At 68.5% G+C, this 55,694-nt stretch carries 56 protein-coding genes and 4 pseudogenes (1 of these 60 running past the window's edge); 25 read left to right on the top strand and 35 right to left on the bottom strand.

Features of this window, described 5'->3' with window-relative positions; all coding sequences use genetic code 11:
* Both ACFY1E_RS47205 and lspA read left to right on the top strand, forming a co-directional pair.
* Positions 1-97 carry the final stretch of a methyltransferase domain-containing protein gene (locus ACFY1E_RS47205; protein WP_389088629.1) on the top strand. Its footprint begins 755 nt before the window's first position, so the window shows 97 of its 852 coding nt (coding positions 756-852); its start codon lies off the left edge, out of view; the stop codon is at positions 95-97.
* Between the two features lie 211 nt (positions 98-308).
* A complete protein-coding gene (gene lspA, locus ACFY1E_RS47200; RefSeq protein WP_389088627.1) occupies positions 309-896 on the top strand; it encodes a signal peptidase II in 588 nt (195 codons plus the stop codon).
* A gap of 205 nt (positions 897-1,101) precedes the next feature.
* On the opposite strand, the pseudogene ACFY1E_RS47195 reads toward lspA, so the two are convergent.
* The 3 genes and pseudogenes from ACFY1E_RS47195 to ACFY1E_RS47185 all read right to left on the bottom strand — a co-directional run.
* A pseudogene (locus ACFY1E_RS47195) lies at positions 1,102-1,203 on the bottom strand (IS5/IS1182 family transposase); the annotation flags it as partial.
* A gap of 150 nt (positions 1,204-1,353) precedes the next feature.
* The gene (locus ACFY1E_RS47190; protein ID WP_389088625.1) at positions 1,354-1,809 is read right to left on the bottom strand and encodes a transposase; all 456 of its coding nucleotides are present in this window, start codon (positions 1,807-1,809) and stop codon (positions 1,354-1,356) included.
* A 234-nt stretch (positions 1,810-2,043) separates the two neighbouring features.
* Positions 2,044-2,640, bottom strand: a complete 597-nt coding sequence (locus ACFY1E_RS47185; RefSeq protein ID WP_389088623.1) for an MBL fold metallo-hydrolase — start codon at positions 2,638-2,640, stop codon at positions 2,044-2,046.
* A gap of 266 nt (positions 2,641-2,906) precedes the next feature.
* Here ACFY1E_RS47185 and ACFY1E_RS47180 point away from each other — a divergent pair, with 266 nt between their 5' ends.
* The gene (locus tag ACFY1E_RS47180) at positions 2,907-3,263 is read left to right on the top strand and encodes a hypothetical protein (protein WP_389088620.1); all 357 of its coding nucleotides are present in this window, start codon (positions 2,907-2,909) and stop codon (positions 3,261-3,263) included.
* On the opposite strand, the gene ACFY1E_RS47175 is transcribed toward ACFY1E_RS47180, so the two are convergent.
* From ACFY1E_RS47175 to ACFY1E_RS47165, 3 genes are all read right to left on the bottom strand, one after another.
* Entirely contained in the window at positions 3,260-4,147 is an 888-nt protein-coding gene (locus ACFY1E_RS47175) for an RCC1 domain-containing protein (protein ID WP_389088617.1), read from the bottom strand. The two genes, ACFY1E_RS47180 and ACFY1E_RS47175, sit on opposite strands and share 4 nt — an antisense overlap.
* Positions 4,148-4,577: 430 nt before the next feature.
* Positions 4,578-6,173: an MFS transporter gene (locus tag ACFY1E_RS47170; protein WP_389088615.1), complete on the bottom strand. Its 1,596-nt coding sequence runs from the start codon at positions 6,171-6,173 to the stop codon at positions 4,578-4,580.
* 308 nt (positions 6,174-6,481) lie between these two features.
* Positions 6,482-6,766, bottom strand: coding sequence for a hypothetical protein (locus ACFY1E_RS47165; protein WP_389088612.1), 285 nt, complete (start codon positions 6,764-6,766; stop codon positions 6,482-6,484).
* Positions 6,767-6,980: 214 nt separating this feature from the next.
* Here ACFY1E_RS47165 and ACFY1E_RS47160 point away from each other — a divergent pair, with 214 nt between their 5' ends.
* On the top strand, positions 6,981-7,799 hold the full coding sequence (locus ACFY1E_RS47160; protein ID WP_389088610.1) for a DUF2785 domain-containing protein: 819 nt from the start codon (positions 6,981-6,983) through the stop codon (positions 7,797-7,799).
* A 401-nt stretch (positions 7,800-8,200) separates the two neighbouring features.
* Here ACFY1E_RS47160 and ACFY1E_RS47155 read toward each other — a convergent pair whose 3' ends face one another.
* The 3 genes from ACFY1E_RS47155 to ACFY1E_RS47145 form a co-directional block, all read right to left on the bottom strand.
* Positions 8,201-8,605 (bottom strand): STAS domain-containing protein, encoded by a 405-nt coding sequence (locus ACFY1E_RS47155; protein WP_389088608.1) that lies wholly within the window; start codon positions 8,603-8,605, stop codon positions 8,201-8,203.
* 360 nt (positions 8,606-8,965) lie between these two features.
* Complete coding sequence (locus tag ACFY1E_RS47150; protein WP_363263117.1) at positions 8,966-9,136, bottom strand: hydrophobic protein; 171 nt, start codon at positions 9,134-9,136, stop codon at positions 8,966-8,968.
* Positions 9,137-9,285: 149 nt separating this feature from the next.
* Positions 9,286-9,711 (bottom strand): hypothetical protein, encoded by a 426-nt coding sequence (locus tag ACFY1E_RS47145; RefSeq protein WP_389088606.1) that lies wholly within the window; start codon positions 9,709-9,711, stop codon positions 9,286-9,288.
* A gap of 1,005 nt (positions 9,712-10,716) precedes the next feature.
* Between ACFY1E_RS47145 and ACFY1E_RS47140 the strand changes: the two genes are divergently transcribed.
* Both ACFY1E_RS47140 and ACFY1E_RS47135 read left to right on the top strand, forming a co-directional pair.
* The gene (locus tag ACFY1E_RS47140) at positions 10,717-12,051 is read left to right on the top strand and encodes a bifunctional folylpolyglutamate synthase/dihydrofolate synthase (RefSeq protein ID WP_389088604.1); all 1,335 of its coding nucleotides are present in this window, start codon (positions 10,717-10,719) and stop codon (positions 12,049-12,051) included.
* A gap of 202 nt (positions 12,052-12,253) precedes the next feature.
* Complete coding sequence (locus ACFY1E_RS47135) at positions 12,254-12,493, top strand: hypothetical protein (RefSeq protein ID WP_389088601.1); 240 nt, start codon at positions 12,254-12,256, stop codon at positions 12,491-12,493.
* Positions 12,494-13,173: 680 nt separating this feature from the next.
* Here the strand turns inward: ACFY1E_RS47135 and ACFY1E_RS47130 are convergent.
* The 4 genes and pseudogenes from ACFY1E_RS47130 to ACFY1E_RS47115 all read right to left on the bottom strand — a co-directional run bounded on the left by ACFY1E_RS47130 (position 13,174) and on the right by ACFY1E_RS47115 (position 16,990).
* Entirely contained in the window at positions 13,174-14,487 is a 1,314-nt protein-coding gene (locus ACFY1E_RS47130) for a bifunctional folylpolyglutamate synthase/dihydrofolate synthase (RefSeq protein WP_389088599.1), read from the bottom strand.
* 61 nt (positions 14,488-14,548) lie between these two features.
* On the bottom strand, positions 14,549-15,211 hold the full coding sequence (locus ACFY1E_RS47125) for a molybdenum cofactor guanylyltransferase (protein WP_389088596.1): 663 nt from the start codon (positions 15,209-15,211) through the stop codon (positions 14,549-14,551).
* A 196-nt stretch (positions 15,212-15,407) separates the two neighbouring features.
* A pseudogene (locus tag ACFY1E_RS47120) lies at positions 15,408-16,107 on the bottom strand (isocitrate lyase/phosphoenolpyruvate mutase family protein).
* Positions 16,108-16,405: 298 nt separating this feature from the next.
* Complete coding sequence (locus ACFY1E_RS47115; RefSeq protein WP_389088594.1) at positions 16,406-16,990, bottom strand: PadR family transcriptional regulator; 585 nt, start codon at positions 16,988-16,990, stop codon at positions 16,406-16,408.
* Between the two features lie 108 nt (positions 16,991-17,098).
* On the opposite strand from ACFY1E_RS47115, the gene ACFY1E_RS47110 reads away from it, so the two are divergent.
* Entirely contained in the window at positions 17,099-17,776 is a 678-nt protein-coding gene (locus tag ACFY1E_RS47110) for an ABC transporter ATP-binding protein (protein ID WP_389088591.1), read from the top strand.
* A gap of 5 nt (positions 17,777-17,781) precedes the next feature.
* Complete coding sequence (locus ACFY1E_RS47105) at positions 17,782-20,598, top strand: FtsX-like permease family protein (protein ID WP_389088655.1); 2,817 nt, start codon at positions 17,782-17,784, stop codon at positions 20,596-20,598.
* Positions 20,599-20,713: 115 nt separating this feature from the next.
* Here ACFY1E_RS47105 and ACFY1E_RS47100 read toward each other — a convergent pair whose 3' ends face one another.
* Positions 20,714-21,448, bottom strand: coding sequence for a transposase family protein (locus ACFY1E_RS47100; RefSeq protein WP_389088589.1), 735 nt, complete (start codon positions 21,446-21,448; stop codon positions 20,714-20,716).
* A 259-nt stretch (positions 21,449-21,707) separates the two neighbouring features.
* Here ACFY1E_RS47100 and ACFY1E_RS47095 point away from each other — a divergent pair.
* The 5 genes and pseudogenes from ACFY1E_RS47095 to ACFY1E_RS47075 all read left to right on the top strand — a co-directional run.
* Positions 21,708-21,924: pseudogene (locus ACFY1E_RS47095) on the top strand (LysR family transcriptional regulator); the annotation flags it as partial.
* Positions 21,925-21,954: 30 nt separating this feature from the next.
* Positions 21,955-22,371: an IclR family transcriptional regulator C-terminal domain-containing protein gene (locus ACFY1E_RS47090; protein WP_389088586.1), complete on the top strand. Its 417-nt coding sequence runs from the start codon at positions 21,955-21,957 to the stop codon at positions 22,369-22,371.
* 171 nt (positions 22,372-22,542) lie between these two features.
* A pseudogene (locus tag ACFY1E_RS47085) lies at positions 22,543-23,473 on the top strand (PDR/VanB family oxidoreductase).
* A gap of 91 nt (positions 23,474-23,564) precedes the next feature.
* Complete coding sequence (locus ACFY1E_RS47080) at positions 23,565-23,717, top strand: hypothetical protein (protein ID WP_389088584.1); 153 nt, start codon at positions 23,565-23,567, stop codon at positions 23,715-23,717.
* 319 nt (positions 23,718-24,036) lie between these two features.
* Positions 24,037-25,014, top strand: coding sequence for a TolB family protein (locus ACFY1E_RS47075; RefSeq protein ID WP_389088581.1), 978 nt, complete (start codon positions 24,037-24,039; stop codon positions 25,012-25,014).
* Here the strand turns inward: ACFY1E_RS47075 and ACFY1E_RS47070 are convergent.
* The 10 genes from ACFY1E_RS47070 to ACFY1E_RS47025 form a co-directional block, all read right to left on the bottom strand.
* Positions 25,002-25,589 carry a hypothetical protein gene (locus ACFY1E_RS47070; RefSeq protein ID WP_389088579.1) on the bottom strand — a complete coding sequence of 196 codons (588 nt, stop codon included), beginning with the start codon at positions 25,587-25,589 and terminating at the stop codon, positions 25,002-25,004. The two genes, ACFY1E_RS47075 and ACFY1E_RS47070, sit on opposite strands and share 13 nt — an antisense overlap.
* Before the next feature lie 477 nt (positions 25,590-26,066).
* Entirely contained in the window at positions 26,067-26,513 is a 447-nt protein-coding gene (locus tag ACFY1E_RS47065; protein ID WP_389088576.1) for an SRPBCC family protein, read from the bottom strand.
* A gap of 155 nt (positions 26,514-26,668) precedes the next feature.
* Complete coding sequence (locus ACFY1E_RS47060) at positions 26,669-27,487, bottom strand: MBL fold metallo-hydrolase (protein WP_389088574.1); 819 nt, start codon at positions 27,485-27,487, stop codon at positions 26,669-26,671.
* Positions 27,488-27,686: 199 nt separating this feature from the next.
* A complete protein-coding gene (locus tag ACFY1E_RS47055) occupies positions 27,687-28,517 on the bottom strand; it encodes a maleylpyruvate isomerase family mycothiol-dependent enzyme (RefSeq protein ID WP_389088571.1) in 831 nt (276 codons plus the stop codon).
* 469 nt (positions 28,518-28,986) lie between these two features.
* A complete protein-coding gene (locus tag ACFY1E_RS47050) occupies positions 28,987-29,574 on the bottom strand; it encodes a histidine phosphatase family protein (RefSeq protein ID WP_389088569.1) in 588 nt (195 codons plus the stop codon).
* 222 nt (positions 29,575-29,796) lie between these two features.
* Positions 29,797-30,861 (bottom strand): histidinol-phosphate transaminase, encoded by a 1,065-nt coding sequence (locus ACFY1E_RS47045; protein ID WP_389088567.1) that lies wholly within the window; start codon positions 30,859-30,861, stop codon positions 29,797-29,799.
* Positions 30,862-30,863: 2 nt separating this feature from the next.
* Positions 30,864-31,889: a 3-oxoacyl-ACP synthase III family protein gene (locus ACFY1E_RS47040; RefSeq protein ID WP_389088565.1), complete on the bottom strand. Its 1,026-nt coding sequence runs from the start codon at positions 31,887-31,889 to the stop codon at positions 30,864-30,866.
* The gene (locus tag ACFY1E_RS47035) at positions 31,886-32,539 is read right to left on the bottom strand and encodes an SRPBCC family protein (protein ID WP_389088563.1); all 654 of its coding nucleotides are present in this window, start codon (positions 32,537-32,539) and stop codon (positions 31,886-31,888) included. The genes ACFY1E_RS47040 and ACFY1E_RS47035 overlap by 4 nt, the downstream gene beginning before the upstream one ends.
* Positions 32,511-34,280, bottom strand: a complete 1,770-nt coding sequence (locus tag ACFY1E_RS47030; RefSeq protein ID WP_389088560.1) for a thiamine pyrophosphate-binding protein — start codon at positions 34,278-34,280, stop codon at positions 32,511-32,513. The genes ACFY1E_RS47035 and ACFY1E_RS47030 overlap by 29 nt, the downstream gene beginning before the upstream one ends.
* Positions 34,277-35,356: a GlxA family transcriptional regulator gene (locus ACFY1E_RS47025; protein WP_389088558.1), complete on the bottom strand. Its 1,080-nt coding sequence runs from the start codon at positions 35,354-35,356 to the stop codon at positions 34,277-34,279. The genes ACFY1E_RS47030 and ACFY1E_RS47025 overlap by 4 nt, the downstream gene beginning before the upstream one ends.
* Positions 35,357-35,866: 510 nt before the next feature.
* Between ACFY1E_RS47025 and ACFY1E_RS47020 the strand changes: the two genes are divergently transcribed.
* Positions 35,867-37,111, top strand: coding sequence for an IS256 family transposase (locus ACFY1E_RS47020; protein WP_389088556.1), 1,245 nt, complete (start codon positions 35,867-35,869; stop codon positions 37,109-37,111).
* A 498-nt stretch (positions 37,112-37,609) separates the two neighbouring features.
* Here the strand turns inward: ACFY1E_RS47020 and ACFY1E_RS47015 are convergent, their stop codons facing one another.
* Both ACFY1E_RS47015 and ACFY1E_RS47010 read right to left on the bottom strand, forming a co-directional pair.
* A complete protein-coding gene (locus tag ACFY1E_RS47015; protein ID WP_389088553.1) occupies positions 37,610-37,939 on the bottom strand; it encodes an antibiotic biosynthesis monooxygenase family protein in 330 nt (109 codons plus the stop codon).
* A gap of 23 nt (positions 37,940-37,962) precedes the next feature.
* Positions 37,963-39,177, bottom strand: a complete 1,215-nt coding sequence (locus ACFY1E_RS47010) for an RNA-guided endonuclease InsQ/TnpB family protein (protein WP_389088551.1) — start codon at positions 39,175-39,177, stop codon at positions 37,963-37,965.
* A gap of 48 nt (positions 39,178-39,225) precedes the next feature.
* Between ACFY1E_RS47010 and tnpA the strand changes: the two genes are divergently transcribed.
* The 4 genes from tnpA (at position 39,226) to ACFY1E_RS46990 (ending at position 43,494) form a co-directional block, all read left to right on the top strand.
* Positions 39,226-39,654, top strand: coding sequence for an IS200/IS605 family transposase (gene tnpA, locus ACFY1E_RS47005; RefSeq protein ID WP_389088549.1), 429 nt, complete (start codon positions 39,226-39,228; stop codon positions 39,652-39,654).
* A gap of 115 nt (positions 39,655-39,769) precedes the next feature.
* Entirely contained in the window at positions 39,770-40,849 is a 1,080-nt protein-coding gene (locus ACFY1E_RS47000) for an FAD-dependent oxidoreductase (RefSeq protein ID WP_389088547.1), read from the top strand.
* Between the two features lie 721 nt (positions 40,850-41,570).
* Complete coding sequence (locus ACFY1E_RS46995) at positions 41,571-42,428, top strand: NAD-dependent epimerase/dehydratase family protein (protein ID WP_389088544.1); 858 nt, start codon at positions 41,571-41,573, stop codon at positions 42,426-42,428.
* 166 nt (positions 42,429-42,594) lie between these two features.
* Positions 42,595-43,494 (top strand): LysR family transcriptional regulator, encoded by a 900-nt coding sequence (locus tag ACFY1E_RS46990; RefSeq protein ID WP_389088541.1) that lies wholly within the window; start codon positions 42,595-42,597, stop codon positions 43,492-43,494.
* 243 nt (positions 43,495-43,737) lie between these two features.
* Here the strand turns inward: ACFY1E_RS46990 and arsM are convergent, their stop codons facing one another.
* On the bottom strand, positions 43,738-44,634 hold the full coding sequence (gene arsM, locus ACFY1E_RS46985; protein ID WP_389088538.1) for an arsenite methyltransferase: 897 nt from the start codon (positions 44,632-44,634) through the stop codon (positions 43,738-43,740).
* 104 nt (positions 44,635-44,738) lie between these two features.
* Between arsM and ACFY1E_RS46980 the strand changes: the two genes are divergently transcribed.
* The 4 genes from ACFY1E_RS46980 to ACFY1E_RS46965 all read left to right on the top strand — a co-directional run bounded on the left by ACFY1E_RS46980 (position 44,739) and on the right by ACFY1E_RS46965 (position 46,578).
* A complete protein-coding gene (locus ACFY1E_RS46980; protein ID WP_389088535.1) occupies positions 44,739-45,113 on the top strand; it encodes an ArsR/SmtB family transcription factor in 375 nt (124 codons plus the stop codon).
* Positions 45,110-45,847: an aquaporin gene (locus ACFY1E_RS46975; protein ID WP_389088533.1), complete on the top strand. Its 738-nt coding sequence runs from the start codon at positions 45,110-45,112 to the stop codon at positions 45,845-45,847. Before ACFY1E_RS46980 ends, ACFY1E_RS46975 begins: the two co-directional genes overlap by 4 nt.
* A 28-nt stretch (positions 45,848-45,875) precedes the next feature.
* Positions 45,876-46,298: an arsenate reductase ArsC gene (locus tag ACFY1E_RS46970; RefSeq protein WP_389088530.1), complete on the top strand. Its 423-nt coding sequence runs from the start codon at positions 45,876-45,878 to the stop codon at positions 46,296-46,298.
* A 142-nt stretch (positions 46,299-46,440) separates the two neighbouring features.
* Positions 46,441-46,578 (top strand): hypothetical protein, encoded by a 138-nt coding sequence (locus tag ACFY1E_RS46965; protein WP_389088528.1) that lies wholly within the window; start codon positions 46,441-46,443, stop codon positions 46,576-46,578.
* A 619-nt stretch (positions 46,579-47,197) separates the two neighbouring features.
* Here ACFY1E_RS46965 and ACFY1E_RS46960 read toward each other — a convergent pair.
* Together ACFY1E_RS46960 and ACFY1E_RS46955 are read right to left on the bottom strand one after the other, a co-directional pair.
* Positions 47,198-47,704: an ATP-binding protein gene (locus tag ACFY1E_RS46960; RefSeq protein ID WP_389088525.1), complete on the bottom strand. Its 507-nt coding sequence runs from the start codon at positions 47,702-47,704 to the stop codon at positions 47,198-47,200.
* Between the two features lie 375 nt (positions 47,705-48,079).
* Complete coding sequence (locus tag ACFY1E_RS46955; RefSeq protein WP_389088523.1) at positions 48,080-48,784, bottom strand: GAF and ANTAR domain-containing protein; 705 nt, start codon at positions 48,782-48,784, stop codon at positions 48,080-48,082.
* Between the two features lie 272 nt (positions 48,785-49,056).
* Between ACFY1E_RS46955 and ACFY1E_RS46950 the strand changes: the two genes are divergently transcribed.
* Positions 49,057-49,374 carry a hypothetical protein gene (locus ACFY1E_RS46950; protein WP_389088520.1) on the top strand — a complete coding sequence of 106 codons (318 nt, stop codon included), beginning with the start codon at positions 49,057-49,059 and terminating at the stop codon, positions 49,372-49,374.
* A gap of 246 nt (positions 49,375-49,620) precedes the next feature.
* Here the strand turns inward: ACFY1E_RS46950 and ACFY1E_RS46945 are convergent, their stop codons facing one another.
* The 3 genes from ACFY1E_RS46945 to ACFY1E_RS46935 are packed head-to-tail and all read right to left on the bottom strand — an operon-like array spanning position 49,621 to position 51,358.
* Complete coding sequence (locus ACFY1E_RS46945) at positions 49,621-49,818, bottom strand: hypothetical protein (protein ID WP_389088518.1); 198 nt, start codon at positions 49,816-49,818, stop codon at positions 49,621-49,623.
* Between the two features lie 5 nt (positions 49,819-49,823).
* Entirely contained in the window at positions 49,824-50,507 is a 684-nt protein-coding gene (locus ACFY1E_RS46940) for an SDR family NAD(P)-dependent oxidoreductase (protein WP_389088515.1), read from the bottom strand.
* The gene (locus tag ACFY1E_RS46935; RefSeq protein WP_389088512.1) at positions 50,504-51,358 is read right to left on the bottom strand and encodes an oxidoreductase; all 855 of its coding nucleotides are present in this window, start codon (positions 51,356-51,358) and stop codon (positions 50,504-50,506) included. Before ACFY1E_RS46935 ends, ACFY1E_RS46940 begins: the two co-directional genes overlap by 4 nt.
* 122 nt (positions 51,359-51,480) lie before the next feature.
* On the opposite strand from ACFY1E_RS46935, the gene ACFY1E_RS46930 reads away from it, so the two are divergent.
* Complete coding sequence (locus tag ACFY1E_RS46930) at positions 51,481-52,287, top strand: helix-turn-helix domain-containing protein (protein WP_389088509.1); 807 nt, start codon at positions 51,481-51,483, stop codon at positions 52,285-52,287.
* Between the two features lie 102 nt (positions 52,288-52,389).
* Here the strand turns inward: ACFY1E_RS46930 and ACFY1E_RS46925 are convergent, their stop codons facing one another.
* The 3 genes from ACFY1E_RS46925 to ACFY1E_RS46915 all read right to left on the bottom strand — a co-directional run bounded on the left by ACFY1E_RS46925 (position 52,390) and on the right by ACFY1E_RS46915 (position 53,612).
* A complete protein-coding gene (locus tag ACFY1E_RS46925) occupies positions 52,390-52,827 on the bottom strand; it encodes a hypothetical protein (protein WP_389088507.1) in 438 nt (145 codons plus the stop codon).
* Positions 52,828-52,888: 61 nt separating this feature from the next.
* Positions 52,889-53,125, bottom strand: coding sequence for a hypothetical protein (locus ACFY1E_RS46920; protein ID WP_389088504.1), 237 nt, complete (start codon positions 53,123-53,125; stop codon positions 52,889-52,891).
* A 37-nt stretch (positions 53,126-53,162) separates the two neighbouring features.
* The gene (locus ACFY1E_RS46915) at positions 53,163-53,612 is read right to left on the bottom strand and encodes a hypothetical protein (RefSeq protein WP_389088501.1); all 450 of its coding nucleotides are present in this window, start codon (positions 53,610-53,612) and stop codon (positions 53,163-53,165) included.
* 636 nt (positions 53,613-54,248) lie between these two features.
* Here ACFY1E_RS46915 and ACFY1E_RS46910 point away from each other — a divergent pair.
* A complete protein-coding gene (locus tag ACFY1E_RS46910) occupies positions 54,249-55,607 on the top strand; it encodes a cytochrome P450 (RefSeq protein WP_389088499.1) in 1,359 nt (452 codons plus the stop codon).
* Positions 55,608-55,694 lie beyond the last annotated feature (87 nt).

Below are 55,694 nucleotides of genomic sequence, written 5' to 3'. Positions count from 1 at the left end.
CGCACGCCACGTGAGCCGTGCAAACCTGAACGATGACGGCCTCCTGCCTGATGAGGTCACCGTCTCCGTTCTGGCCACCGCCTACCAGCCTCGGTGACCACGAGCAGGCGCATACGCCTGCTGACCGACGAGCAGTGGGCGCGCCTGGCGCCCGGCCTTCCCCGCAACGCAGGGAAGGCCGGGCGCTCGGCACCATGGACGACACACCTATCACCGGAACATCCACCACCCCGGCCGCCCTGGTCGTCCCCACCGCGTCCCCTCGCGGGCTCTTGTAATGTGGTGTTGTCCAGGGCGGCTCGGCATCCATGGAGCAGATCATTACTACCCACCATGCTTCGCGATACCAGCCCGAGACAGCGACGCGTGCTGTCGGCAAGCGCACACTGGCTCTGACCGCTCTGCTGACGGCAGCCGTTCTCACCTACGCCTTGGATCTTGGCAGCAAGATTGTGGCTGTCTCACGGTTGGAAGGTCATGAGCCCGTTGCCATAGCGGGCCGCGTGCTCACGCTTCAGGTGTTCCGTAACTCGGGTGCGGCCTTCAGCTCGGGCCAGGCTTTCACTGCTGTGTTCACGGCGATTGCGGTCGCGGTTGTCGTGGTCATCGCGCGTGCCGCGCGTAGGCTTCAGAGCTTTCCGTGGGCTGTCGCCCTGGGCCTGCTGCTTGGGGGCGCGCTCGGCAATCTGACTGACCGGATCTTCCGGGCGCCCGCGGTCTTTCGCGGGCACGTCGTCGACTTCATCTCCGTAGAGCACTTCGCGGTGTTCAACCTCGCCGATTCGGGCATTGTCTGCGGCGGTGCCCTGATGGTCCTCATGTCGATCCGGGGCACTTCCCTGGACGGCTCAGCCCCGCAAAATCGACAGGGCCGGAGCATTCTCTCCCTGCGGTGAGATGCCCCAGAACCGAGAGCTCGACCGCCGCGCAGCGCGGGCCTCGGTATCACCTGCGCCTGCACGCATGTAGACAGAAAATCCTCGACCGTTTCGCTTGCCCGAGGCAGAGGCACCATGACGAAACGATCTCCCACCCCCACCGGCGACTTCTGGATACACGGACCCTGCGGACAGTGCTCTTCTCATAAAGCGCCATCACCATCCGGCCAGGTAGCAGGATCCAGCGAGCCAACCGCTGACAGTTGGTGGAGTACCGGTCGTTCTTCGACTGCTCGGCGACGCTGTGGTCGCGGGTGGGGACCAGGTGGGGTCGGCCGGGGCGCCCTCCCGACGTTTCCGTCGGTGGGTTTCCCCGAGCCGCCTCCCGCGTGTCGGCGGTCTTTGAAAGTGGGTTCTGGATCACTTTCAGTGCCGGGGCCACAGACGGTCACCACAAGCGCGATCATGAACGGCCTCACGCCGCGAGGAGGACCCGCTTGCGGAGCAGGTCGAAGTTGGCGCGGCCGAACATCTGCCGCTTGACCATCTTGATCTTGTTGTTGTGTCCCTCGACAGCCCCGGAGCTGTAGCGGAGGCTGAGCCCGGCGACGACGGCGTCGAGGTCCTTACCGATGCCGTTGACGAAGCCGTTGACAAAGCTGTGCAGGGCGGCCACGTCGTCAGCCTGCACGCCATCCATCCACTGACCGAGGTCCTGGCCCCGACGGTCGTTCATCAACTCGGCGAAGGCGCGGACGGGTTCGGCGGTGCGGCCGAGGGCGGGGCAGCGGGCGAGAATCTGCTTGAACTGCTGGGCCTGGTCGTCGTCGAGACGGTCGGGGTGGGGGGTGATCCAGCTGGTCACGTCGCGCACGGACGGCGCTTTGCGGGGCGGATCGTCGTGCGGGAAGGCTTCGCGGAGCCGTTGCACGTACCTCTTCACCACGCTCTCGCCGCCGGGATAGCCGCACGCACGTCGGCAACCTGCCCCGCTACTGCTCCACCCGATGCAGAGCGCGCCCATCCCTCAAACGCGAGGTCACAGAGCCCTGCCGGATCTGCTGACACTCATGAAGATCCAGTTCGGTCAACGCTACCGGCTCTGTTCCACCGCTTGCCGCAGAGTGGCCTACATCGAACGTCAGCGCCCACCGCCGAGGTCATTTCAGATCGATTCGCCGGGCTGCAGATACCGATAGCGGCTGTCGGTCTCCTGGGTGAGCCAGCCGTTGACACTGCTGAGGCCGCGATCGTTGATTTGGGCATCGTGTATCGCGAACGCCCGCTGCGGTTTGACCGCCTTGACGAAGTCGATCGCCTCCGCCATCTTCATCCACGATCCCTGGACCGGCACCAGGAGCGTCTCAATCGACTGCTCGGGGACATGCAGCGCGTCACCTGGGTGATAGACCGCTTCGTCGATGATGTAGCCGAGGTTCGCGCAGTCCGGCTGGCCGCCGTAGATGAACGCGTGACGCTCGCCGACCGCTCGTACCCGGAAGCCGGCAGCGTTGAACTCCGCATCGGAGGCAACCCCGGTGACCTCCAGCCGTGGAATATCCGCTTCGGCTGGGGCGTAGACCTGCACGCCGAGCCCAGCCAGGCGAAGGACATCGACATGATCGGCGTGTTCGTGCGTCACCAGTACAGCGTCCGCGCCGGTCAGAGCAGCCGGCTCACTCCACGTCCCGGGATCGATGACCAGAACCCGGCCATCATGTTCAAGGCGTACACATGCGTGGGTGTATTTCGTGATCCGCATGGCGTCCAAACGTACGTCGGCCGCACCACTCCTCGCCCGGCTTCGCGTCCTTCGGAAGCGGTCCGCGATGCACCTGCGCCATGGGGCTGCCGCCCAGCGCGGGATCACACCCCACAGTTCCGCTGTCGTAGCGGAACTCCCCACCGACCAGGCAGAGAACAGTCCTCGCCAGGCCACAGCAGACCACCAGGTCGCCGTTCACCCAGCGTGGACCGGGGCCGTGGGCGCGCGTGTTCCGCGCCCCGGAGCGCTCCACGCGGCGCGGCGTGCAGCGGTGCACCCTGGCGTGGAACGCGCTGGACGCGCAAGAGCGGGACAAGAAGGACGACCCGCAGCTGCCGTCCATGCACCCAGCCGACCTCGCCCGGTACCTGGGCACATACGCGCAGCGGGTGATGACGCCGCGTGGCACCACGTCGACCACCGGCCTCGAGCCGATGACCGCGCTGCGCCCGCCGACCCGCGCGGAGAAGAACGAGGCCACCGGCGACATCGAGCAGGCCCTCAACCCCGACGCCCCGACAGCCGTGTACGAGCACGCGGAGTGCAAGGTCCCGGACGAGCACGCGGAGTGCAAGGTCCCGGACAAGCACCCGCTCCATGGGAGCGGCCCGCAGACCTAGGGAAGGCGGACTCCGGACCAGCCGCCGACCTCGCACTGCCCGTCGGCATTGTTCCCCGTGGCCATGACTGTGCCGTTGGTGCACAGGCCGAGGGTGTGCGTTGAACCGGCCGCCACGGCGACAATGTCGCGCCACTCGCCGACTTCGCACTGCCCGTAGCTGTTGTCTCCCGCCGCGAGGACCCGCCCGGACGCAGTGACCCCGACGGTGTGGTAGCTGCCCGCGTCGAGCGCCACCACGCCGTCCCACTCATCGACCTCGCACGCCCCGGTTGCCCGGTCGCCGGTCGCTACTGCCCGCCCGTCAGCTCTGAGGCCGACGGTATGCAGATACCCGGCCGAAATGGCGGCCAGGTCACGCCACCCTTCCACGGCACACTGCCCTCGCCGGTTGTTCCCCGCGGCCAGTGCAGAACCGTCCGACCGGACGCCGACCGAGTGCCAGTCACCACACGAGACGACGACCATCTCGCGCCAGGACTGCACATCGCACTGCCCCTCCGCACCCCGGCCAACCGCCAGCACCCGGCCACTGGCGAGCAGCCCGAGCGTGCGGCGCCAGCCTGCAGCCACGGCCGTGACGCCTCGCCATCCGGCGACATCACACTGCCCGTCACCATTCCACCCCGTTGCCAGCACCGTGCCGTCCGACCGGAGTCCCACCGTATGAGACCTGCCCGTGTTCGTCGCGGCATGGACGCTGCCGGCTGCCACCGCGACGACGTCTTCCCACCCCTCGACACGACATTCACCGGCTGCGGTATTGCCCACGGCGAGAACGGTTCCGTCCCAGCGCCGCCCGACCGAATGACGCCTCCCGGCCGCCAGCACCGACGGGTCGGCAAGCACGTGCGCCTCCTTGTGCTCGGCGCGAATCCGCGACATCGGATGCCACCTTACTCGGGACTGAAATCAGAGCGCGGTCCTCAGCCGCCGCCAGCAGATGACGGCACAACCGCATGTGAGGAAGGCCCGATAAACGTCGTCGCGGACCTCCCAGCGCAAGCGCAGGAAGCGGAACCAGTGCAAAAGTGCGATGACGCCATCCACGACCCAGCGCTGTACACCCAGTCCGAGCCATGTCCGCTGCCGCGTCGGGCGATGCGCGGCTCGGCGTCGCCGCCGAGGTTGAGCGAGGCCCAGTTCGCGCAGCTGAAGGCGGAGTTGGCCAAGGGGCCCGGTCGGGCACAGCTGGCCGGATCAGCGGTGGACTCAGGCGTAGTCGTGTGCGGCGGCGAGTGCGATGTCCAGATCGACGCGCTGCTCCGCCGGTGCCCGGACCTGCCCGTTGGACCTTGCCGCGCGGTTCTCCGCGTCAGGGCCGGCGGGAGTGGGATGACGACTCCGACTGCGGGGCGCCTCCGCGCTGTTGCGCAGAGACTCGGTACAGCTCCTGGGAGGTGGTGATCAGTTCCTGCCGCTCCTCACGCGATCCAACCATCGGCTGCGAGCCGTTGAGCGGGACCTGTGCGGTCTCCGGCAGGAACTTCACCGTCACCAGGCCGATCACCCCGGCCAACATCAGGTAGTAGGCGGGCATCATGTCGTCGCCGGTGACGTTGATCAGGGCTTCGGTGACGAGTGGGGTGGTGCCTCCGAACGCCGCGACCGCGATGTTGAAACCGATGCCCATCGCGGCGTACCGGATGGCCGTTGGGAAGAGCGCCGGCAAGGTGGCGGCACTCGGCGCCGCAAAGCAGGCGAGCAGCGTGGAGAGGATCAGCACGCCAAAGATCGGCGGCCACGTCCCGGACGCCTTGATCAGCAGGAAGGACGGCACAGCGAGCACGATCATCGCGGCCGCCGAGACCCCGTAGACGGGACGCCTGCCGATCCGATCGCTGAGGCGGCCGATGAAGGTGATCAGCACGACGATCCACACCATGCCGGTCAGGACCAGCACGTCAGCCGAACTGCTGGAGCGGTTCAACGTCTCCGTCTGATACGTCGGCAGGAAACCGGTGACCATGTAGTTCGTGACGTTGTACAGGAGCACCAGCCCCATGCAGATCAGCAGCGGGCGCCAGTACTTCGTAACGATGGATTTGAGCTCGCTGCCCGCCGACTTCTGGGCCACGCTCTTCTCGTGCTCATCCAGCTGCTGCTGGAAGGCCGGCGACTCCTCCAGCTTGAGCCGCATGTAGAGGCCGATCACGCCCAGCGGTCCCGCGATCAGGAACGGCAGCCGCCAGCCCCATGCCAGCATCTGGTCGTCGGTGAGCGCCAGGTTCAGCACGGTCACCAGTGCGGAGCCGAGTGCGTAGCCCACGAAGGTGCCGAAGTCCAGCCAGCTGGAAAGGAATCCGCGGCGCCGGTCCGGTGAGTACTCGGCCACGAACGTGGTGGCGCCGCCGTACTCGCCTCCGGTGGAGAAGCCCTGCACCATCCGGGCGACGAGCAGCAGGATCGGCGCGGCGATGCCAATCGTCGCGTAGCTGGGGATGAGACCGATGGCGAAGGTGCCGACCGCCATCATGATCATGGTGGTGGCCAGTACCTTCTGCCGGCCCAGGCGGTCACCCAGAGGGCCGAAGACCAGACCGCCGAGGGGCCGCACGACGAACGCGGCCGCGAACGTGGCGAACGACGAGACGACCTGCGCGCCCGAAGAGGCTCCCGGGAAGAAAACCTTGCCGATGGTGGCGGCCAGGTAGCTGTAGACGCCGAAGTCGAACCACTCCATGCAATTGCCGAGCGCCGAGGCGCCGACCGCGCGGCGCAGCAGCGGCGGCTCGACGACCTGTACGTCGTCAGTCCGGAAGGCGCACTTCTTGCGCCGCAGCCGGCGCATGAGCTCCTCGCGCACCTGCCGAGGCAGTTCCGTGACCGCCTTCGACACCTGCGCCGGCCTCGGATCGGACCCTCCGTCGGACACGGCACCGGCCACGTTTCCATCCTCTCTCCACCGCATGCAGCTTCGCTGAGGCGAATTCTGCGGCAGGCTCGAGCCCGCCGCATGCCAGGCTCCTGCCCGTGATCGTTGAGGTCACACGTGTGAGATCGCCGACCGGGGGATACCGCGCATGACCCCTGGCGCCTTGCAGTGGCGCAAAGGGCTGAGTCCGGGCCGGGGAGTCCTGCCCCGAGGGCGTGGCGCCGCGGCCGACAACAGTGGTCGCCGGTCACGGCTTGCGGGCGAGACCCCGTGCTCGGCGAAACTGCTGGAGGCGGCCGCCCAGGGCGCCGGTGAGACGGCAGAGGCTTGCGGCCGGGCCTTCGTCAGGCGGCGACGAACTCCTTGAGCATCTCCTCCAGGCCGGCCAGCGTTTCGGTGACCCGTGTCCGGTAGCGCGCCGCGCGGACCGCGATGCAGGTGGCAGCGAAGTCGGCGAGTTCGAGGATCAAGGGGAAGAACTCGCCCTGGTCCCGGGCAAAGGTGCTCCCGAGCACTTCGCCCGCACTGCGCGTTGAGTTTCGAACCGCCTCCGGCCGCACCGCGTTCGGAGGCTTCCTGATGGCGGCAAGGAGTTCGTCGACCGTCTGCTCGGTCTCGTCCGCGAGCAAGGGCGCGAGCCCGGTCGCGGCGGCCGTCGTGCCGCTGGCGAGCAGGAAGATGCGGTCCTCTGGCGTCGGTCGCTTCTTGCCGGTTGCCGTCTTTCGCCGTGGTCGCTGTACCGGTCCTGCGTCCGCCGGCCGTTTCAGACGTCGTTTCAGATGGCGAGTCTGCGGTAGCAGATGGGGGCGCAGGCCTCCGTCGGCAGTGTGAAAGCCTGACGTGATGAGTGCTGACTTCGTCGACTGGCCGTCGATCGCGGCCGACGGCTTCCCCTTCCCCCAGACCGTACCGACGGCCCGGCTTGCCGACGAATTGTCGGCCATGCTGCTCTCGCCCGACCCTGAGATCCGTGACGACTACGCCTACACCGCAGCCGCCCGCTGGATCAGGGAAGGGCACCTCGACGACGTCCTCGAGGAACTCGGCGACACCGCCACCAGCCGATTCATCCACCCCGAGATACAGGCTCGGACCTTCGCACCGCTGATCCTCTGCTCCGTTGTGACGCGCGGACACACTGTCCCTGGTCTGGTGCCAAGACGGGCTGTGGAGCGCTGGTATGCCGAATTCTCGGCCTGGTATCCGGTAGAGCAGGACACTCGCGGCTGGGACGACTCCCTGGGCTGGCTGCACGCAGTCGCACACGGGGCCGACGCCGCTGCCGCATTCGCAAAAGCCCTGCCCGACCGTCGCACGGAACTACTTGAACTCTGTGCCCTCAGGATGATGGCCGCGCAGAGCGACTACCGATACGCCCAGTTGGAGGACGCGAGGCTTGCGCGGGCACTCCTGCGTATCCTCCAAGCCCCTGGCCTGAACCGTGAGCAGGCAACCAGCTGGCTTTCCCCGGTGGCGAAGGCCCTGGATGGAGGAGGCCCCGGGCCCGTCCCGGCCTGGGCGTTCAACACCTTTGCCACCCTCCAGTCCCTCCACCTGCACCTGACTCGAGGCCTCGTGGACGAAGACGTCCCGCCGCATGCCGAAGCAGTTGCCGCCCGTGCCGCCGATCTCCTTCGCCTGCCCTACTACTGGCTCGCCTGACAGGGCAGCTTCGGCAAGAGCGCAGGTCGTTCCCCCTGCTCCACGTAGCCTTCGCCGCGGTTTCACCCGGTCAGCCGACCGTAGCCGATGAGGGCCGCGGCTATGCCGACGAAGGCGAGAAAGTGCTCCGCCTTGCGTTCGTAGCAGCGGGTTATGCAGACCTGCCGCCCCGCAGACGGCCGGGCGTTGCGCCAGGCCGGGCGGTAGTCGGGCCTCTCATCAGCGTCTCCAACGGCGCCTTTCGGGCCCGGTGGCACCACCCCCCAGGTCATCCGTTCGACAGGGGGAACAGCCATGACGGGTCCGGAGGCCAGCGGCACTCTTGCAGGACCGCGAAAAACAAACGGGGGGGAACTATCGCGATCAGGCGCTGTGGGTATCGTCTGACTCTGGTTGATCTGCTATCGAGCCGCCTTGCCCGTCGTGACGTTCACGGTCTCACCGCCTTGCCCGAGGAGCGCTTCACAGGCCGCGTCCGCGCTCTCGAATATCCGGCAGCTCATACCGACCCCGGTCAGGTCGAGCAGACGTCGCACCACTTGACTGGGGGCGGCCAGGGACACGGATCCGTCGATGCTCCGAACCTCATTTATGGCTCGTATGATGACGCCCAGCCCAGAGGAGTCCATGAACGGTACTTCTGCCAAGTCCAGCACCAGGTGACGGCGTCCATGCACTACCTGGCCCGCGAGCTGGTGCTGCAGGATGAGGCCCGTGTCGACGTCCAGCTCCCCACCGATGGTGATGATCGCGGCGTCGGAGCCGATCACGGACACCTCGACACTCAGATTTGCCGGCTCGGTCACAAGCCCTCCTCGAACGGGGTATACGGGGCAGCAGCTCTGCTACCCCGTCCGACTACCTTCATCCCTGGACTGCAATGGGCCGGGGCCTGACGGGGCCCGCGGGCGATCGGACGGAACACCCGGCGTGAAGTCAGTGGCTGGAGGCGATACGCATCGGCCCCGCAGACAGGAGGAGCAGGGTTCCACTGCTGAGTCTGAGGGGCCGGTGCATGACCCACGTACCCTGCGGTGCGCCCGATAAGCCGGATCTCTCCCAACTGCTGCATACAGGCTTCTCTTTCACGCCAGTGGGCCCGGCCGTATCGGCCGGGCCCACTCATGGCTCGTGCATGGCGCGCTCCTTGCGCCGGTGTCCTTCGTCTACCAGCGGTACCAGCGGCCCCTGCGGCCTGCGCTGTCCGCGGAGCGGACGACGAAGCCGAGCAGCCACACGATGAGCACGATCACCGCGATCCACCACAGCGCCTTCAGGGCGAAGCCCGCGCCGAAGAGGATCAGAGCCAGCAGAAGAACCAGAAGCAGGGGAACCATCGTTATCAACCTCCTGGCAACCGGATGCCCTTACTCCAGCCCTACAAGCACACAAAATATGAGTTACTTCCAAGGAATGAGGGGCATACCCGCTGCCGCACGCCGTGCACGGTTCCCCCCTTTCTCGCACCTCACGCAGCGTGCATCACTCAAAGCCATGCCGTGGCCCCGGGTTGGACCGGCACGGGGCGCGCGTGCTGTCGAGGACGAACACGAGCGAGCCGTGGTGGAGCATCTGGCAGGCGATGCACCGCAGGGTCACGGACTTGCCGCCGCCCGTGGCGGCGTTGACCAGGATGTGCGGGGGACTCCGCGTCCAGGTCGACGGTGACGATCTGCCCTGCGGAGCCGATCCCGATGATGGGCGCGGACTCCTTGGCGGCGGCCACCATCTCGCGCACCTTGGGGTCTTTGAAGGCGACCTTGGCCGGGGGCTTGCGGGTCTTCTTGACCGTCACATACGTCTTGCGGCCCGCCAGGTGCCAGGAGAAAGTGGACCCCTCCAGGGCGAGCTTGGTGGTGATGATGTCGGCGACCAGGTCCTTGGAGAAGTCCAGACGACCCGGCACGTCCACGCGTATCTCCGCGTCGTCCTCGGAGAAGTTGCGTCGGGATGTGGAGGTAGCGGCGCGGGTCGGTCTGCTCCGGGAGCCTCAGCGGCAGCGCGAGGGCTTCGCGCAGCGGGATCACCCACTCCCGCATCAGCTCCCGGCGCTAGCGGGTCAGCGCGAGGTAGGCGGCGGTCCCGACGGCCGCGGTCGACGCCGCGGCGATCCCGGTCTGCTCCAGCACGGCGAGCGCGGGATCCGGGTCGGCCCATATCTCCCGGGCGGTGGCGAGGGTGGCGTCCTGGTGGACCCACCCGGCCTGGTAGCCGCCCGCACCGGCGGCGGCCAGCGCGCTGATACGGAAGGTCAGGCGCTTCCACCCGGCGCGGTAGGAGGAACGGGAGACACGGCCTTCGACCTTCGGCAGGACTCTGGTGCCCGATCGCCAGAACGTCGCGTCGTCCGCTTCACCCCGTCCATCGGCCGGCCGGCCAGGAACCGGCCGATGCCGAACATCAGGGCTTCAGCGGTCTCCTCCACCTGCTTGTCGAACTTCGCCTGTGCCATCGTCCGTGCCCTTTCGGTGTGCGTCCCGGCACCTCACACCCGGAAGCGGACACGAACCGTAAAGCCGTTGGCCTGCGCACAGAGCGCGGCGAAGGCGGGCCCTGAGCTGCGGTCTTGTGACGAAGCAGGCTAGTTGGCAAGAACGAAGGCGGGGTGCTCCAGGTCCGGGAGTTGTGACGCCTCGTGGCAAGGATGCCGCAGGTTAGTTGGCAGCCAGTGATCGCGGAGTGTGACCGGTCTGCCGGAGGATCGTGTCGGTGTAGTTCGGTAGGCGTTCGCGATGGCAGCCAGCCGTCCCGGTAGAAGGAGCCTTGGGTGCCGAGGAGGTGTAGCTCCGGGAGAACCGTCGGCTCATTCGTCGCCAGGTGTCCAAAAAGGGGCCGTTTGGGCACGCAAACCATCACCAAGCGCATCTAATGTGTCGCTTATGGTGACATGATCGGTTGGGTGGACTACCAACGCTGCGTGGACATCCTCGCAAAGGTGCATGAGAACCCCTCTGGGCTTCCTCGGAGGGTGCGGCAGGCGAATGTCTCCAGGCTGCTGGAGGTCCTGGGCCGTCCTGAGCGGAGGCTGCGGGGGATGCTGGTGGTCGGGACGAATGGCAAGGGATCGACGTGCGCGTTCGCGGTGTCAGCGGTGGCCGCGACCGGCGTACAGGTGGGGAGCATGCCCAGTCCGCACTTGCAAGAGCCCAGGGAGCGGATCCGGATCGATGGGGTTCCTGTCACGCGTGCCGAGTACGCTGCGGCGTTCACCGAGGTCTGGCGTGTGATCGAGCGGCACGGTCTGCCCGTCCTGGGCCAGGGCATCTACGCGACCACCGCGGCCGTGCACTTCCGACGTGCGAGTGTGGACCTGGCGGTGGCCGAGGCGAGCATCGGCGGGAGCAGGGCCGCAGCTGCGGAGCTCGGCTTGGACGTGAAGGTCGTCACCGGCATCGGACTCGACCACACCCGGCTGCTGGGCGGTTCCCTCACCGAGATCACTCAAGCCAAGATCGCAGGCGTGCAGGACGGGGACCATGTGGTTCTCGGCCGGCTGGTCCCTGAAGCAGCTACCAGCGCTGAGCGGGTCCTCAGGAAGCGGACGGGGCTGTCCGTGTGGCGCATGGACCATGAAATCCACTACACCGCCCGTGCTGTCGGTCGCGACGGCAACCGCGGCCCCGTGACGCTGGTGGATGTGACCACTCCCCGCGCCGTGCATCGCGATCTTCCCTGCTCTCTGTCCGGCGCGCATCAGCACCACAACCTCGCTCTCGCCATCGCCTCTGTGGACGCGATGGCCGAACGCGGTTACATCCGCGAGCCGGAGGGCGAACAGTTGCGCTCACGACTGGCAGCCACGCATTGGCCCGGCCGCCTTGAACTCATTCCCCGCGCCCGGTTGCGCAACTGGGCGGGCCGCGTCCTTCTGGAAGGTGCCACCAATCCGCAAGGTGTTGCGGCCGTCGCCCCGGAGATCCTGTGTCATGCCCACGCTGGCGACCACTCAGGCCCGCCGGTACTGGTCTTCGCCGCGATGCACGACAAGGACGTTTCCGGCATGCTCGTGCCACTACCCTCGGACTGGCCCCTGGTCCTTACCCGCACCGACTCGCACCAGGCCGCGAGCCCCAGCACCTTGCACAGCCACCTCATGCCCGGCCGCCGGGGGCCGTGCCTGACAGCCGAAGACACCCCATCGGCGCTGCACCGGGCCACCGAACTCGCCGGTCCTGGCGGCCTGATCGTCGTCCTCGGTTCACTGCGCCTCGTAGGCGAATCCCGCACTGCACTCGGCCTGCAGCCCGCGTGAGGGGACTCGCACAGAGGTGTTACGCAGAGTAGCCACAGAGCACAACAGCAACGTCATTTGCCAACAAGCGTGCTGATTTGCCACCTGTGCTGCGTCGTCACAGGTCTGTGGATATCTTTCCGGCCCGAAAATCCACAGGCGCCCCGCCTGTGCGGGCGCGGTCGGTACAACGATGGGGGGAGATCAACCTGGGTGGGGCTGCATGACCGAGCACGAAGACGCGGCGGCGCGCGCAAAGCGATACGAGGCGATGGCCGCCCTGTACGTCAACAAGGCAATGGAGGGCGATGCGGGCGCGGCGCAGCTGGCACAGACGCTCGCGTCGCTCGCGGCCGCCGCCCGGATGGAGCGCATGGACTGGCGTCTACGGGTGCTCGGTGGCCAGCTCGAAGACGTGAAGAAGTCGATGGACCTTCTTCGCCGCAAGCTGCCCGAGCGGTGACGTCCATCATCAGTAGAAGGTGGCGAGGGTGCGTGCGACCGTCGCGACCGTCACCGTCCTGAGCGGTGGGGTCCCGAGGCGGCCATCGGTGAGACGGAGAAGGGCTCAGCGCCAGAGGAAGAGCAAGGGGGAAGGACCGCTTCGACCTCCCCAGGCTTGGGCGGCCCTTCCCCGTCAGGCACCGTCCGGTTACCCGGACCTACGCCGACGGAGTGCGCGAACACATCGAGTCCGCCATCCACCAGCAGCGGTCCACACGACCGCTGGCCACGACGGCTCAGGCCAGTCCTGCGGGCCTTCGGGCCTTCGGGCCTTCGGGCCGACCTTGCACTCGCCCGCGAGGAGATCCGCCGGCTCCGGGGCGAGCGCGACCAGCTGCAGCACACCGTCCGCCGCCACCTCGGCCAACGGCTCGACCAACTCGGCGCCCGGGGCCTTGTCGCCCGCGTCCAGGAGCTCACCGAGGCCAACACTCGCCTCGAAGCGAACCTGCACGAAGTGACTGTCGTGAAATCCCGTCTCGAGCGCCACGTCGCCGATCTGGAAGACGAACTTGGCGCGGCACGGATCAGCCTCCGCCGAATGATCAAGGCTCAGAGCAAAGGAGGAGCGGCACCCCCCTGACTCACACAGCCGTGGCCCATGAGTTGCGGTTGTGAGCGAGACCTCCGGATTAGCTGTCAGCCGGGCGGGAGGCCGAACAGATCGCGGACGCGGCCGACCAGGAGGTGGGTTCCCAGAACCGCGACGAGGCCGCCATTCCCCACGAGTTCGGTGGCGTAGCGGACGGCGTCAGCGGTCTCCTCCTGTACGTACAGTTCTCGCCGTGGCGCCAGGGCGGTGCGCAATCCGGCCGGGGATGCCTCCCTGGGGTGTCCGACCCGGGTCAGCACCACCGGCCAGTCAGCAGGCAGCGGTTCCAGCAAGGTTGCCGCCTTCTTGTACCAGAGGGCGCCGAAGACCAGGGCTGTGCGCTGAACGGCGCCGGCGTGTCGCAGGAACTCCGGGGCCACGGCGGCCACACCTTGATGGTTGTCGGCGGAATCGAGGAGCAGGCGTCCGGTCCAGGAGCCGAGGCGGGCCGGCGCCAGCAGCTCGAGGCGGCCGGGCCAGCGGGCCGCGGCCAGACCGCTGCGCAGGGCGTCCTCCGGGATACCGGGGATCGATCTCCGTTCGGCCAGCGCGTCGATGCCCGCCACGGCGAGAGCCAGATTGCGATGCTGGTGCTCCCCGCGGAGCGGACAGGTTAGGTCCCTGTGAACGGCGTTCGGGGTGGCCACTTCCAGCACGGTGCTCCCGTCGCGGGCCGTGCGTGGCCGACAGCGGATTTCCTGGTGGAGGCGCCAGACGGTTAACCCCGTGCGATGGCAGAGGACGCCTTCCACAGCGTTCGCCGCCTCCTCGGGTAAATCGCCGAGCACGACATGGTCGCCGTCGCGGACAATGCCTGCCTTGTTCCTCGCGATCTCGCCCAGGGTGTTTCCCAGTAGATGCTCGTGGTCCAGTCCCACTCCGGTGATGACCTTCACTCCGGGGTCGAAGCAGTTGACCGCGGCGCGCTGACCGCCGATGTTTGCCTCAAGGACGGCCAAGTCCACTTCGGCGATGGCGAAATGAACCGCCGCCGCGGCCGCATGCACTCCTCCTGCATTGACGACAAGGCCGGTGCTCCTGAGGGCGTCGTCAACCTTTGTGAAGGCGCGATGACATGCGAGCGAAGAGATGGGCTCCCCGTTGATGCGGATGCGTTCGGTGACGTGCTGCAGGTGCGGGCTGGGCATGCTTCCGATGCGCATCCCGGCCGCGGCCAACGCGGAGACGGCGAACGCGCAAGTTGACCCTTTCCCGTTGGTGCCGACGACGGTCATGCCCCGTAGGTTGCCTCCCGGGTCACCGAGGGCTTCGAGGAGCTGGTGCATCGCGCTGATACCGGCTCCGTTGAACTGGTAGCGACCGATGATCTCTTGACACGCCAGGTCTTCCTTTGTTGCCAACTGTGCCTCGCAACCGAATTGATGGGTGGGAGATGAAAGCGAATGCGTGCTCGAAGACCGATCAACCGGCTTTTGACTTCAGGCAGGCCCGGGCAAGTGCTACCGCTTCCCAGGTGTCGCAGTCGAACGACACTCCGCCGACATCAGGCACGTACCGCAGGGCAAGAGAACGAGTCAGTACACGGATAGGCAGTCCGGCCAACATCCCGTGCTGAGCGAGGGTTAGCGCAAGGCCCCGCCGCACGGCTGAGGTCCGATACGCGGCGAACAACGGATTGTCCCGGCCCTGTGTCTCCAGCATGGCTGCGCCCTCGATCGCAGAACCGGCAGCCTGACGCAGCAACTCCGTGACTGATTCCTGCCGCACGAAGGGAAGATCCGCCGCCAGGACCACCACGAACGGCGCGCGTACCCAGCGCATTCCCGCAGCCAGCGCCGCGAGCGGCCCGGCATGCGGAGGCTCCTCACGCACGTGATGTACGTGGTGGACGGTGGCTCGGGGCGGGCCCACCACAACCGTCCTCCCGGCCCCCATGCATGCCTCGATCGCCCGGTTGAGCAAGGACATGCCGCCAACGGACACCATCGGCTTGTCCGCTCCGCCTAAACGCTGGGCGCGCCCTCCTGCCAGCACCACCGCGTCGTAGTACTCGCCTGTGTCTCCTCCGGGATCCTCTCCGTTGCTGTTGAGGGAACGCCTTGTCGACCGGCCGTCACAACGCATACCTGCCCCGTTCAGCCTTGCCTCTGGCAACGCAAAGGCTTGGTTGTCGTTCGGAGCTCGAAGACTCTCCTCAGGGAAGGATCGGGCCTGTGAGGTGGAGATTCCACCTGTTCCAGGCCAAGCTGGACGGCACCAGCGCAAAGGTGCACCTGGCTCCACTGTTCCGAAGCAATCGCACTCGGGGCCGCGATGGGAGTCAAACGCTCCTAGCGTCGGGGTCACGCCGGTCCCCGTGAACCGCCGCCGCACGAACTTGCCTCATGTGCCCTATAAAGCTCACACGCCTCTCACCAGCAGGTTCACGCGATAGCACTAGATAAGCGCGGAAGGGTACCTGGTCGGCCAGTTCTCGTGCGGCTCTCAGCAGGTGGCGGTACATCGCGCGGGCGATGCTGCCGCCGACCGTGACCCGCCGTACGCCGAGTTCCCGCAGGTCGTCCAGTGACAGCGTGCCGCCGGTCAGGCCCATCACCACGTTGAGCGGGCCGTCGAGTTCGCGCACCAGGATGCCGATCAACTCGGCATCGGCGGCACCCGGCACGAACGCGCAGTCCGCCCCGGCCGCCAGGTACGCGTTGGCCCGCCGGATGCACTCGTCGAGCGTGCCCCCGACTAGCAGCACATCGGTCCTGCCGACCAGTACGAAGGGTTCGGAGGCGGCGTGGTAGGCGTAGACGGTGTGGTGGTTGGGGAAGTCGTGCGGGAGGTATTTCCAGGGGATTCCGGGGGCGTGAGATGTAGAGGAGCGCGTTGAATACGTCGCGCAGGTCGACCTTGGCCGGCTGCCTGGTGGGCCTGCGATCGAACCGGGCCTTTCTCCAGGCCGTCAACGTCGGCTCGATCAGGGCCCATCGGGCGTCGGAGAGGTCACTGGGGTACGGCTTCCGCTGGCTCACGCCCTAGCGTGATCATGGATGCGGCAGTCGGTGCTGTTCCGCTGCTGCTGGGCGTTTCTGCCTGATCTTCAAATCAGACGGACTTCGTGCACGAGAACCGGAGTAAACGGGCAGCCAACTCCGCAGTTCGATGAACGCGAGGGTGCGCGCATGGGGCAAACACCTCAACCCTGACGGCCGCGAAAGCTACTTACCGGCACAGACCATCCCTAAATGCCCACAGAGGTTCTGTCCGCCTCGTTTGTAGTGATCGACGCGAGCCTGGTGCCGGAGTCGTCGGCGCCGTGTCTCACAGCCGTCAGGCCCCTTGCCGGCCCTCAGCCTCGCGGGTCTCGGCCTGTGGGGCTGCGGCTTTGGGGTGTTGGGCGATGGGGGCGAGGCGTTGGGTGGCCGTGTCGAGGAGTTCGAGGTCGGCCTTGGTGTGGGCGATCGCCCCGTCGATCAGGAGGCTGACCAGGGGATCGTCCGCTTGGGTACGCCGTAGCCGGGTCAGGCCGGCGAGTTCGGCGACGTAGGTCTGCCGTTGTGCGGTGATGAGTGTGGCGAGGGCGTCGGGACCGAGGGAGGAAGCGCCGAAGAGTTTCAGGAACAGTTCGTCCCGGAAACCGCCGGTGCGCACCCAGGCGCTGGTGGCCCAGTCCTGCAACTCCTCCTGTCCGGTGGGCGTGAGGGTGTAGCGGGTCTTGTCGGGGCGGTCCGCCTGGCTCACATGGGACGGGACGACGTAGCCGTCCCGGACCAGGCGCTCCAGTATCTGGTAGAGATGCCCGATGTTCAGGCCGCCCCATTGCGGGCCCATGGCCTTCTCGAACCGGCCCTTGAGTTCATAGCCGTGGTCCGGGCCGTCGGCCAGCAGCGCGAGCACCGCGTGGTGAAGCGGCATGGATCCTCCTGCAACGCCATTTACATGTCGTGTGCATTGTGACAATGTACCGCTGCATTGTGCCAATGCAGGAAGGGTGGAAGCTCGGTGGATGTGTCGTTACGAGGCGTGACGCGCCGGTATGCGGACCTGGTCGCGCTGGACGCCGTCGACCTGCGTATCGAGTCGGGGGCCGCCGTCGCGCTGACCGGCCCCTCGGGTTCGGGGAAGTCCACGGTGCTGCATCTGCTCGGCGGAATGGACCGGCCCAGTGAGGGAACGGTCGGGGTCGACGGCGACGAGCTCACGGCACGGCGGCTGGACGCGCACCGCCGGCGGGTCGGTTTCGTCTTCCAGCGCTTCCATCTGCTGCCGGCCCTGACCGTGCTGGACAACGTCCTGGCGCCGGTGCTGCCCCGCCGGGTGGACTTCGACCGGCAGGGGCGCGCGCGGGAACTGCTGGAGGCGGTCGGCCTGGCAGAGCGTGCCGACGCACTGCCGTCGGAGCTGTCCGGGGGCCAGCAGCAACGCGTCGCGATAGCACGGGCGTTGATCAACCGGCCCGGACTGCTGCTGGCGGACGAGCCGACCGGGAACCTGGACAGCACGACCGGGCGGGAGATAGTCGAGCTGCTGCTCTCGCTGCGCGAGCGCTACGGCACGACCACGCTGGTCGCCACGCACGACGTCGAGGTGGCCGCGAACTGCGACCGGATCGTACGGCTGCACGACGGCCGGATCGTGGCCGACGACCGGGTGACGCCGGATGACGACGTCCTCGGCCGTCTCGGAGGCCTGCGTCCGTGATCGGCATGATCCTCTCCCAGTTGCGGCGCCGACGCGGGCGGGCCCTCTCCCTGGCCCTGGGCATCCTCGTCGCGGCCACCGGCTTCACCCTGCTGACCTCCGCGGTCACCACCAGCCGCGCCCAGACCACCGGAATCGTCCGGCACAACGCCCGCTCCGCCTATGACATCCTGGTCCGCCCCTCGACCGCGCAGACCTCCGTCGAACGTCAACGGGGCCTGGTGCAGGCCAACTTCCTGTCCGGCGTGTTCGGCGGCATCACCCTCGGCCAGTACCGGCGCATCGAAAAACTGCCAGGACTCGACGTCGCCGCCCCCATAGCCAACATCGGCTATCTGATGGTGGATGGCAATCTGCGCCTCGACGTCTCGCGCTTCCTCGACTCGAAAGCCTCCGCCCAACTGCTGCGCCTGAAGCCGACGGTGAAGGCCGGCCTTGGCACATATCCGGCCGCCGACCAGTACGTCTACCTCACCCGCAACCCCATCACCGTCCGTGACGACCTCATGGCCGACACCGGACTGACCGGACTGGACCAGGAGAGGGCGGCCGGGCGCACGTACTGGGTGTGCTGGTACTACAACAGCGACAAGTCCGATACGACGACGGGCATTGACGGCAAGACCCTGACGCCCCAGGCCGAACCCGGCTACAACCCGGTACCGACGTCCGCCTTCGACCTGGACGCGCGGTCGAGGATGACCTGCCGGTCAGGACAGGGCAAGGCCTCGGCGGAGATCCCGGTCACCTTCCCGGTGCTGCTCTCCGCCGTCGACCCGGAAGCCGAAGACCGGCTGGTCGGCCTCGGCGACACGGTCACCTCCGGCCGGATGCTCACCTCGAAGGACCGCCCCGTGTGGGGCCCCGACCCCTTCGACAGCGGCCCGGCGGCAAGCCGCCAGCACGACTACCAGGTGCCGGTCATGCTCAGCAGCCACGCCCTGACCTCCACGACCCTGACGGCGAGCGTGGAACGCCTCGACGCAGGCGACCCCAGCCAACTGCCCGGCAAGCTCGGCAGTCCGGCCGCCCACCGGTTCGTCACCGCACTGCGGGGCAAGACCGTCGGCACCGTCGGCGCCGACCTCGACAGGGCCTTCCGCTCCGTCGACCGCGCGGTCAACTTCGACACCGGCGGCTACTGGACCGTCGGTCCGGTCGCCTACGGCGTCACCGCCGACGGCCTGGTGGCGCGATCCCGCCCGCAGCAGCCCGCCGACGTCTGGAAGAACAACCTCCAGGGGACCTCGGCACTGCTGTCCGACGTTCCCGAGGAAAACGCCGGCACCCAGTACCGCACGGTCGCCGACCACGCCTCCACCGACTGCGGGGGACACAAGACCTGCACCGGCGAGGACAGCGGCCGCGCCCCGATCCCGGTCATCCACCTCGTCGGCCGCTACGACACCACCCGGCTGCACGGCTTCTCCGCACTCTCCGCCGTGCCGCTGGAGACCTACCGCTCCCCACAGGTCACCGGCGCCGACGCGGCCACCCGGTCCGCGCTCGGCGGTCGATCCCTTCACCCCGACCGCAACCTGGGCGGCTACCTCAGCCCGCCGCCCACCCTGCTCACCACACTGGACTCCATCAGCGCTTTCACCAAGAGCCGCCACACGCCCACCGCCCAGGAAAAGGCGCCCGTCAGCGCCATCCGCATCCGAGTGGCCGGAGTGCGGGGCGTCGACTCCGCGTCCCGGGCCCGGGTGAACGCCGTGGCCGCGCGCATCCATGACGCGTTCCCGAACCTGCGCGTGGACGTCACCGTCGGCAGTTCGCCGGCGCCGCAGACCGTCGCCCTCGCAGCCGGCCTCAACGTCCGGGAGAACTGGACGGCCAAGGGCGTGGCACTGCGCGTCCTGCGGGCCGTGGACACCAAGAGCGCCGCACTGTTCGTACTTGTGCTGGTGGTCTGCGGGTTGTTCCTCACCCAGGCCGCGCTGGCCTCCGTGCGCTCCCGGCGAACCGAGATCGGCACTCTGCGCTGTACAGGGTGGAGCGCGGGGGAGGTCCTGCGTCTGATCCTCGGCGAACTCGCCGCGGTCGGCCTGGGCGCGGGCACGCTGGGGGCGCTGCTCGCCTACGGCCTGGGCGCCCTGCTCGGTCTCTCCCACTCGCTCGCGAAGGCCGCCCTGGTATTGCCGGTCGCGCTCCTCCTCGCACTGCTCGCGGGACTCATCCCGGCGTGGCGGGCGACCCGGATCAGTCCCCTGGACGCCGTCACCGCCCCGGTGGCGCCGGCTCGCCGGTCCGTCGCCGTGCGTTCGGTCGCCGGTCTCGCCCAACGCCACCTGCTGCGGACGCGCGGACGTACCGTGCTCGGCGCGGCCGGACTCGCCTTGGCGGTGGCGGCGTTCACCGTGCTGCTCTCGGTCACCTTCGCCTTCCGGGGGGAGGTCGCGGGCTCACTGCTGGGCGACGCGGTGGTGGCCCGGGCCCGTACGGCCGACTACCTGAGTGTCACCCTGACCCTGGTGCTCGGCGCGGCCGGCGCGGTGGACGTCCTGGTCATGTCCCAGCGAGAACGGGCAACGGACCTCGCCGTCCTGCGCGCCACCGGCTGGACGACACGCGAGCTGGCCCGGTTGACCCTCTACGAGGGCCTCGGCCTGGCCCTGCTCGGCAGCCTCACGGGCGCCGCCGCCGGACTGGCCACCGTCCTCGCACTGGGCGAAGGAGTCCTGTCGGGACACCTGCTGCCGATGGCCAGCGCCGCTGGGACGGCGATCCTCGTCTCGACCGCCCTGGTCTGCGCAGCGCTGGCCGTTCCCATCCGCACCCTGACCCGCACCGCCCCTGGGCGCGTCCTGGCCGCGGACTGAATCGGCACTGGAGGCAATCACCGCCGGCGCCGGGCCGGATACACCGCCCCTGGACCAGCTGAGGCAGCGGGAGTTGATGCGCGGTGGTTCGACAGGCCGTGCTGAACGGATCGACTCAGTTGATCATTGCGGGACAGCCTTTACGACCTCGTGCACGGTTGGCCGGGGCGCGTCGAGGTGTGTGGCGTGGTCGGTGTTCAAGCTCGAAGGCCACGGTCGAGGGCGGCGGTCTGCTGGTGTGAGAGCAGTCCGGCGAGGGCTCGCGCCGGCCAAGGTGTCGGGTCAGAGCCCGCCAGTTCTTGAGGTGCGCGATGCCGTGCTCGACACGGATGCGCCGTGAGGAGTGCGCCTTGCGCTGCTGCTCGTGCCGCTCCTCGTACCAGACAGGGGCGTTCTTCTTGAATGTGCGATGCGGCGGTGTGATCACCCGGCCGCCGGTCTGCGCTCCCATGCCCTGGTAGCCGGCATCCGCGAGGATCTCCATGAACGGTCCGTCGGCCGGGAGCTGGACCAGGCCCAGCTGCCGGGCCCGGGTGATGTCGGCGCAACTGCCCGGCCGGACCGGACTGCAGAACAGCACGCGCCCCTCGGCGTCCGTAAGGACCATGGACTTCACCGCATTCTGCTTGGTCTTTCCGGAGACGAACTTGTCACGGTCCTTGCGGCCTGCGGCTGGACATCGCACGCGGATCTCCGTGCCGTCGATGATCCCGGTCCGGCCATCGACGCCCAGGTACTCGATGGCCTCGGCGAGAGTACGCAGACGGACGTCCGGTGCGATGCTGCAGCCCCGCTGCGCGAGCAGGGACCGCACCTCGCCGATGGCGCGGGTGATGGTGGAGCGGTCCACGCCGAACCAGCAGGCCGGCCGAGGTCTACCGCGCCTTCACCAGCGGTGGCCAGATTGATCATGCTCCGCTGCGCAGGCTCGAGGCCCGGGTCCCCTGCGGTCGCGCGCTGGCCACGCAGGTCGTAGTGGCCAGCATGAACGATTGTCCTGCGGTGGAGAGCCGGCCAGCTATCACGTGGCCCACTCCTCACTCTTCCACGAACTCCCGTGCTCTCGCCGATGGTTCATCTGTGTCACAGCCGGTTCGAATCCGCGGCTGCGTCGCATCGCCTTGATCCAGGCGCGTCCGGCGCGGATGCTGGCAACCATCGCCGCGGTGCGGGTGGTGGAGCCACCGTACGATGCGGTGCCGCAATGAAGAGGCGCTGTAGTGGCATCCGGTCCATGCCCATGACGCGGCCCCCGTGCGGCTGAGTGAGACGGCCACGCCGGTCGGGGCACGGCCGGCCCCGTACAAGCGAGGAGTTGCAGGATGAAGGCACCTCACCAGGACTCGGTCCTCCCTCGTGCCGCGCGGGTCGGTGATCAACTACGCACGGATCGCCGGGCGCCTGCCGCTGTACGCCTCCTCCAGCGGCCTCGTCCTCCTGGCCCACGGCCCGGCAGACCTCAGGGAACGGCTGCTGGCAGGCCCGCTCACCGCCTACACGCCAACGACGCCGGCCACGCCGAGCCGGCTGCGGGCGGTCCTGGCCGACATCCGAAAGCAGGGGTACGACTACTGCCCCGGCTATGTCCACGAGGACGCCCTCGGTGTGGCCGCCCGGGTGCGTGGTGCGGACGGCAGGGTGCCGGCGGCGCCGTCGGTCGTCGTCCCCAATGACGCGGGCGCCCAGGCAGTCGTTCCCGTCCTGCGGACGGCCGCGCGAGGCACGTCCCGTGCACTGGGCGCGCCCACCGGACGAGAGGGGCCCGCTGAGTGACGGCAGTGTGACTTCGGTGCGAAAAAGCGTCTCCCACTCAATGGGAATGCCGTCGCACCGTGCCGGCGGCCACGCGCATCCTTCCTGCATTCCACAGGAGGGAAGCGACAACGTGGTCATGCACAACCTGCTGTCCACAATGCCCCGACCCACCCCACCTCCACCCCCTCCTTGCGGGTCCGTGCCAAGGACGTCGTCGCGGACGGCGTCGTGTCCCTCACGCTCGACCACCCCGACGGTGTCCGCCTGCCGGACTGGACGCCGGGGGCGCACATCGCTTTCGTGCTGCCGGACGGGACGACCCGGCAGTATTCCCTGTGCGGTGACCTGTGGGACCCGCACGGTTTCCGCATCGCCGTCCTGCGTGAGTCCGCCGGGCGCGGTGGGTCGGCGTACGTGCACGACCGGCTCATGCCCGGTGACCGGGTGAGCGTCGGCGGGGTGCACAACCACTTCCCCCTGGTGCCCGCCGACCGCTACCTGTTCATCTCGGGCGGCATCGCAATCACCCCGCTGCTGCCGATGATCCCGCAGGCAGAACTGGTCGGCGCGGAGTGGGAGTTGCTCTGCGGGGGCCGTAGCCGCGCCTCGATGGCGTTCCGCGCGGACCTCCCGCACGCCTACGGCGAGCGGGTGTACATCAGGCCCCCGGACAAGTGCGGGCTGCTCGATCTGGCTGCGTGGCTGGGCGAGCCGCTGCCCGGTACCAAGGTGTACTGCTGCGGACCGGCTCCTCTCCCGGCGGCCGTCCAGGAGGCGTGCGCCCACTGGCCCGACCACAGCCTGCGTACCGAGCGCTTCACCGCCGCCGACCGTTCCGAGCCCGCGCGCCGGGTGCCCTTCGAGGTGGAACTGCGGCGCACCGGCCGTACGGTCACCGTCACCCCGGACGTGACCGTGCTGCACGCCGTGCGCCGAGCCGGTGCCAGAGGTGCTGTCCTCCTGCGAGCAGGGCACGTGCGGCACCTGCCTCGTCCCGGTGCTGGAGGGCACGCCCGACCACCGGGACGCGGTGCCGGCCGACCACGAACGTGCGGCGGGCGACTGCATGCTGCCCTGCGGGTCCCGCTCGCACTCCGACCATCTCGTCCTGGACCTCTGACCGTCCGGTGACCGGTACCGAACCTGCGGTCGGACTTCCGAGCCACGTCGCCTTCAACCCCCTCGCCTCAGCCGCATCTCATGGAGCCGCCATGACCGAGACAGCCGCCGTTCCCGCGTCGCCGCCGATCAGCGACGCAGACCCGTTCGCCGCCGAGCACCTGGAACACCCCGAGCCCCTGCACCGGCAGCTGCGCCAAGCCGGTCCCGTCATCCGCCTGTCGCGTACGGCGTCCACGCCCTGACCCGCTACCAAGAGGTGTACGCCGCCCTCGTCGACTGGCAGACCTTCCAGTCTGGCGCGGGGCGCCGGGGGCTGTCTGGGAGTACCCGGAACGGCTTGTGGCTGCCCCGCGGGCGGCGCACTGCGATCGGAGCTTCTCATTCGACCCGCTATTGCACAGTTGTGACGGTGAGCGCACAGCTCCGTCATGCGCCGTGGGAAAACTCCTTCTGATCGCGAAGAGCAGCAGGCCGAGCGGACCGGTGCGGGTCCCGGGGACGGCGGGTGGCTCCCGCGAGAGTCTCGTCGCAGCGTCGTTCACATCCCCTGGGGGAACCTCGATGTCCATTCGTAACCGTCGGAGCACCGCAGCCGTCATCACGGCAGGTGTCGCCGCGCTGCTCGCCCTGAGTGGCGCGACCGCCACCGCGATGGCCGCACCGCCCTCCGGCCGCGACGCCAGGAGCAGCGCCGCGATGGTCGCCGCGTCCACGTCCGTCCACACGCTCAGCGTGCCCAGGGGTCTGACCATCAGCGACGGCACCCGCCATGTCTGGGTCAACGGCAAGTCGGTCGACTTCGGCACCGTCGTCCGTGACCTGGCCTGGAATCCTCGCGGCACCAAGGCCGCCTTCATCGACGGGCACGGCAACCTGGAGGTCTCCGACCCCGACGGCAGCCACCGCAGGACCGTCGCCGCCAACCCGGGCGGGCAGACTTGGTCCCACCCCACGTGGCAGGTCACCGCGGCCGACCGGGCGAACGGCATCCCCGCGAAGAACAACATCATCTTCTCGGCCAAGGTCCACGGCAGCACCGTCCTGGAGCGCGTCAAGGCCACCGCCGACCACGGCACGCCGGCCAGGATCAGCCTGAACAGCGACGCGGACGGCGGCAGCCTCCCGAAGACCGACAACACCTGGCCCAACGTCGGCGGGACCTACGGCACTTCCGTCTACGAGAACACCCGCACCGGCGAGGTCTACATCCGTGACGACTACCTGCGTCAGCAGGGCGGTGCGCTGACCAGGGGTTCCGAGCCCGCGCTCGCACCCGACGCGGAGGAGGTCGTCTTCGTGCGCTCCATCGGCGGGCACGACCACCTCTTCGTCGACGACCTGAGCACTGGCAGCAACGCCGTCAAGGACCTCACACCGCACGCCACCACCGACTACACCGAGCCCACCTGGTCACCCGACGGCAAGACCATCGCCTTCCGCGCTCCCACCGGCACGTACACCGTGACCAGGACCGCCCACGGCTTCGGCAAGCCCGTGAAGGTCACCCGGCACACCGGCCTGCCGGCCTACCGCGGCTGACCGCCGGCGGGCCGGCCGCCGGAGCGGGCAAGTTCGGCCCGCAGCTCTTCCAGATGCTGGTCGGCCGTGTCATGCGGCAGGTACTCGACCACATCGAGAAAGCGGAACAGGACCTGGGCCGAGGTGACGGCGAACTCGTAGTCGCCGAAGCCGACCACGGCGCCCAGCTCACCACGAACGGCACCCCGGACGACATGCGCGGTCATATCGTCCGGGTTTTCCGCTGTCAGCCCCCGCCGCGCGTTGGGACGCGCCAGATACGGGCAGACCATCGAGGCGTAGAGCATGCAGGCGCGGTGCCCCGGAGCTTCCAGCGTCGCCGCCATGTTCCGGTACGGCCGCCCGGCAGCGAGCGCCTCGCGGATCGCCGAGCTCTCCGCGGCGCCGACCACCCGCCACACCGGCCCCTTGGGCATCAGGGTGTTGCACACGGAACACAGCCGCCGTCGCGCACACTCGGCGCTGCGCCCGTAGTCGGTGAGCGCGAACTGGGGTTCGTCGCCCTCCCACGGGGTGATGGCGGGTACCGGATAGCCACGGCTGTCCCGAGGCCGGGCCTCGACGCTCGCCGGCATGGGAACGGAATCGAATCGCACACCTCATGTTCAACCACATGACCCTCGCACCGCGACGAGCAATCAGGCATGCCCACACCTGGGAAGTCCCGGGACGGCGTTGCCCAGGCGGGCTTCCGGGCGTTGCTGGGGTGGAGTCCATGCGGTCCTCTCAGCTTCCTCGCTGCCCCCGGCACAGCGCCGGGATCGCACCTCGGGCGCCTGTGGCGGGGACGAGTGGGAGCGTGCTTGCGTTGCACGCGCGTTCGTACGGGCACGGGGCTGGTCCATGGTGGCGGGGAGTTTGCCGATGCGTCGCCGCCGGACGAGAACGTCGGTGACACGGTCCGCGGTGTCCAGTTCGCGCCATTCGATGACTTGCTGGAGCAGGGCATCGGGGTCGTGTCCCGCGCGCTTCACGGGGTCGTCTCCCTGCCGTTCCTCCAGCAAAGCCAGGACCAAGGAGGCTGCCAGAACGGTCTTGCCGTTCGGCACCCCTCAGGACGCCTCCACCGCCGCTTTGATGCGCCGCCCGAACGCGGGCGCGTCCTTGCGAGCGGCGCCCACTGCGAAGCCCACCAGCAGCTTTCCGATGCCGTGACCTTCGAGGACGTTGAAGATCCTCACCCTGGTGGTGCCCGGACCGGTGGACTCCAGGTCGTAGCCGCCTTCGTCGGCCGTCACGATGTTTTTCGAGGTTTCTGCCCAGCGGATTCGGTGAGGGGCCTCGAATTCGGTGATCCGGAACTTTCGGCCCGTCTTCATGCCGGCGTCCTTGACCGTGCTCGTAAAGACCGTGCCGACTGCTGTCGGTCCCTCCGGAGTCTTCGTGATCGCCTGGACCCTCGGGCTGAACTTGGGGTCGTTCGTGCCGTCGGAAAGAAAGGCGAAGACTTCCTCGATGGGACGGTTGATCTCGGCTGTCGCCTCAAACTGACCGGCCACGATTCCTCCTGTGCTGCGGTCGCTGGAGTTGCAGCTGTGCGCACGCTGGTTTGCCGAGCACCATCAGGGTATCGCCGCGCCTCCGCCCACCGCTCGTCATGGGCGCCAGGACGGATCGGGGTCCTGTGCCGAGGCACTGACGAGGGGGGAACTGTTCAAGTTGCTGTGGGCCAGAGAATGAAGTCGGCGAACGCGCGTCGAGCGGGTTCAGGCCCGACTTCGTCCAGGGCGGCGCGCACGGCGTGCAGGTGGGCCGGGGTCATCTCCAGCGGGGGTTCGTCCGGCTGGTACGTGGTACGGATCGGGTAGTCGACGCCGGGCTCGCGGGTCATCTCGATGTGGCAGCCCAGTACGTGGGTGACGGCGCGGCGGTCGGCGAATGCGATCAGCCGGTCGATGGTCCGTGAGAAGGCCGGCCAGTCCTCGATGTACAGCCGTCCGCGGTAAACGGTGTCTCCGGTCAAGAGGAATCCGGTCCACGGGTCGTAGAAGGTGATGGCTGCGGCGTCATGGCCTGGGGTCGCGAGAGCTTCCAGCACCCGCCCGCCGAGGTCGAGGGGCCGTACCGCCTCCGGGTCGTCGGCGAACCCGAAGTACGTCCAGGACGCATCCCGATCGGCACCGACCACGATCGTGTCCGGTCGGTCGAGGAACTGGCTGTCTCCCGCGACGTGATCGCCGTGCGAGTGCGTGTGGAGTACGAGAAGGCCATAGGAGTCGCGGGGGTTGTGCGCCAGCCACGTCTCGACAAGGTCATCGACAGTCCGGCGCACCGGAAAGAATTCGGGTGACGCCGTGGCACCCGTGTCGATCAGGACCGCCTGGCGATTGCCGAACAACAAGTACAGGAACGGGGCCTCGTAGTTGATGGCCTTGTTCTGTCTGAGCAACACCGTGTGCTCGTCGGCCCAGTGCACTTGAAGATCGGGGTCGGTGTTGTGCTTGGCCGACGGTGACCCGTGAATCCAGTCCACGCCCAGGGGCTTTGCGCTGAACTTCCGGACATCTGGTTCGCCCGTACCGGACACGATGCCTCCCGCAGTGCGTCGTCTTGGCGGGCCGGGTACGTCGCACAGGTCGTCCGGGAAGACACGCGGCTTGCGGCTCCAGCAGGGACGCTATCACCGGACATTGTGTACGAGGTGTACGAGCGAGCAGCTGCCCGGTGGCGGATCAGGGCGCGGTGAACAGCGTCGGGAAGCGGGGCGCAAGCCAGGGTTTGCGCCCGCAGGCAACGACCTGTCCCCGCCCGATGGCCCGCCACGGGTTGCGGCGGCCCAGCGCGATGAGGAGGAAGGCCACGGGTTCGATCAGGATGGTGCAGTCGGGACGTCTTGGGGCCGCCGGGGTCACGTGCACGGCGCCGTCGTCCAGGCTGACGCCGAATGCCGGGCCGCCCCGGAGGCGGATGGCGTAGCGCACGCTCAGGCCGGCGATGGCGGCCGTGTCGGCGACGCGTGGCATGACTGAGAGCATGAACGGCATGCACAGTCCGACACGGTCGCGGTCGATCATGTGCGGGCGGTTCAGGGCGCGAGCGAGGTCGTAGCCGTGGCCCAGCATGTGTGTGAGCAGGTAGGACGCGAGGACGTGCCGGTCCATGGGACCCAGCGGCGTGACGAGTGCGGGGGCGCTCTCGTCGCTCGCGGCTCGATCCGCGGCCTCGAGGAACGCGGCGGCCTGCTCGACGATCATCGACGCCAGCGGTTGTGCCCGGCGCTCTGCGAACACGGTGAGGGACTGTGCGTTGGCGGCGGCCAGACTCTGCGGCGTACCGTCGCCGTAGGGTCGTGCCTGTCCGGATGCGAGGTCGGCCATCAGCTCGTTGGCCAGTGCCAGATGGGCGGCGGCCTCACCGACCGTCCACTGCGAATCCGGTACGGGAACGGTCGTGTCGGAGGCGTCTTTCAACAGCTTGGCGATGTCAGCGGCGGTCTGCCGTATCGCTCCTGCGAGCCCTTGGGGCAGTGGCCCCTGTATGTCCTGCTGCACCGTAGGCTGCACGCTGCCCGTTCCCTCCCGCCGACCGCGCCCCTCGCGTATCCGGCGCGCCGTACCCAATCAGACTGGGGGACGCACGACAAGCCGTCTTACCTGATCGGGAGTGCCGGAGCCCTGACAGCCGCTCCCCGGCGTATGCGCGGTGGCCCGCGGCTACACGGCTACGTAGCGTGCAGATGAGGCGACCGCTATGCCGGAGGACGTCCAGTGGAGACACGTGTCGATGAGATCACCGACGGCCATCCGGGTTGCGTCCAGGGAGGTGGTGTACGGGTTCGACCTGATCCGGGGGTTGCTCCGGCGTTGGTATGAGGCCCGCATAGTTGAACGGCCACCGGCTGATCTTCGAGGTGTCGAAGCCCGAAGGAGATCAGCACGATGAAGGAACACTTCCTGGCCTTCGCCGCGATCGCCGCAGCGCTCACGTGCTTCCGACGCCTCTCGCAGCAAGTCTGAGGCAGCGACACCGCCGCTACGGGACGTTCCAGGCGGCGATGAACGGCTGCCCGTCCTCGGTGGCCAGGAAGCTGAGCGTGCCTGGATGAGGATGGCCGAGCAGTCGGCCGGCGGAGGCGTCGAGGCCGAGCCAACGCACCGCGAGCACGCGGGCCAGATGACCATGCGCGACGACGGCGACATCGCCGTCCTCCAGCAGCGGCCGGATCCGGTCCAGCACCGCGTCCGTGCGCGCTGCCACCTGCTGGAGCTGCTCGCCAGGATGGTCGTCGTCGCCGGGAATGACGCCGTCCCGCCACAGGTCCCAACCCGGCTTCATCTCCTGGATCTGCGCCGAGGTCAGGCCCTCGTAGCCGCCGTAGTCCCACTCCAACAGATCGGGATCGGGCCGGACGCCGACCAGGCCCGCCAGCTCGGCCGTCCGCATGGCGCGGCTCAGCGGGCTGCTGAAAACCGCCATCAGATGGCGTCGTGCCAACCTCGGGGCGAGCCCCTTCGCCGCGGCCTCACCCGCGTCAGTCAGCGGAACGTCGGTACGGCCAGCGTGCCGGCCCGACAGGCTCCACTCAGTCTGGCCATGCCTGATCACTATCAGTTCACCCATGGCCGCGCACGATATCTGATCAAGGGACACGGCCGGCCACTCCTCGCCTCCGCCCGCGCACGGTCAATCGGCGAGGACATCACACTGCAGTGATGCCGCCACCAGCACGGGACCCCCGCCTTGGTGCCGCCGACTATGCCGATTCCCGCCCTGGCATCCGGCTCGGCCATGCTGCCCCCCATCCTGCTGCTCATGGGTTTAGGCCTGCCCCCGTCCTGCCGTTCACCGGCCGCCGGTGGTACGCGCCCACCGCTTCGTTCTGTGGTGGCTTCGATGCACGCCTGCCTCACGCTTCATGCCGGCCACTCCCGCCAACGCCGCGAGCACGGCGTCGTTGGCCTCCCGGCTGCCCACGGTGAGCCGCAGTCCCTCGCCGGGGTAGTGGCGCGCCTGGACTTGGGCAGCGGTGAGTGCCGCGGCAGCCTCGTCGACCGGATCGGGGGCGGCGAGCCAGAGGGAGTTGGCGTGGCCCGGGCGTATGTGCCAGCCGCGCTGGACGAGTTGGTGGTGGAGCCGGTTGCGTTCGGCGATGACGGTGTCCACGCGTCGGCGCAGTTCGTCGGTGGCGCGAAGCGATGCCTGCACGGCCGCCGTCGCCACCGCGTTGATCCCGAAGGGCAGTTGTTGCCGGCGGATGCGTGCCACCAGGTCGGGGGCGCCGAGTCCGTAGCCGACCCGCAGGGCGGCCAGGCCGTACGCCTTGGAGAAGGTGCGCAGGACCAGCAGGTTGGGGTGGTGGCCCAAGAGGGTCGGGGCATCCGGCAGATCGGCGTCACGGGCGAACTCCACATACGCCTCGTCGAGGAGGACGGTGACGTGCCGGGGAACCTGACGCAAGAACGCCGACAGTGCGTCGGCGGCGACCAGGGTCCCGGTGGGGTTGTGCGGATTGCACAGCACCACGACGCGGGTGCGGTGGTCGAGCGCCGCCAGCAGGGCATCCAGATCCTGGCATCCGTCGGGCGTCAGGGGTACGGGGACGGTTTGAGCACCGACCATGGCGCCCAGCAGGGGATACGCGTCAAAGCTGCGCCAGGCGAAGGCCATTGTGTCGCCAGGCTCGACCACAGCCTGCAGCAACTGAAGGGCCACTCCCACCGATCCGCTGCCGACCACGACGCGCTCAGGACTCACCTGGCACCATGCGGCGATCCGTTCGGTGAGGTCGTCGGGATAGAACTGCGGGTACCGGTGGGCCTGTGCAACGGCATGTTGCATCGCCTTGCGGACCGAGGGCAGAGGGGGGTACGGGCTCTCGTTCAGGGCCAGTCGGTGCAGCACGGGCATGTTCATCCGTCAGCCCGCCCGCCGCGCCAACGCACGGCACCGGCACCGGCGAAGTCGCCTGCATGGGCGAATCCCCCGAGAACCACCAGGTCACCGTCCGTGACCTGGTGTGACCGGATCGCGCGGTCCAGGGTGATCGGGATCGCCGCTCCGAAGAGATTGCCGTACTCGTCGAAGGTGTTCAGATGCCGTTCGGCGGGTAATTGCAGCGCTTCTCGCCAGTTCCGCAGGAAGGTGCGGTTGGGCTGGTTGGTGATGAGGACGTCGATGTCGGTGGTCGTCACGCCGAGCCGCCGACACAGGTCAGTGACCACCTCCGGGACGAGGCGATTGCCGCGTGCCAGGACCTTGGCGACGCTGGAGTCGGTGAAGCCGATGCGCAGCTGGGACTCGCCCGGCTCCCAGTACTTGCGGCCGTCGTCGACCGCGACGGTCATGTCCCCGGCGTACTCGCCGATATGCCGGGTCTCCACGTCGAGCACCGGGCTGTCGGCCGACGTCGTCACATAGCCCACGCCGCAGCCATCGCCCGGGATGGCGGCCTGGGCGAGCCGGCGTACCTCGGACTGTGTGAAGCACTGTCCCGCGGCGCTCTGCGCATTGCAGATCAGCGCGGTCTTCGCGTCGGTGGTGCTCAGGATCTGCCGCGCCAGCTTCACCATGTACACGAAGGACGCGCAGCCCGCGTTGGCCACGTCGATGAGCCACTCCGGGTTCAGGCCCAGCCTACGTGCCACCTCGGTGCCGGCGCCCACGAAAGGCAGGTCCGGCAGCTGGCTGTGCACCAACAGCACGTCCACACCTCGGATCTCGTCCCTTCCATGCCGTTCGATCAGGGGCTGCACGGCCCGTTCGATCATGTCCGCGTTGGTCTCGTCCGCTGCCACGTGGTGCCGCATCGGCGGGACCTTGAACATGGGGTGGCTGCGCAGCTTGTCCTCGGCTCCGGGATACTCGGTGTAGAAATCCGCGGGGACCGGCTCGCCGGGCAGGTAGCTTGAGACGTCGGTGAGGCTGACCGTGGTCACTGCGCCACCGCCCTCACCGGAGCCACGCTGACCGGCAGACCATTGCGGTGGCGGTGTTCCAGGATCGCCTTCAGGTTGTTCATCTCCACGGTGTGCCCCGCGTAGAAGAGGTCCCAGAAGTCGCCCACCCAGGGGCGGTCCGGGCAAGGAGCCAGGTCAGGACTCGGGTTGTCGTCGTAGTACGGGTGTCGGCAGTTGGTCCAGGTGATCACCGATCCCGGCCTGTCGAGCACCAGGCGAGCCGGCACGACGCGCATCAGGTAGATCATCCACAGCTTTTCGCCCTGGTCCCAGGAGCAGTGGTAGTCGACGGTCATGGCCTCGGGGTGGGCGACCACCTTGCAGTAGATCCTGGTGTCGTCCTCAAGCCGGTCGTATCCGACCCACAGCCCCGGTGTATCGGCAGGCGCGAAGTCCCGCAGGCTGCACGTCCACTCCTCCAGGTGGTGGCCCTGGCGCAGGTAGTCGTAGACCTGCTCCGGGGGGCAGTCGACGTACTCGTGGATGGTGCAGTACTGCCCGTAGATCTGGTGGTGGGGGTAGACGGCATGGGTGAGTTCCATGCAGTGGGCGGTCAACTCCTCCTTGCCGGGGTTCTCGATCCGCATCAGACCGGGGATGTCAGCCAACGTGGACGACGCCTCGCTCATAGGAGCTCTCCTTGCTGTCGGTGGCTTCGGTGGCTTCGAGGAAGGACTGGAAGGGGCGGAACGGAGGGATCTCACCCGGGTCGCAGTCCAGCGCGACGAACGCCGGGCCGTCGCCCGCGTTGCTGCGCAGCAGAGCACGGCGCAGGTGCGCAGCGTCGTCGGCTCCTGTGACCTCCAGGGACGGGAAGGCCGCGGCCATGCCGGCGGCGAGGTCGGTCCGGGAGAAGAGGTCGTCGCCGCGGACGCCGCCCTGGAGATACTCCTCACGCACCGCGCACATGGCGTGGGCGTTGTTGTTGAAGACGACGAAGGTCACGGGTGCGGCGTACTCCACGGCCGTGTGCACTTCCATCCCGTGCATGAAGAAGGCCCCGTCCCCGGCAAGTACATAGGTGCGTCGGCCGGTGGCGAGCGCGGCGCCGATTGCGGCACCGAAGGTGTAACCCATGCCTCCCATGCCGACCGCCAGCACGAAGCGGCCGTGGCGCGGTGCCGGGAGCAGATGGACCGCACTGGCCCCCGCGTTGCCGGCGTCCACGAAGACGTGCGCATCGTGCGGCAGTGCCGCCTCCACCGCGGCGACCGCCTGGGCGTAGGGGATGGTTCGGCCTCGGGCCTGAGCATCCGGGCTCGGCACGAGCGCGGGAAGCGGGCCGGCGTGCTGAGGGCAGGCGCGTGAGCGTGGCGGGAGCCGGCCGGTCACCGCACGCAGCGTGTCCGGCAGGTGTCCGATCAGTGCGGTACCCGGCACGAACGGTGGTTCGGGATCCAGGCATACGACCTCGGTGGCGGCCAGGGCCCGTTCAAGGCCCCCGCGTGCCAGGACCGGCAGCCGGGTACCGACCAACAGGCACACATCCGCCCGCCGCAGACAGTCTTCGACGTTGGCATGGCCCATCACGCCGGCCACACCTGCGAATCGGGAATCGCTGTTGTCGAAGACGTCCTTGGCGTCGGGGGTGACCGCGACCCACGCGCCCAAGCGCCGGGCCAGTTCGGCTACCTCCGCACGCGCGTCCGCGGCGGCGACGCCTTCACCGGCGATGACGAGGACGCGGTCGGCCCGGCGAAGGGTGTCCGCCACGGCGGTGACGGCCACCGCGTCGGGGAGCACCGTCGATGCCGTCGGCTCCGACGTCGGCATGCTCGGCGTCTGTGCCGCGCCACGGCCGGGCAACTGGATCCGTGTCTGCTGCACGTCCTTGGGCAGCAGCAGGACCGCCGGCCCTCGCGGATGGGTCTGTGCCGCCGCCACCGCCCGGGGCAGCAACTCCGTGAGCGAGTCCGCATCATCGACCCGCGCGCAGAACCGGGAGACGGGTGCGAAGACCTCCCGGGCGTCGAAGGACCCCGCCTTGCCGCTGGTGTCCTGGAACGCCCCGTGGCCCTCCTGGCCGGTCGGCGGCTGACCCACCAGGGCCAGCACGGGTACCCGGGAGGCGTACGCCTCGGCCAGGCCAGGCAGGAGATTCAAGGCACCACCGCCCGAGGTGGCGGCAACGACGCCGATGCGCCCGGTGGTACGGGCGCATCCGTCAGCCATCGTGACGGCGGAGAACTCGTGTTTGGCGACGACGCCGCGGACGGTACCGGTGCGGTGAAGTGCGTCGTACAGGTCCTCGATGTTCGCGCCGCCGACCCCGAACACGTGGGTGGCGCCGACCCGGGCGAGCTCCCCCGCCAGGTAGTCGACCAGGCGTACCCTTCCTGCCTCCGGCAAGTGCGCGGTCGTCATGGTCATACGGGGCTCCTGTCCGTCTCGTGGTGCGGGTCGATGAAGCCGGAGGGCGAGATGAGCTGAAAGCGGTGCCGGTATTCCTTCGGGGTGAGTCCGAGGGTTCGCCCGAAGGAGCGGAAGAAGGTCTCGGTGGCGCCGAATCCGCAGCGGCGCGCTACCTGGCAGATCGTCAGATCGGTGGTTTCCAGCAGTTCGCGGGCGCGGGCTATACGCGTCCGCTCGATGTACTGGCCGGGGGTCGTGCCCGCCTCACGCCTGAAAACGCGGGCGAAGTGACGCAGGCTCATGTTGGCTCGCCTGGCGATCTCGGCAACCGGTAAGGGATTGTGCAGATTCTCCAAAATCCACTCCTGCGCAGCCCGGATCGGTGGATGGTCGGCCAACTGGGCGTCGAGGACGGCGCTGAACTGCGCCTGTCCTCCGTGCCGCTTGAGGAACAGCACCAGATACCGTGCCGTCTGCAGCGCGAGCGTCGCACCGTGATCGGCCTCCACCAGAGCCAGCGCCATGTCGATCCCCGTCGACACACCCGCGGAGGTCACAAAGGGGCCGTCCCACACGAAGATCGGCTCGGCGTCCACCGTCACGTCCGGATAGCGGTGGGCCAGCGCGTCGCTGTACGCCCAGTGCGTGGTCGCGCGTCTGCCATCGAGGAGGCCGGCCTCGGCGAGCAGAAAGGAACCGCCGCATACGGAGGCAACTCTGCGGGACCGGGCCGCTGCCTGACGGATCCAGGAGACCAACGCCGTTTCCTGGAGCGCACTGCTGAGGCCCCACCCGCCCGGCACGAGGAGCGTGTCGATCGGCCCCTCCCCCGCGTCCAGCGGGGCGGCCCCCACCATCATTCCGGAACTCATCCGCACCAGTGGTGCTTCGGCGGACACGAAGTCGATCCGGTAGGGGGCTCCCCCCGGGGCGAGAAACCGGTTGGCGGTCTCGAACACTTCGATGGGTCCGGTGATGTCCAGCGCCATTGCGTCCGCGTACACCACCACCACAACACGTCGCTCAAACACGATCACAGCCTGTATCGACCCACGGACTGGCTGCAATGACAGATCAGTGACGTATCCGGCCATCGCACCGGCCCAGAGTGCGAAAAGCCGGCGCTGGCCAGGCAGTTCGGTGCGTAGGCAGACAGCAGTGGGTGAGGCAGCTCACAGGGCACGGGTTGTGCCACCACTCCCCCGGCGGATGCCAACTCAACGGTGAACGTCAGCGAAGAAGCCCTGCCGCGTAACTGCCGTAGAACAAGCAACAGTTCGACGTGCAACGGGACACTGTCAGGCTTCGAAGCATCCGGTCATATCGCGGGCCGCCGACGGGTGTTCGGTCACTCGTCCATCGCCTCGCGGGACTCATCCAGGGCGGGATCGCACCTTCCCGTACAACCCGCAAGGTCCGTTCAATTTCAGCTGAGCGGGCTGCGTTGATGGCGTCCCTTGAAGTGGTGTAGCCCGGCGGGCTCCCGGAACGCGCGGGTGTCTGCCCGGGGCGTGCATCCGCTGACCGTGAATGCTCCCTGAACAAGGGCAGGCCACCGCGCAAGTCTCCCTGGTGAACGGCCAGTTCAACCGGAGGAGCACGCGATGGCCTTGTCCCAGTCTGAGCTGATGCGGCTGCTGGAGTCACTACGTCGGGCCGATGGAGTTGAAGCAATCAGGGTGGTGTGCGAGCGCATCCTGCAGGAGCTCATCGAGGCCGAGGCCACCGACGTGATCGGCGCCGCCCCGGGCGAGCACTCCCAAACGCGCACGACCTGGCGCAACGGACACCGCGAACGACTGCTGACCACGCAGGCCGGCGACCTGGACCTGAAGATTCCCAAGGTGCGGACCGGATCGTTCTTCCCCTCACTGCTGGAGCGGCGTCGGCGGATCGACCGGGCGTTGTTCGCCGTGGTGATGGAGGCCTACGTGCAAGGGGTCTCCACCCGCTCGGTCGATGACCTGGTCAAGGCGCTCGGTGCGGACAGCGGGATCTCGAAGTCCGAGGTCTCCCGGATCTGCAGCGAACTCGACGAAGAACTCGTGGCGTTCAAGGAACGGCCGCTGGATCACACCGTCTTCCCTTACGTCTTCCTGGACGCCACCTACTGCAAGGCCCGCGTGAATCACCGGATCGCCTCCCAGGCCGTGGTCATCGCGACCGGCATCTCCGCCACCGGGCACCGCGAGATCCTCGGTGTGATGGTCGGCGACAGCGAGTCGAAGCCGTTCTGGACGAAGTTCCTGCGCTCGCTTCGGGCCCGTGGCTTGGAGCATGTCCAGCTGGTCATCTCCGACAGCCACAGCGGGCTGGTGGCCGCGATCCGCACGGTCTTCCTCGGCGCGGCCTGGCAACGCTGCCGTGTTCACTTCGTCCGGGACGTCTTTGCGGTGATCGAAAAGGGTTCCGGGGAGATGGTGGCGGCCACCATCCGCACCATCTTCGCGCAGACTACCTCCGTGGCCGTTCGCACCCAGCTGAACGTGGTAGCCGACATGCTCGGACGACAGTTCCCGCAGGTCAAGAAGATGCTCCTGGACGCCGCACCGGACATCACCGCGTTCGCCGACTTCCCGCCGGCGCACTGGAAGAAGATCTGGTCGACCAACCCGCTGGAGCGGCTGAACCGAGAGATCAAACGGCGGGCCGACGTCGTCCAGGTCTTCCCCAATCCCGCCGCCCTGGACCGGCTGGCCGCCGCTGTCCTGGCCGAACTCCACGACGAATGGCAGGTCTTCGACCGGCGCTACCTCTCCGAAGCCTCCATGGCCGAACTCTTCACCACTCAGCCAACCCCGGCCGAGCCGCAGATCACCCCACAACCGGAATCCAAACAGCTGCCGTGACTACACCACCCAGCGGGACATGACCGCTGCGTTTCCCGTCTGCGCAACGTTTCCCGCCTGCGCAACACTTTCGCCTCGGGTGCACAGCCGGTATGTACGCCGACTCGCCCACACCGCGGTCGGCGGGGCGTCCAGTCGTGATCGAGCTACAGGCCCGGCGGTTCCGCTGCCGCGAACGCACCTGCGCGCAGGCGACGTTCGCTGAGCACGTCGACGGGCAGGACCTTCCGCCACGGACGACGCAGTACTGGACTGCAAACGGTCCTGCAGCAGCTGACGGTGATGCCGGCCGGTCGTGCCGGCGCCCGCCTGGCCCACACGCTCGCCGTACAAACGAGTCGGTCAACACTCCGGCGCCTGATACGCCGCATGCCAGCGCCTTCAACCCCCACGCCGCGCGTGCCGTGGCCACGAGGTATGACAAGCTCGAGTTGGTCACCGGGCCACGCCCGCACAGTTTCTGCCCTCGGGCCAGGGGTCGGTTGCCGGTCCCTTCGGTCACGCGCCGCCCCTCTCGAAGCCGTGGCTGTGCTCGACCTTGGCGATGTGCAGGGAGTACCGCTCGTACCAATGCTCCCGCCCGTACGCCTTGGCAGCCCGGTGCTCGGTGTGGTTGCTCCATTCCTCGATCCCGGCCAGATCCCGGAAGTATGCGACGGTGGCGGAGAGCCCGCCGGGCGTGCGGGCGGAGTCCTCGCCGAGGAACCCGGGAACCTCCTCCACCAGCTCGCCCATGCGCCGGGCGGTCTCGCCGTATCCGCCGTCCGCCTCGGTACGGAGGGAGGTGAAGACGACGACGCGTAGTAGGGCGGCTCGTGACTCCTCCACCCCGTAAACGGGGTGGCTTCTCGCTAGGCGGGTTGAGCTTCGCGACGGACCAGCCCGGCCCGTAGAACGTTGATTGCTCCCACTGTGTCCGCGTGCGCGCTGTGGCCACACGAAACGCAGTGGAACTTCTCCTGTGTGGGCCGGTTCTCCTGGGCGGTGTGCCCGCATTCGGGGCACCGCCGGGAGGTGTTGCGGGGGTCCACGGCGATCACTTCCCGTCCGGCGCTTTCAGCCTTGGCGTGGAGGATTGCGAGGAACACCCCCCATCCGGCATCAGCGATCGAGCGGTTGAGCCCGGCCTTCGCGGCGGCCCCGTTGGGCAGGAACGCACCCCGGTTGTCGGGGTCGGGCTTCGGCGCGGGGGCCTTGCTCATGTTGCGGATCTTGAGGTCTTCGTGCGCAATGACATCATGCTCACGGACCAGCGTGAGGGCGGTTTTGTGCGCGTGGTCAAGCCGCTGGCGTCGCACCTTGCCATGCAGCTTGGCGACCTTCTCCACGGCACGCTGATGGTTGGCCGTACGGTCCGTGGCCTTGCGTCGCGGGTATCGGGACAGGGCCTGTTGCGCGGCTTCGAGCTTCGCGGAGGCCTTTCGTCCATACCGCGGGTTGGGAGCGAAGGAGCCGTTCGAGTCGGCGAGGAAGTTCGCGCTACCCACGTCGATGCCGACGACACTGCCGGTTGCGGGCAGCGGGTCGGGCTGTGTCTGCTCCACTGTCAGCACGACGAACCACTTACGGCCCTCGCGCTTGACGCTGACGGTCTTGACCTTGCCCGCCACCGGCCGGTGCTGGTTGACCTTGACGTGCCCGACGCCCTGGAAGCGGACGCGGGTGACCGGGGTGTGCGGTGTGCTGTCCCAGCGGCAGCCGTCCCCGTCCTTGGGGAAGTCCACCGTGTCGAACCAGTTCACACCCCGAAACCGCGGGTATCCGGGCGCCTCGCCGGCCTTGAGGCGGCGGAAGAACGCGGCGAACGCCTTGTCGAGCCGCCGCAAGGTGGCCTGCTGGCTGGAGAAGGACCAGCGGCCCTGACGTTCCGGGTCGAGGGCCCGGATGTCCTTGAGCTGCGCGGACTGCATGGCGTACATGACGCTCGTCTTCGACACGTGCCGGTAGGCGTCGCGGCGTTCCTGCAACGCGCCGTTGTAGAGGCAGCAGTGATCCCGCAGCATCTCGGACAGGGCCTGGTCCTGACGGACGGTGGGCCGCATGAGGAACTTGTACGCACGGATCATTCAGCCCACCCCCTCCGTTTGGGCCGACCGAGATTCTATCATTGGTCCATGTCACCACGCTGGGGACCAAACCCCGATGTACGGCGCGGCCGTCACGTCGTCTACAACCTGCACGCACACTTGGTGTTTGTCACCAAGTACCGGCGGACCGTCTTCAACGACGAGATGCTGACGCGCTGCGAAGAGATCATGCGAAAAGTCTGCGCGGACTTCGAGGCCGACCTGATCGAGTTCAACGGCGAAGGAGACCACGTGCACCTGCTGGTGCACTACCCGCCGAAGGTTGCCCTGTCGAACCTGGTCAACTCCCTCAAAGGAGTCTCCTCGCGCCGGTTGCGGCAGGAGTTCACCGGCCGAGTGAACCAGGCGATCATGCACGGCCGGTTCTGGTCCGGCTCCTACTTCGCCGGAAGCTGCGGCGGTGCGCCACTCCAGATGGTCAAGGACTACATCGAGAACCAGAAGCGGCCGGACTGAGCGCGGCTACCGTCGCAGAGCATTCTGGAGCGGTGCTGCCGGCGCTCCCCGCCGCAGGACTCAGGATCGGATTCCCTCCCCGCCTGAAGGCGCGGATTCCCTCCGAAGAAGAGGGATGGGCCGCGACAAGCCCGGCAACATCCTCAACCTGTGGCCGCCGCCCTTGAAGGCACTCCGGGCACTCGGAGTGGACACCGAAGACCTCGGCTCCCCCACGGACACCGAGTTCCGCAACCTCCGTGGCGTGCGCGCGCACGTCAAGCAGGACCCGGAGACCAGGCGCGCCTACGGCGGCGGGTTCATCGGACTGCTACGACCCGAACTGTACGAGCGGATGCTCGCCGCCATCCCACCGGACACCCTCCGGTTCAACCAGCACGTGACACACATCGAGCAGAATGAACAGACGGTCACCCTGCACTTCGCCGACGGCGCCACAGCGGAGCACGACGTACTGGTCGGCGCCGACGGCATCGACTCACTGGTACGACGCACGCTGTGGGGGGACACACCCAAGCGCGAACACCGACTGCACATCTTCGGCGGCTCCACCTTCACCGACGTTCCCGGCACCGAACCGAACATGAGTGTTCTGACGCACAGCAGGACGGTGCAGGGAAGCTGGACAACGATCCGGCACAAAGGCCGCGACGGATTCCAGTGGTGGGTGCTCACCGCCACCGACCCCGACGCCCCGGCGCCGTCCGACTTCAAGGCCGCAGCCACCATGCTGGCTGCCGAGTTCCCCGCGCCCCTGCCCGGGCTGATCGCACAGACAGAGCGGGACAACGTCCAACGCTGGGTGCTGCGCGACCGGCCCCGCCTGAAGCAGTGGTCCAAGGGACGGTCCACCCTCGTGGGCGACGCAGCACACCCGACCTCGCCCTACGCCGCCTACGGCACCGGAATGTCCATCGAAGACGGCTACTTCCTCGGCCGGGCCCTGCGCGGCGTGAACCTCACCGACCTCGCCGCCGTACAGAATGCGCTGCAAAGCTACGAGGACCCGCGCAAGCCTCACACCGCTCGGCAGGTCCAGCAGGCATGGATTCTCGGCAAGGTCTTCCACCACACGCCGGCACCACTGCGGCCTGTCCGGGACTTCATCCTCGATCACACCCCGCTGCTGCAGAAGGCCGCAGGCGACACCAACCCCCGCGAGATCCAGAAGCAACTGGCCCTCATCCAAGACTGACGTGCCGCCGGACAAGCACGTGCTGGCCATCAACTCCCGACCGCCGGGGCGACTCCTGTCGCCGCTGCCCGGGACACCGAGGGAGGAAGCCGCATGCGAGACACAGACCACCAACACGTAGCTGAGGCCCTGGACCTCGATGCTGACGTGCCGATGCCATGCACACCCTCGCTTCACGTGACACTGTCGACACGCCCCGTTCGGGGCCGGGTTCGTCGTGCGACCCGAGGCACGCGAGGCATCGTGTTCAGCACTGCCGCCGAATGGTGCCGTCCGGAAGTCCAGGTCAAGTTGGAGCAGGTACTGGACCGTTGGGCGAGTGATCAGGCGGCTTCTGACATCACATAGCCGTGGGCGAGGTGCCGTATCTCCTACGAGGCGGCCTGACCAGCCGCCCGCGGCCGAGGCGGCCCGTGAACTGGTGAAATGGCCCGCGGCGACGTGGCTGCCCCGGCCTGCCGGGAGCTTCGATGGTCTTTGCACGGTGCTGGATCTCGGGAAGAGCGCTGTGGTCAGCATCCGGCCATGCAAGGGCGGATGTCCAAGACCTCTTCTGCCCATGCTGATGCCCGACGGGCATCAGCATGGGTGCCTGCGGCCACTGGCGCATGCGTGATGCCTGACGGGTATCAGAGGCGCCGAAAGAGGTCTTGGACGGAGTGCCGTCGCCGGACGGAGGCTGTGGGGGCAGGACATCGAGCCACTGACAGGAGCCAAGACCATGAGGGTTTTCCTCACCGGCGGATCCGGATACATCGGCAGGGCAACCATCGGCGCACTGATCCGGCAGGGACACACCGTGGAAGCCCTGGCCCGCAGCGACCGCGCCGCCGAGACCGTCCGCACCCTCGGCGCGACACCGGTGCGGGGCGGGCTTGGGGACCTCGGCATGCTGAACGCCGCGGCTGCCCGCGCGGAGGCCGTCGTACACCTGGCACAGGCCGAGACCGGTGCCGAGGACCTGGAGGCGGCCGGTGCCATGCAGGACGGCATCGGCAGCGGCCCCTACGTGCACACGGGCGGAACCTGGGTCTACGGCGACACCCAGGGTGTGGCGGACGAGAGCGCCCCGTGGAACCCGCCGTCCTTGGTCGCCTGGCGCAAGCCCGTGGAGGACGCCGTCCTTGAACGCGCCCAGCGCGGTGGCCGCCCCGTCGTGGTACAGCCCGGCCTGCTGTACGGCGGCGAGAACCGACTGATCGACATCTTCTACACCACCCCCGGCAAGGAGGCCGGCGCCATGCCCTACATCGGCAACGGCACCAACCGCTGGGCGCTGGTGCACATCGACGACATCGCCGAGCTGTACGTCGCCGCACTCAAGGCGAAGCCGGGGTCGGTGTACGTCGGCGCCGGCGGTGTCAACCCCACCGCCAAGGAGTGCGCCCTGGCACTGAGCCGGGCCGCGGGCATCGAGGGCAAGGTCGCGTCGATCAGCCTGGAACAGGCACGCGAACAGATGGGCCCGATCGCCGACGCCTTCGCTCTGGACCAGCAGTTCTCTCCGGCCAGGGCCAGGAAGGAACTGGGCTGGATGCCCGCCCACACCGACCCTGTGGCCGTTCTCGCCCGTGGCTGAGCACGCCTGCGCACCGCCGGCCGACAGCGTCTGCGGCGGTCCACGCCCGCCCGGTAGATTGGTGATCGACTGCCATGGCCGTGCCGGAGGACGTCCTCGACGGCCATGGTCCACAACGGCTGACCGACCAGGTGCGCCGTGGCGACGAAGCAGGCGGTGATTCCCGGTGGATCTTGATCTGCGAAAGCTGCGCTATTTCGTGGCCGTGGCGAAGGAACTCCATTTCGGGCGGGCCGCGGAGCAGCTGCACATCGCCCAACCGGTGCTGTCCCGGCAGATCCGCAGCCTCGAGGAGGATCTCGGAGCAGAGGTGTTCGACCGTGGCCGCCGCGGGACGCTGCTCACTCCGGCGGGAGAACAGCTGCTGGAGGACGCCCTCCCCCTGCTCGCCTCCGCCCAGGCTCTGATGAGGCGCGTGAGATCGGCGGCCCAGGGCACACAGTCGCTGACCATCGGCTTCATGCCCGGCATCACGGTCACCCCGGCCATGGTCGCCTTCACCGCGCACCATCCGGACGTGAACGTGCGCCTGCTGCGCACCACTTGGGACGACCAGGTGGAGGTGCTGCTGGACGGCCGGGCCGACGTCAGCATCGTGCGCCTGCCCATTGACCGCAACGGTCTGCAGATGCGTCCGCTCTTCCGGGAGCCCCGCGTCGTCATGGTGCCGACGGGTCACTCCTTGGCCGGCAGGACGTCAGTGAGCATCAAGGAACTCGCTGCCGAGCACCTCCTGCAGGATCCCCAGGCCGTTCCCGAGTGGCGCGACGTGGCACTGGAACTGCAGGGCGGGCGGCGCCCCGAGGTCCCGGTGATCCACCAGGTGGAGGAGAAACTCGAACTCGTGGCCGCCGGAGCGGGTGTCTGCGTGCTCCCGCTGTCGACCGCCAACTTCTACACCCGGCCGGACGTGATCCCGCTGCGCGTGGAGGACATCGGCCCCAACGAGGTGGCCCTGGCGTGGGTGGCGGCCCGCCGCTCCCGCCTCATCCACGACTTCGCCCAGGCCGCCGCCGACACCCTCGCCGGGCCCCACACCCACGAGCCGCAGCCGTCTTCGGACTGACCGGTTTGCCCGCGGACCGGGGCTGCTCGCCTCCAGCCGAGGGCGGCGCACTCGCCGGGCGAGTTCGTCGCCGCCCAGCGGCAGCCGTGAATCCGCCAGGAGCACGGCCGCACGCCTGCGGCAGCCAGCCGAGACGGCACCTCACTCCTGTGGCCCGAGTGATCAGCCGTCGTACCGGTGGACCAGGCACAGCGACTTCCCTCTCAGGGCCCCGGCATCCCGCGTTCCGGGCAAGAAGCCCGGTCAGCTCTGGCAGCCGCATCCCGAGGCCGTCTTGGCCTCGGTCACGGTCACGGCCGGGTCCTGGGAGCTCTCGGCCGAGGTGCAGCAGGCGTTGACCCCGCAGCATGCGCCCTCCGCCTGCCCGGAAGCCGACGAGGACGTGACCGTCTGCGGTTTGATGGCGCGGACGATCGCGGAGTGCATGCCGTCAGCGACCGGATGCGTCGGGGTGATCTCGACCTCGGTGAACCCTGCGGCCTCCAGACCCGTGCGGTACTCGGTGAAGGACAGCGCACCGGCGATGCAGCCGACGTAGTCACCGCGCTCGGCGCGCTGCCCGGAGGTGAGGGCGTCGTCGGCGACGACGTCGGAGACGCCGATCCGGCCGCCGGGCCTCAGCACACGGTAGGTCTCGGCGAACACGGCCGGCTTGTCGGTGGACAGGTTGATCACGCAGTTGGAGATCACCACGTCGATGGTGTTCGCGGGCAGCGGGATCGCCTCGATGGTGCCCTTGAGGAATTCCACGTTCGCAGCGCCCGCCTTCTCGGCGTTGGCGAGGGCGAGTTCGAGCATCTCGTCGGTCATGTCCAGTCCGTACGCCTTGCCGGTCGGCCCGACGCGGCGGGCGGACAGCAGGACGTCGATGCCGCCGCCGGAGCCGAGGTCCAACACCCGCTCGCCTTCGCGCAGTTCGGCGACGGCAGTCGGATTGCCGCAGCCGAGCGAGGCGGCGACGGCCTCGGCCGGCAGTGCGTCGCGGTCGTCGGCGGCGTAGAGGGTGGAGCCGAAGTTCTCGTCGACCTCGACAGGCTCGGGTCCGCAGCAGGCGGCGGAGCCCTCGGTGACCTTCACGGCTGCGGCGGCGTACCGCTGGCGGACGGTTTCCCGCAGGTCGGTGGTGGTCTGCTCGCTCATGGCTTCACTCCTGGATGACGGGCATGGCGGTGCCCGGAACGGCTTGTATTGACGTTCATTGATGCAACCTTGCGCCTTGAATCGAAAAACGTCAACATAGAGGTATGTCGAAACAAGAGCTTGAGGTGATCGGCCAGGACGCCGCCTGCTGCCCGGGGCTGTCCGCCGCGCCCCTGGACGAGGGGCAGGCGGCGGAACTGGCGAAGGTGTTCAAGGCACTGGGTGACCCGGTGCGGCTGCGGCTGATGTCCATGATCGCCTCGCGAGGAGAAGGCGGGGAGGTCTGCGTGTGTGAGCTGACACCGGCCTTCGACCTGTCCCAGCCGACGATCTCCCATCACCTCAAGCTGCTGCGACAGGCCGGGCTCATCGACTGCGAACGCCGCGGGACTTGGGTGTACTACTGGGTGCTGCCCGGTGTCCTGGACAAACTCGCCGCGTTCCTGACCGGCACGCAGCCCGCCGGGGTCGCGGCGTGAGCGCGCCGCTCGGCCGCCGGGTTGCCGCCGAGGCGATCGGGACCGGGCTGCTGGTGGCGGTGGTGGTCGGCTCCGGCATCCAGGCCACTGAGCTGTCGCGTGATGTCGGCGTGCAGCTGCTCGCCAACTCCCTGGCCACCGTGTTCGGTCTGGGCGTGCTCATCCTGTTGTTCGGGCCCATCTCAGGCGCGCACTTCAACCCCGCCGTGACCCTGGTCGCCTGGTTCACCAGCCGTCGCACCGCGGGCGGCCTCGCCCTGCGGGACGTCGCGGCATACGTGCCCGCCCAGGTCGCGGGCGCGATCGGCGGCGCGGCCCTGGCCGACGCGATGTTCGACGAGCCGCTGGTGAAGTTCTCCACCCACGACCGGTCCGCCGGCCACCTTCTGCTGGGCGAGGCCGTCGCCACGGCGGGACTGATTCTGCTGGTCTTCGGCCTGGCCCGGATCGACCGGCCCTCGCTCGCCCCGGCCGCGGTGGCCTCCTACATCGGGGCCGCCTACTGGTTCACCTCCTCCACGTCGTTCGCGAACCCGGCGGTGACCATCGGCCGGGCCTTCACCGACACGTTCGCCGGGATCGCGCCCGCCTCCGTCGCCCCGTTCATCGCCGCGCAGCTGCTCGGCGCAGCCCTCGGCCTCGCCGCCCTGACCGCCCTCTACGGTCCGCGCACCCATGCGACCCGTCGCTCGGTCAAGGTCCCGCACAGCGAACCCGAACCCGCCACTTCCTGACCGCGCACCCCCGAGAAAGACACCCACCATGAGCACTCCCGCCCCGCGCCCGTCGGTGCTGTTCGTCTGCGTCCACAACGCCGGCCGCTCCCAGATGGGCGCCGCCTTCCTCACCCACCTCGCCGAGGACCGGGTCGAGGTCCGCTCGGCGGGCTCCGCTCCCGCCGCCTCGGTCAACCCGGCCGTCGTGCAAGCGATGAAGGAGGTCGGCATCGACATCTCCGCCCAGAGCCCGAAGGTCCTGACCACGGAGGCGGTGCAGTCCTCGGACGTGGTGATCACCATGGGCTGCGGCGACGCATGCCCCGTCTTCCCCGGCAAGCAATACCTCGACTGGCAACTCGACGACCCCGCCGGCCAGGGCGTCGACGCCGTACGGCCGATCCGGGATGAGATCGAGCAGCGTGTGCGCGGCCTGCTCGCCGAGCTCGGCATCCCTACCACGAGCTGACCAAGCGTAGTCCGAAAGCGGGGGTGCTCACCCGTTTGGTCTACACATGGCTGGGCCCATGTGCGGCGTCACCCGTTCGGGCGCACGATGAAGTTGGCCAACTCGCCAACAGTCGTGATCGCTGGCTTCCTGGGGAGGCGTCGTGATCGTGATGGCTCTGTTCATCGTGTTGGTACCGCTGCTCATGCTGTTCGGGCTGCCCGCTCTGGAAGACCGCATGTTCCCGCCGCCATCGCCCCTGCCTGAGCGGGTGAAATCGGAGCAGGCTGAGTGCGAGTGACGCTCGGCGCACGGCCACCTGCGCCGGAGTGGCTGGTCGAGCCCGGCTTTCCGGGCGGGAGGCCGTGGCGTGCATGCGGGCGACTGCTGGGGCGCGGGCAAGCGCGCAGTGAGGTCACCCGGCAGCCGCCATGCCTTTGTCGACTGTCCGACGGAGGGACGGAAACGCAACGGTCATGCCAAGCCAGTGGCGTCCGACGTTCGGGACTGCTCGCCCATCGACCCGTCGCAGCGCAGCCTTGAGGTGTGGCCGCCGCTTCCTTGTTCACCGTGCTGCAAGTGGGAGACGAGCAGGCCGCCGTCGAGGCCAAGCCGAGTGAGCTGACTCCCGCCACAGGCTCGCATTGGGGCGGCCTCCTGCGCGGTGTGCCGGAACGACTCGCCGCCGCGATGCGACAGGGCGAAGAAGCCTGGTTGCGTTGGCCTGACGGACAACAACGTGGCATGCAGCTGGCAGGAGTGCCACACATCGACGCCCGGGGCACTGCTCACGGCCCTCCTGGGCGAGGAAGCTGTCCCTGCCGGGTGATGCCGCGAACAGACTCAGGAGGAAGGGGGCGCCGATCGAGGCTGGGCGCGCCTCTGTTGGGATGAGGGTGTGGCTCCCGCGGGCAGCGTTGTCACGAAGCCTGCCGTGACCGGCACGAAACCGAGGTGGGCAATGCCGTCGTGCCTGACGTGTCGTCGCGGGTCGGGGCGAGCCGTAGGTGAGCGGTGATCTCTTTGCCTGCCCCGCAAGGGGTGACGACGACGTGGTCGCTCACCGCATGCACCAGGTGTAGGCCGTGCCCGCCGATGCGGCGGTTGTCGGGGGGCTTGACCACCGGCGTGTCCGGGGAGGTGTCGAACAGGCTGATCGCCAAGTGGGTGCCGGTCAGCTGCAGCGTCAGTACACAGGGCCCGGGGGCGTGGCGCAGGACGTTAGTGATGAGTTCGCTGACGACGAGTTCAGCGTCCATCACCCGGGCTTCGGGTACCGGTGGGCGGCCGCCGCACGGGACGTGGGTGAGCACGGTGCGCACATCCCGGCGCGCCCGGACGGCGCGGATGGCGTTCGGACCCCACGCTGCGGCATAGCGCAGCGCGGCGTGCTTGTCCCTGCCCCGCTCGTCTGCCGCCTGCTTCATAAGCGGGATGCCCATGTGGAGCTCTTTCTGTTGACCACTCCCGGTCGATTAGCCGTTTGTGCGGCTACCCGGGCAGCGGACGCCTACACGGCCCGTACCCGGGCGCCCGTGCACACCGTCCCTCGCCCGCCCGGTGAGATCGGCCGCCATCGCCTGGTCGCCATCGCCTGTGACCTTTGCGGCACACGGTGCGCTGTAACCGTTCGCCAGTGATAATGGCCCGGCGCCCCGCTTCCCCCGTGCGGGTCATCGCCCACGGGGTCAGGCAGGTACACATCCCCCGTCGCCTGCCCGGCCCGTGGCCCGCCCCCGCGCGCAGCCCCAGGACCGCGTGCGGTCTGCCGTCGGCTCATCCAAGAAGCGGCTGCCGGGCGATCACTTCTCGCCGCGGTCGGCGCGGACGCGTTGGGCGACGTCGCGCAGCTTGATGTTGTGGTGCTGGGAGATGCGGCGCAGCACGTCGAAGGCGTCGTCCTCGCTCAGCTTGTGGCGTTCCATGAGGATGCCCATCGCCTCGCCGATAGCGTGCCGGGTCTTCATGGCGTCCTCGAGCTGGTCGATGGTGCGGGCGTCGGCCAGGGCCACGGCGGCGTGCGAGGCCAGCAGCCAGCCGGCGGTCTCGATGTCCTTGCCGAAGGCGCCGGGTCGGCGGGAGTACAGGTTCAGCGCGCCGAAGTCCTCGTCAAGTGTGTAGAGCAGCACCCCGGTCATACTGCCGATGCCGAGATCACGGGCCGCCGCGGCGAACCGCGGCCAGGTCGGCTGCGGTCCGGTGAGATCCGCGATGCGGAACACCCGCTCCCCGTCCGCGCCCTTCGCGCGCCGGGCCAGGTCGAAGCACGGCCCCTCGGCCAGCTCGCCCTGCAGCCGGTCGGACGCCTCGACCATCTCGCCACACGAGGACAGCGTGACCGCCCGGCCCTTGCGGATCGCCAGGATCCCGGCCGCATCGCAGCCCTCCACCAGCCGCACCGCCGAGGACGTGATCTCGTCCAGCGTCCCCTGCACCGAATCCTGCGCGAGCAGATTCCGGGCGAGCTGGGCCATCGCCTCGGCGAATTCCCGCCACTCCACCGCCATCACCCACCACGATCATCCACCCGATCACCGGTGCAGCCACCCTACCGCCGGCCCGCTCCGCCCCCACCGTGCCTACCGGCCACGACAGCGATGCGGGCCGTCGTGCGACGCCGGCCATCCGCGGCCCAGACCGACCGTGCCTCTCCCGGGTGGCGACGGTCTTGCCTTGGACCGCCGCCGTGTGAAGGGGATGTGACCGTGTTGCTGACCGTGACGTTGATCCGCCACCGTGGGGTAAGCGACCGTTCCCAGCCTCACGTCAAGGCGGTCGTATGCCTTCACCCCGCCCGTCCCGCTCCGTCCACCTGCTTGCGGCGGCTGCCGCAACCGAGCTGCCCCAGGCAGAACACGTCCAACTCCGTTGTGCGCTGGCCGCGCAGTCCACCATCCACATGGCTGAAGGTGCGCTGGCCGTACTCGGATCCGTACCGTTCGAGGATGCGAGACGGGTTTTGGCGCGCCTCGCCCGCACCCTCGGCCTGGACGTGTACACCGTGGCAGAACACGTGCTGACCCTGGCCCAGGCCGGCCCCGTACCCCAGACCGTGATCGATGAAATGCACCGGGTGCTGGCGCGATACCGGACGTGAGACGGCCGGCCGAGGTCCACCCGAAGCCTGAAGGCCGTTGCCCCCGTGCTCAAGCCCAAGACACTGGGTCCATGGAAAGCAGCGCCGGGAAGGCGCCTGGCAGCAGGTTGCGTATCTCCAGCACGATGACGCACGGCCGAGTGATCGTTCCGGCGGCAGGCGAGGTGGATCACACGACAGCGCCGCAGCTGAGCGCGGAGCTGGTCTCCACCGTGATCAGCCGCTTACTGGTAGCAAGGGGCCCGCTCAGCACGGTGACGCTGCCGCTGTCGCCGGCCGTGAAAGTGGTGGCCGCGGGGTCTTGCCGGTCTCCCAGGGCATGGGTGCGGCCATGGCCTGGAGGGCAAGGAAGGTGAAGGCGGCAGTGATCACGAACACGGCGGCAGCTGCCCGCTCGCGCGGGACGGTGGCGAGGTGGAGCGGGCTGACGTGGTCGGGGATCACGTTGGTTACGGCGCTCTGCCGGGAGTGGTGTCAGCGCAGGATGAGCAACGGTTGGTCGCGTGTGGTGTGGAGCTGCCACAATCGCCGGGCGACGTCGTCCGGTTCGGGTCTGGCGCCGGGCCCGATGGGGCCGACGACGGCATCTGCGCGGCGTACACACCGTCGTCGGCGAGCGCGTTGTGCAGCATACGGACGTACGCCGACTCGGCCGCGTAGGCGATTCCCGAGACCGCGCGGTCGGGGTGCGGTTCGACGGCGGCGCCACCGGTCGTGAACAGCAACGTGCCGCGTTTGTGGTGACGTAAGTCCGGCAGGACCGCGCGAACGGCCGCGATGGTGGCGATGACGCTCAGTGCCAGTGCATTTTCGGCGTCGGCGGGTGCGGTCTCGAGTACGGGCTTGATCCACTCAAGGCTCGGCCGCGGGCTGAACAGCATCGCCTCGATGGGACCCAGCCGCTCGCGCAGTCCGTCGACGGCCGCGGCGAGCGCCTGCTCGCCGGTGCCGTCCGCGGCTTCGATCGCTGTCGTCAGGCCTTGGGAGGCCAGGTCGGCGGCCATCATGTCCAGGTGTTCGGCGCTGCGCGCGATCAGCCCGACCGGATGTCCCTCGTGGCCGAATCGGCGGGCGGCCGCAGCACCCAGCCCGGGCCCGGCACCGATCACGACGAACGCGCCCAGGCTGCTCACACCCTCTCCAGGTCCGCGCTCTTGGTCAGCGCCTCGTTGGCGTCGATCTCGCCTCGCAGGCGTTCCAGGCGGGCGCGCGCTCCGGCGAGCGCGTCGGAGCCGAGCAGCAGCCGCAGGGGCGGTGCGTCGGCGTCCACGACCGCGGCGATGGCTGCGGCGGCCCGGGCCGGGTCGCCGGGCTGGCGGCCGGAGACGTCCAGCGTGGCCTGACGGCGCTTGCCCGCGGTCTGCTCGTAGTCGTCCAGGCGCGTCGGTGACTGCTGCATCGACGTCCCCGCCCACTGGGTGCGCAGGCCGCCGGGCTCGGCGATCGTCACCGTGATGCCGAGCGGCGCGAGTTCCGCCGCCAGCGACTCCGAGAGGCCCTCGAGTGCGAACTTCGTGGCGTGGTAGTAGCCGGTCGCGGCGAAGGCGGCCAGTCCACCGAAGGAGGAAACGTTGACGATGCGCCCCGAGCGGCGGGCCCGCATGCCGGGCAGCACGGCCTTGAGGACAGTCACCACGCCGTGCACGTTGGTGTCGTACAGGGCACGGACCGCGGAGTCCTCGCCCTCCTCGATGGCGGCCAGGTAGCCGTGACCCGCGTTGTTGACCAGTACGTCGATGCGCCCGAACTCTGCCTCGCAAGTCCGGACGGCCGCGTTCACCGACTCGAGGTCGGTCACGTCCAGCCGCAGAGCCAGCGCACGGTCGCCGTACCTGGCGGCGAGATCTGTCACGGAGGCGGCGTTGCGGGCGGTGACAGCCACCCGGTCACCACGCTCGAGAGCGTGCTCGGCCAGGGCGCGGCCCAGACCGCTGGAGCAGCCGGTGATCAGCCATACTGACGGTTCGTTGGTGTGGTTCGACATGCCTTCCATGGCAACAGCAAGCCGACTGTCGTGCCACGCCCCCTTGAGGCAGGCTCTCGCAGGGTCAGTTCCAGCTGCGGCGCAGCCGGGGTCCGGTCCCTGAGCGGCGATAAGCTTTCCGAATGGCCCGCGACGACAACCAACTCGGTTCCTTCCTGCGCAGCCGCCGGGAAAAGATCGACGCAGCCTCTGCGGGAGTCGTTGACAACACACGACGGCGGGTCAAGGGACTGCGCCGGGAGGAGCTGGCGCTGCTGGCCGGGGTCAGCCCTTCCTACTACGCCCGGCTCGAACAGGGCCGTGACCGGAATCCCTCCCGCGAGATCCTTGAGGCACTGGCCGGTGTCCTGCGTCTGGACGACACCGAGCGTGCCTACCTGTGGTCCCTGGCCATGCCGTCACCGACCCCCGTCGGCAAAGGCACCCTGCCTGCCCACACAGTGCGGCCAGGAGTCCTCCATCTGCTGGAGCGTTGGGCTGACCTGCCCGCATTCGTCGTCGCCCCCAACCGCGACGTACTGGCCGGCACCGCGCTGGCGGCCCGAGTGAACCCGGCATGGAGCCCGGGACACAACCTGATCGAGTTCACCTTCCTCGACCCGCGTGCGCAGGCTGTCTACCCCGACTGGGAGGAGATCGCCCTACAAGCGGTCGCGGGTCTGCGCGCCGCCGCGGCCTCGCGCGGCACAGAACTCGACGGCTTCGTGTCACACATGCGGGAGCGCAGCGAAACATTTCGGGCCCTGTGGGACTCCCACGACGTGTACGAGCGTGTGACGGGTGAGAAGCGGCTCGCCGTCGATACCGTCGGTATCCTCCGCCTCAACTTTGAGAGCTTCGCGCTCACCGGACCCGAGGGGCACGTCCTGTATGTGTACTTCCCGCGGCCCGGCAGCCCGGACGACGAAGCCCTGCGCGACCTTGCCTGACAGGCGGGTCTTCTCCCAGTGCAGACCCGTGCTTCGGCACGGGTCACACCTATTTTGAGATGGTCCTCACCCCCAGCGTGAACGCCGGAGCACTGGCCAAGATCAAAGGTAGATTTCGCGTGCGACGTATCGCTTCAGGCACCCTGTGGATCCCCGGCGGATCTTGCCCTCCGCGAGGCCTCGCCGCACGGACTCTCCGTCCGGACCTGCGGACCGCCCGCCGATGCCGACCAGCACGCGGGCGCCGGGCAGAGCCGGAGGGACCGAGGAGAAGTTGCCGTCGAACGGCACCAGGCCCTGCGCGGTAACCGTCCGCTCGACGACCAGCTCAGCCGGGAACGGCAACGCGGGAACCTCCAACAGCGGCTCAGCAGCAGCCAGTTCACCAACCGTGGCCTTCGTGCCGTCGAGGGTGCGACGACGTTCGTCCATCCGTACGGCGAGCTTGTCGATCCCGCTCTGGGCCTGCTCGACGCCCAGCCCCTCAGCGACGGAGCGCCACCACGGCTGGGCCGCCGAGTGATTGGCCTTCTCCGGCACGCCCTTGCGGTTGCCGCAGTGGGCGGGACAGATGTGGACCGAGACCTCGTATTCTCTGAACTTACTGCCGAGCCTTACTCGTGGTCACGATGTCGATGGCGACTCGGAGCGGTGTCTCCGCATTCCCCAGTAGTGCCCGGGTGATTGCGATCGACTGGATGACGCTCATGCCGCGCTCGGCCAGGAGGGCCTGGACAGCCTCCATTCCACCGCTCTCAAGGACTGGCCGGGACTCCTCGACAAGTGCGGCCCAGCGTGCGGCTTCCTCGGGGCGTACTCCGATCACGTGGTCAAACACGACTGCTTCCTTCCCGTGTTGAGCCGATGGGTTGGACTCACGCCTCGTCGGAGCTGACTGCTGTGCTCAGGGCCTTCACGGCGTCCTCGTATTGGTGGCGGTCGAAATGGAACGGACCGAACCCGGAGTAATCGCGCGTCTTGCGGTGGGGCTGTTCGAAGGAGTCCCAGGTCACGTGGTCAGGAGTCACAGTGATGTCGGCCATCAGCGGCCAGCATCCCCACTCACCGCATTCACAGCCGAGCAGCGGCGTCTTGGGCCCCATTGCTCCAGAGGATCGTCCGTGGAAATGGTCTTCCATCGGGCCGAACCGGAAGAACCGCGGGATAAGGCCCCCATAGGCGTTTCCGGCTGGTTGCATCCCAGCGTCCGTCTCGAACTGGTCGATCAAGTCCGTGAGTGGTGTTCCGTCGATGCACGGGACGACTTCGAGCACGCCACGATCAACATGGCGTCGACAGTCGAAGCGGATCTCCTGGCTGGACATGTGCTGATTGTCGCAGCTCGCTCCTTCCCTGTTCCTCCTGACTATGGCGGACAGTCATGGCCGGGCCCTTGGGCTGTGGAGGCCGGCTTCGGGGTGGGGATCGACGAGCCGGTAGGCCTCCCACGGATCGTTCGTGGCTACCAGCTCGCCGGCCAAAGGCACGGACAGGGCCGACAGGTCTCTCGATGACTCCACGGCCAGCCCAACGACGATCCCATCAAAGGGTCACTGACCTGCTAAGACGTCCCCAGTGGTTCAGCCAACGGATAGTACTTCGCGACCGGCGCGAGGACCGCCGCTGATCTGCCAGTTGAAGGGGTGACAGGGAACTTCGAGTCATTGGTCCAGCAACTGCTGCAGGCTTGCGGGGCCGGTGCGCGTCGCGGACGGTCTGGGCGCTGGTGAGCAGGGAGCGCACGTGTCCTTGAAGGACGCGGCCGTGACGCCGACGGCCACGGCCGGGCGATGAGGAATGAAGTGGCAGAGCAGTTCGCCGGGGTGACCGTCCTGATACCCGGCGCCGCAGGTGGCCAACCGGCTTGCCTCACGTGGCGCAGGACACGTTCATGACAGGATTGCAATGGGGAAGATTCAGGGCAGTCATGGGGCGCCATGACTGCCGTGAAGGGATCACTCGTGACGTCCACTGCGCCTCCCCCCATACCCCGGGCCGCAGGATCGTTTCCGCTCATCGGCCACGCGCTGAAGATGCGCGACAACCTCGGCTTCATCGACTCGCTGCGCGAGACACGGGAGCCACTCGTCGAGATCGTCCTGCAACCCGGGACCCGCACCATCGTGGTCCAGGACCCGGCCCTGATCCACCAGATGCTCAAACCCCTGGCCCCCAGCCTCGACAAGGGCCGGCTCTACGAGAAGCTGGGCCAGCTGCTGGGCGACAGCGTCGTCACCGCCACCGGCCGCGACCACGTGCGCAGGCGCCGCCAGCTTCAGCCCGCGTTCGCCCACACCGAGATCAGCCGGTACGTCGACCTCATGCGCGCCGAGGTGACGGCCACCGTCGCCGCCTGGGAGCGCGGGCAGCCCCTCGACGTACACGAGGCGATGGTCGGGCTCAGTCTCGACATGCTCGCCAAGACGGTGTTCGCCGGCAGCCTCGATGACGCCGTCTTCCGCCGGCTGCGCAGCAACGTGTCGGTGGTGATGAGTGGTGTCGGTCTGCGCATGATGCTGCCCGACTGGGCCGAGCGCCTGCCGCTGCCCTTCAACCGCCGATTCGACCAGGCCCGGGACGCGGTGCGCGCCACCATCAGCACCGCCGTCGACGAACTGCATGCCTCCGGGCACGACACCGGGGACATGCTCTCCATGCTGCTGCGCACCATCGACGAGGAGACCGGCGAGCCGCTGACCGCACATCAGATCTGCTCCGAGATCTTCCTCCTGGCCGTGGCGGGCACCGAGACGACCGCGTCCTTGCTGTCCTGGGCCCTGTACGAGCTCGCCCGCAACCCCGCCATAGAGGCCCGGGTCCTGGCAGAGCTGGACGAGGTCCTCGGCGAACGGCCCGTCACCTTCGACGACATGAGCCGACTGCCGTACCTGGACCGGGTGATCACGGAGACCCTGCGGCTGCACCACCCCGGCTGGCTGGTCACCCGCCGCACCACCGAGGAGACCCGGCTCGGCGAGTGGACACTGCCCGCCGGCACCGAGCTGGCCTACTGCCAGCACGCCCTGCACCGCGACCCCGAGCGCTTCCCCGACCCGCTCACTTTCGACCCGGACCGGTGGACCGACCCCGCTCAGGAGCCTCCGCCGGGCGCGTTCGTGCCCTTCGGGGACGGCAAGCACAAGTGCATGGGGGACCGTTTCTCCCTCACCGAGATGGTCACGGCACTCGCGACGATGCTGCGCTCCGTACAGCTGGAACTCGCCGAGGGCCAGATCATCCGCCAGGTCGCCCGGCTCACCGTACGGCCGCGCAACCTGCGGATGACCGTCCGCCCCCGAGCCAGGGTCGGCCTCTACTGACCTTGTTGGGGTGATGTCGTGAGGGTCGACACGTTGTGGTTGGCGCAGTAGGCCGGTCACATGAGGTATCCGCAAGGGGGAGGGCTG

The organism is Streptomyces sp. NPDC001604, from assembly GCF_042893475.1.
GTDB lineage: Bacteria > Actinomycetota > Actinomycetes > Streptomycetales > Streptomycetaceae > Streptomyces.
The sequence above is the reverse complement of the archived record's forward strand: the minus strand, read 5'-3'. Positions and strand labels throughout refer to the sequence as shown.

Bases quoted from the DNA above. Each gene is read 5' to 3' on its own strand.
- lspA (WP_389088627.1), top strand. From the start codon at position 309: ATGGAGCAGATCATTACTACCCACCATGCTTCGCGATACCAGCCCGAG.
- ACFY1E_RS47185 (WP_389088623.1), bottom strand. From the start codon at position 2,640: ATGCGGATCACGAAATACACCCACGCATGTGTACGCCTTGAACATGAT.
- ACFY1E_RS47175 (WP_389088617.1), bottom strand. From the start codon at position 4,147: ATGTCGCGGATTCGCGCCGAGCACAAGGAGGCGCACGTGCTTGCCGAC.
- ACFY1E_RS47170 (WP_389088615.1), bottom strand. From the start codon at position 6,173: ATGCGGTGGAGAGAGGATGGAAACGTGGCCGGTGCCGTGTCCGACGGA.
- ACFY1E_RS47160 (WP_389088610.1), top strand. From the start codon at position 6,981: ATGAGTGCTGACTTCGTCGACTGGCCGTCGATCGCGGCCGACGGCTTC.
- ACFY1E_RS47150 (WP_363263117.1), bottom strand. From the start codon at position 9,136: ATGGTTCCCCTGCTTCTGGTTCTTCTGCTGGCTCTGATCCTCTTCGGC.
- ACFY1E_RS47135 (WP_389088601.1), top strand. From the start codon at position 12,254: ATGACCGAGCACGAAGACGCGGCGGCGCGCGCAAAGCGATACGAGGCG.
- ACFY1E_RS47125 (WP_389088596.1), bottom strand. From the start codon at position 15,211: ATGCGTTGTGACGGCCGGTCGACAAGGCGTTCCCTCAACAGCAACGGA.
- ACFY1E_RS47115 (WP_389088594.1), bottom strand. From the start codon at position 16,990: ATGCCGCTTCACCACGCGGTGCTCGCGCTGCTGGCCGACGGCCCGGAC.
- ACFY1E_RS47105 (WP_389088655.1), top strand. From the start codon at position 17,782: ATGATCCTCTCCCAGTTGCGGCGCCGACGCGGGCGGGCCCTCTCCCTG.
- ACFY1E_RS47080 (WP_389088584.1), top strand. From the start codon at position 23,565: ATGACCGAGACAGCCGCCGTTCCCGCGTCGCCGCCGATCAGCGACGCA.
- ACFY1E_RS47075 (WP_389088581.1), top strand. From the start codon at position 24,037: ATGTCCATTCGTAACCGTCGGAGCACCGCAGCCGTCATCACGGCAGGT.
- ACFY1E_RS47070 (WP_389088579.1), bottom strand. From the start codon at position 25,589: ATGCCGGCGAGCGTCGAGGCCCGGCCTCGGGACAGCCGTGGCTATCCG.
- ACFY1E_RS47050 (WP_389088569.1), bottom strand. From the start codon at position 29,574: ATGGGTGAACTGATAGTGATCAGGCATGGCCAGACTGAGTGGAGCCTG.
- ACFY1E_RS47045 (WP_389088567.1), bottom strand. From the start codon at position 30,861: ATGCCCGTGCTGCACCGACTGGCCCTGAACGAGAGCCCGTACCCCCCT.
- ACFY1E_RS47035 (WP_389088563.1), bottom strand. From the start codon at position 32,539: ATGAGCGAGGCGTCGTCCACGTTGGCTGACATCCCCGGTCTGATGCGG.
- ACFY1E_RS47030 (WP_389088560.1), bottom strand. From the start codon at position 34,280: ATGACCATGACGACCGCGCACTTGCCGGAGGCAGGAAGGGTACGCCTG.
- ACFY1E_RS47025 (WP_389088558.1), bottom strand. From the start codon at position 35,356: ATGGCCGGATACGTCACTGATCTGTCATTGCAGCCAGTCCGTGGGTCG.
- ACFY1E_RS47020 (WP_389088556.1), top strand. From the start codon at position 35,867: ATGGCCTTGTCCCAGTCTGAGCTGATGCGGCTGCTGGAGTCACTACGT.
- ACFY1E_RS47010 (WP_389088551.1), bottom strand. From the start codon at position 39,177: ATGATCCGTGCGTACAAGTTCCTCATGCGGCCCACCGTCCGTCAGGAC.
- tnpA (WP_389088549.1), top strand. From the start codon at position 39,226: ATGTCACCACGCTGGGGACCAAACCCCGATGTACGGCGCGGCCGTCAC.
- ACFY1E_RS47000 (WP_389088547.1), top strand. From the start codon at position 39,770: ATGGGCCGCGACAAGCCCGGCAACATCCTCAACCTGTGGCCGCCGCCC.
- ACFY1E_RS46995 (WP_389088544.1), top strand. From the start codon at position 41,571: ATGAGGGTTTTCCTCACCGGCGGATCCGGATACATCGGCAGGGCAACC.
- arsM (WP_389088538.1), bottom strand. From the start codon at position 44,634: ATGAGCGAGCAGACCACCACCGACCTGCGGGAAACCGTCCGCCAGCGG.
- ACFY1E_RS46980 (WP_389088535.1), top strand. From the start codon at position 44,739: ATGTCGAAACAAGAGCTTGAGGTGATCGGCCAGGACGCCGCCTGCTGC.
- ACFY1E_RS46970 (WP_389088530.1), top strand. From the start codon at position 45,876: ATGAGCACTCCCGCCCCGCGCCCGTCGGTGCTGTTCGTCTGCGTCCAC.
- ACFY1E_RS46960 (WP_389088525.1), bottom strand. From the start codon at position 47,704: ATGAAGCAGGCGGCAGACGAGCGGGGCAGGGACAAGCACGCCGCGCTG.
- ACFY1E_RS46955 (WP_389088523.1), bottom strand. From the start codon at position 48,784: ATGGCGGTGGAGTGGCGGGAATTCGCCGAGGCGATGGCCCAGCTCGCC.
- ACFY1E_RS46950 (WP_389088520.1), top strand. From the start codon at position 49,057: ATGCCTTCACCCCGCCCGTCCCGCTCCGTCCACCTGCTTGCGGCGGCT.
- ACFY1E_RS46935 (WP_389088512.1), bottom strand. From the start codon at position 51,358: ATGTCGAACCACACCAACGAACCGTCAGTATGGCTGATCACCGGCTGC.
- ACFY1E_RS46930 (WP_389088509.1), top strand. From the start codon at position 51,481: ATGGCCCGCGACGACAACCAACTCGGTTCCTTCCTGCGCAGCCGCCGG.
- ACFY1E_RS46915 (WP_389088501.1), bottom strand. From the start codon at position 53,612: ATGTCCAGCCAGGAGATCCGCTTCGACTGTCGACGCCATGTTGATCGT.